Here is a 57,671-nt window from a genome sequence, read left to right as displayed (position 1 = left end):
CGACTGCATCTCCGATTACAAGACCCCCAACGATCCCGATAGTCTGTCCGATCGGATTTGGAAGTCTTATCCCTGCTTCCCGGATTAATTCAATTGTTAATTCCAGCAAAAGTGCTTCAAATAATGGAGGGTAAGGTATATCTTCTATCGCTCTTTTAGTTGGAAGAGTAATATCCTGCGGAATAATTTCAAAATGAAAGCTGATAATCGCAATATAAATAGCAGGCAGCAAAAGTGCGATTAAGAAACTCGCTATCCTCAATAGTCTGTAAAATGTTCCAACCATAAACCGTCCATTATAATCATCCGGCGACTGATAAAAAGCAAAGAAATTTACAGGTGCGATCAATGAAGTAGGTGAACCATCAAGCAGCAGGGCAAATCTGCCTTCTGCCAGATTTCCTACAACCCGATCCGGTCTTTCAGTATTTAAAAATTGAGGAAAAGGAGAAAAGTTATCATCCTCAATATATTCTTCCATTGTTCCAATACTAAAAGAAACGTCAGTATTTATTGCCTGAAGTCTCATTGTAATTTCTTCGATGACCATCGGATTGGCCACATGATCAAGATATAATAATGCGCATTTAGTTTGTGATAATTCACCGATTGTAAAGTATCGTATGACGAGATGTGGACTTTTTAGTCTGGAGCGGACTTGATAAAGATTAGAGATGATATTTTCATTAAATCCCGCATGCGCACCTCTTACTACCTGCTCGTTTTTAGGCTCCTGAATGGCTCTTTGCAGCACAAGCGGACTGCCGATTTTGTAAGTAATCCAGGAACCTTGATCCATAGAAAAAAGGTAAGTATCCCCGAGAAGTATTTTTTTTGCTGTATCATGGAGTGTTTGACCTGTTTCAACCTTAGCTATTTTTAACGTTTCTGTTGGTTCATCTGAAGCCCAATACACATTCGTAAGCCATTCAAATGTCTTCTCAAGCTGGTTTGTGTCTGTTGTAGATTCCAGATAAATAATAACGGATTCTTTATCTGCAAACTGCACCTTTACTGTGACGAGATCCTGTGTATTTCCCATATGAAAGGACAGTTGTTCAATCAGCTCGTCCAGCGACTGACATTCACGAATGTACTGCATTTTTCTAAACGATTTACCGGATTTTTCGTTCATATGACCACTTCCTTACCTTCAGTATGGGAAAAGATACCGTGGTTTATTCATTTCCGGATATAACAGAAAAAGCCCCCATAAGGAGGCTTTTTGCATATTATTTTCCAATAAACATTTGTGTCCAGTAGTTGCCGTTCTCAGCGTGCCCTACACCAATATGCGTATAAGAAGAACTAAGAATGTTCTGTCTGTGGCCAGGACTGTTCATCCATGCCTTCACGACTTCTTCAGGTGTTCTTTGACCCATGGCAATGTTTTCACCCGCACTGCGATACTCAACCCCGAATTGCTTCATCATATCAAATGGGGAACCATAAGTCGGGCTTGTGTGGGAAAAGTAATTATTTCTTTGCATATCCAAAGACTTTTCTTTTGCTGTTTTTGCCAGTGTTGCATCGATTGATAATGGCGCAAGACCTGCTTTTTCGCGCTCCTGGTTTGTCAGATTAACAACCTGCTGCTCAAAGGATGAGATGGCAGGCTCTGACTGTTGCGTTTTCTGCTCTTCTACTTCTCGCTGTTCAGGCTGCTGAACTGCTGGTGCTTCATTTTGAGCCGGAACCGGTTCAGGCTGCTGAACTTCCGGTGCTTCATTTTGAGCTGGAGACTGTTCAGTTTCCGCTACAGCTGGCTCTTGAGCAGGCTGCTCAACTACTGGAGCCGGAGCTGCTACAGGTTCTTCAACAGGAGCCTCTGTTTTCTCAGCAGGTACAGGCTTTTCGTGGAAAGCTTTTTTATTTTGGAGATACATAGATTTATGATTTTGCAAAAGAAGATTAATTTTCTCCTGTAATTCATTAATATTTAATGAGTTAACCTCCATGTAATAAATATAAGGCTTCTGCTGGTCTTTGCTGTGGGCATCTGCTGACTGTCCGGTAAAAGATAACATAAGCGCTGAGACGGTAGTGGCAACAATTAAATTCTTTAACATTGTATTTCCTCCCTTAACATTGTGTCTGTTGACACTCTTATCCTACCATCGGATTTTCTGTCATATTTAAGGAAGGATTATACAAACAAAAAAGGTGCTAAAAATAGGAACATCATTTCCTGATTTTAGCACCTGAATAGTCCGAAATGCTTTAAAATCATGGATCAGGATCGTTATGGATGGAGTGACAATTTTTCCTCATTAACCGAACATCTGATCAACATGGTATCAATTACCGTAATTTAAGGATTGACAAAGTTTCAGATTTTAATAATTTTTACAATTATGACTGCTGTATTTCAATTATTAAAGAAAGTTTGACGATATAAAGCTGATAAAAAGAGTACGAGCTTTCGCTGATCGTCTTTTGGTAGTGTAGAACCTGTAACTCTTTCAATACTGATGATGAATTTTTCGTCAGGAGTTTTTCTTAATCTTGGATGTGTATTCTGATCGAGCCATTCCTGTTGAATCGAATCAATCATTTCCTCTAAAGAACGCCATTCTCTGTTTTGCCAAAGGCTGCCGTATAAAGTCAGCATTTCATCCTGATTCATGTTTCTGCTCCAATTCCAACAGCGAATCAGCCACGAGCTTCTTATCCAGACCGCTCCCGATAACCACGAGATTCGTCGGCATGTTCATATCCTGTAAGAAATAAAGTGGCATGCCGTATGAGTACTGAAATAAGACAGGGTACTTTTCATCCTCAAATGGCACAAAACCTTTTATACGGTAAATATGATCGGGCTGGGCCTTCAGCCATTCTTCAAAGGCATGTCTATTAATTCGGTGGTTAAACGTATAAACTACTGTATTTAAATTCAGATCCTTATCAGCACGAACGGATACTGACTCCTTTCTGTTATAGCCGAGTGAGTGAAGCACTGATGGATTCACGCTTGAATAGGTGGTCATGATGATTTGTGCATCAGGATTAATTTCCTGAAGCTCCCCGACAATTGAAGCAGCCTGCATGTCATTAATAAGATCTGTTTTATTTAACAGGATCACACCTGCATGGCGAACCTGTTCCCGCATCAGCTGCAGAACCTGAACAGGAAATGCGCTTCTGTTGCTCCACTGATGTACATCGACGATTGTCACGATCCCTTTAAAATCAAAATGGTGGGCGAATAATGGAGACATTACTGAATCAACGACCTCTACAGGATGAGCAGCACCGGTTGTTTCAATAATCAGGCTGTCAAATTCTTCTTTTATCAATAGTGACTGAAGCTGACTCTCAAGCTTCTCCTGAATCGTACAGCAAATGCAGCCATCAAGCAGTTCAGCAAGTGGAATGCCCTCATCAACTTCGGAAGAATCAATCGATACACTCCCCGCTTCGTTCATTAGGACGGCCGGTTTTCGGGATTGATCTTTTTCGAATTTGATCAGCTGTTTAAGTAGTGTCGTTTTACCGCTTCCGAGAAATCCGGACAATATGTAGACAGGTTTTTTTGTTGTCATTGCTTTCACCTCTGTTTTTAAATCTTTTTCATTAAAAAAGAAAGGTCTGGCAGCCGCTTATTCAGCTTCAACCAGACCTTTTCTCAGCAAATCAAGCTGCTGAATCCTCTTCTGAATTCTCTTCTTCCGCTGGAGCATTACCAGCTTCCTGAATTAAATACTCAACAGCTGCATTTTGCTGTGGATCATCATTTTGCAATTGTTCTCTCAGGCTCAGCATAATAGCTGATGCCGTTTCAGGTGTCACAGTGCCTGTTGCTTCGAGCTCATTTTCAGACTGAAAAGATTCAACTGCAGAGACAGTGTTTTCATCAAATAAACCATCTGCTTCCCCTGTCTCATAGCCAAGGGCTGCAAGCATCTGTTCAAGTGTCTGGATTTCGTCTGAAACCATCGACTCTTTCAGCTCAACATCAATATTTAGGAATGGCAATGTCGCATACGCTGGAAGATCCACCTCAGTCGTTGGACTGATTCCTTCTTCGTGTACCCAATTATCTTCAGGTGTCAGCCAGCGCGCTGTTGTAATCTTAATATTTGAGGAATCACTGAAATCTTCAGCAGTCTGAACCGTTCCTTTACCGAAAGTCGTTTTACCGAACAACGGAATATCTGCCGTTTCATTTACTGCTGCAGCTACGATTTCCGAAGCACTGGCGCTTCCTTCATCGATCAGAACGGCCGTTGGGACATTGACCTTGTCACCTTCCTGAGCTGAAATAACCTGTTTCTCACCATTTTTCTCTTCAATCTGAACGATGGTTTCACCTTCAGGAACAAAGAGATTGGCAATTGAGATCGCCTGTGGAAGCAGCCCACCCGGATTTTGACGCAAATCCAGTACAAGACCTTCCATACCCTGTGATTCCAGGTCAGCAAGCGCTTCTGTCAGCTCATCAAAAGTAGTCTCGGAAAAGCTCGTTAATTGTACCGTGGCTATCTTATTATCATCCATCTCATAATAAACTGTATCAAGTGGAATATCATCACGGGTAATCGTCACTTCGATTGGTTCATCAGATCCCTGACGCTGAATGGTAAGCGTGACCTCTGTACCTTTTTCACCACGGATAAGCATGACAGCATCTGTTGCGCTCATTCCCCTGATACTTTCACCATCTACACTCAGAATCTGATCATTAGGCAATATGCCGGCTTTTTCTGCAGGGGATCCTTTTATAGGTGATACAACGGTAATCAAACCATTAATCGATTGTATTTCTGCCCCGATTCCCTGAAAACTTGAGGTAATATTCTCATTAAATTGAGCAGCCTCTTCCTCATTCATGTAATCAGAATATGGATCGCCAAGCGCATCAATCATGCCATTAACGGCTCCATTGATTAATTCTTCATTATCGATTTCAAGAATATAATCTTCCTGAATTTTGTCATAAACACTATACAGCTTGTTGAATTCTGTTCTTTCAGGAACCCCAACCGTAACCGCTTTTTCCTCACCAAATGAAAGAGCGAAAATGGAAACGCCGGCGGTTAAGATGACGGTAAAAAACAGAATCATCACCAAATGAAATTTCTTAATCGTAACAAACCTGGAGACCGTTTCTTTTGTCTCCTCGACTTCCTGCTCAGGTCCATTGTTGTCCTGAACATTTGGATCCTTATCCATCTTTTCACCACTTTCCTTTTCGGGCACTATCCTGTCTCCTAAATGAAGATAATCTATTACATCTTAACAGCTTTAACCTCAGGATGAAAGACAAAACAGAGAGATCGTATGACTCTTTTAGCACACTTTAATCTTTGTCACTTTCATGACTCCATTATAAAAGGACTGACTTTAAAGTAAGCCAGTCCTTCCAGTTAATTACTCTGCAATTGCTGCATCAAGCGCAACAACGATCATGTCATTGAATGTAACCTGACGTTCTTCTGATGAAGTAGCTTCCCCAGTAAGAATGTGATCACTTACAGTAAGAACAGAAAGGGCGTTTCGGCCGTACTTAGCTGCCAGTGTATAAAGTGCTGACGTTTCCATTTCAACAGCTAAAATTCCGTGTTGAGCCCATAGCTCATGCTCTGCATTATCATCATAAAAAATGTCGGCAGTAAACACGTTACCAACCTGAAGCTTCAAGCCTTTTTCAACACCAGCCTCATAGGCATTCTTAAGGAGGTTAAAGTTTGCTGTTGGAGCAAAATCCACCCCTTTGAATGTACGCTGATTCATGTTGTTATCTGTGGAAGCCGTCATGGCAAGAATAACGTCACGTACTTTTACGTCCTTCTGGATTGCTCCGCATGTTCCTACACGAATAAGGTTTTTAACTCCATATTCCTGCATAAGCTCAGTCGCATAAATAGAAATAGATGGTACACCCATTCCTGTTCCCTGAACGGAAATTTTCTTTCCTTTATATGTTCCAGTGTATCCAAACATGTTACGAACTTCATTGTAGCATGTTACATCCTCTAGAAAAGTTTCAGCAATATACTTTGCACGCAACGGATCTCCTGGAAGCAGAACCGTTTCAGCGATATCTCCTTTTTTAGCACCAATATGTATACTCAAAGTAATTCCTCCTTTATCGTTTAAGCCTTATTATTGTAGCTTTTTTTATTTCATATTTCAACTTTAATTATAAACTCATTCGGAGTTGCTACTAAGTTTAATACTACTAATTCTTATTGTTGGTTGTATACTCTTCCCAAACTTCATCAAAGGTGGATGCAAGTGATGAATAAAGGTCCGTCGTTTCTATATATTGACTCACATCGTTATAGCTTTTAAGATTTTTCGGAAAATCCAGATCATCGTATATTCTGTTTGCCAGCAGCTCTTTATTGTTCCTTGGCTTTGGTTCCCTGTATTTCATGACAAAGTGGTAAAAGGACTTACTCATTAATGATCTCCCCCTTTTTCGGATGGTAAAAAAAGCTGTTTCAGGAAAAATCTCTCCTGAAACAGCTCTGTGATCTGATTATTTTGCTGTGATTTCCATCACTGCATCTGTACCTGCTGTTACCTGATCAGCCGCTTTTTTCTCAATGCTTTCCAAATCGTCACCGTTCGTTACGATTACCGGTGTAATAATGCTTTTCGCTTTTTCTTTTACCAGCGCGAGATCGAATGTTACAAGAGGATCTCCCACACTGACTTTTGATCCTTCTGATACGTGAGCTTCAAAACCTTCACCATTCATCGATACCGTTTCCAGACCGATGTGAACAAGTATTTCAGCCCCATTTTTTGCTTTTAATCCGATCGCGTGTTTTGTTGGGAAAACCTGAACGACTTCACCATCAATCGGAGATACAACTTTTCCATCAGAAGGTTCAACTGCGATTCCGTCTCCCATCATCTTTTGGGAGAACACAGGATCCGGTACTTCGTCAAGTGTCAAAAGCTTCCCTGTAAGTGGTGAATGTACTGTAATATTCTTTGGTGCTTCTTCTTTTTTTCCAAATAATTTTTTCAACATGATATCACGCTCCTGATTACTGTATAGACTAATCTTATCCTGAATAAACATCAGCAAATCGAAGTTTATCAAATTGTTCATTCATTCACAAGGATTATCTATCAAATAATACTTTATATCTCGCGTATCCCTCTTCATCAAGTTTCTCATATGGAATGAATCTCATTGCTGCCGAATTAATACAGTATCTTAATCCGGTCGGTCCAGGGCCATCATTGAAAACGTGGCCGAGGTGTGAATCTGCCTCCTGTGACCTGACTTCTGTACGGACCATAAAATGACTGCGGTCCGTCTTTTCAATGATTTCTTCTTCATCAATCGGCTTTGTAAAGCTTGGCCAACCGCATCCTGCATCATACTTATCAGTGGAACTGAATAGCGGTTTCCCTGAAACGATATCAACGTATATTCCGTCCGAGAATTCATCCCAGTATTCATTTCGAAATGGTGGTTCAGTTCCATTATTCTGCGTCACTTCACGCTGCATTGGTGTCAGCTTCGTTTTATCAAAACGTTCCATATCATTCACTCCTTGTTGGAATACTGCTCAATCCATCTTTTTCTTCCAGACCCTCTGAAGTAAGCATTGTAACGGACCGGATGTTTCTTATAATAATCCTGATGTTCCTGTTCAGCAGGATAAAATGTCGATGCCTGAAAAATATCCGTTACAATCGGCGCTCTAAACTTATTGCTCTCCTCAAGCTTTTTCCTTGATTCCAGTGCCGTTTTTTTCTGTTCTTCATTGTGATAATAAATGGCTGTTTTATACGATTCTCCACGGTCAAAAAACTGTCCGCCCGCGTCTGTTGGATCAATTTGAGTCCAAAACAGCTCAACAAGTTTTTCATAGGGATAAATATCTGGATCAAATTCAATTTGCACCGCTTCCCTGTGACCGGTAGTCTCACTGCATACTTCCTTGTAGGTCGGGTTTTCTGTATGTCCGCCTGTATAACCTGAGACGATACTCAGAATACCGGGCTGCTCATCAAAAGGCTTTACCATACACCAGAAGCATCCTCCTGCAAATGTTGCTTTTTCAACTCGTGACATTGTTCATCACTCCTTCATTATCTGGGTACATAAATGGAGAAAGAAATATCGTTCTCTTCAAGGTCAAAACGGTTTGTTTTAACATTCAGCCCCTGCGCTACATCGATTTCTGTCACCTGCACGATGATCTGTTGTTCATTCGGCTGCATCACGACCCACTCAGGAAACTCATAGGAATCCTGAATGAATTTCAGCACATTCGCTACCGGCAGATCAATTGCACCTAATGACAGGCTTTCCTGCGTTAAAAGAAGATTTCCATTTTCCAGTGCATTTGCTTCAAAGGTCATACGGAAATCAATATTCGTATTAAAGATGGGTATGGCCCCATTTAACGTAACGTTATCTTCAAAAACGACTGAATAATCAATCGCGCCGCCAAGTTCTTCTTCAATAAACCGGTTTGCAACAATCGTCAGGTCCTCCTTGGTGGTTGTCACCTGAAATTCAGCCTGTGATTCCGGAGGTACCGTTTCATTTGCCAGCACAGGTTCGTCGGCTACCGGTCTGTACAGGAGAAACAAAATGGAGCCCACTGTCAGGATACAAAGCATCAGCAACCCGATAAATAACCATTTCCATTTATTCTTCACTCGTCTCAACTCCTTCGTCCGCGCCGTTCTCATACACATTCAGTACTCCTGCTTCTATTCGCTCAGCGATCAGTGAATATCCCTGATCGTTCGGATGGAAATAATCTGAATGTAAAAGATTATTATCATTCTGCCTGAATAAATCAGCGACCTCGACATAGGATGTGTTTTCCCAGTCAGACGCAATCGTTTCAGCTGACTGATTCCACGCTTCCACAATCAGCCTCATTTCTTCAATATCGGCAGAAAAAATATAAAAAGGATTATAAATGCCCATTAAAACGATTGAGATATCCGGATTCAGTTCCCTTATTTCACTGAACAGCTGTGTTAAATTTTCTTCATATATTAATCTTGCTCCTTCAAAATCCTCATACGTCATGGAAGGAAAGGTCGAGCGGATCACTTTCATTACATCGTTTCCGCCAATTGTAATTACCGCGATATCTGATTCAGAAATCGATGAGCGTATCTCCTGTTCCCCCTTTACCCTCTTTAAGAGCTGATCAGAGCGGTTACCTCTTTTTCCGAAATTGTCTATTGATACCTCGCCTATTTCACTTCGCTCCTGAAGTTTTTGTTCCAATAATGGAACATATCCTCCTGCACCTGAACTGTCTCCGACTCCCTGAGTGAGGGAATCACCCAATGATACGAGCGATAACGGATCCGGGTAAAAATTTTCGTCCGGGAACTGCTTTTCAAAAACAACGGTTTCCCGGTCTGTCTGAATACTTTCCGGGTGGGAACATGCAGCTAAAAGCATCACAACACATATTCCTGAAACGGCTGATAAACGCTTCATATTTCCACCTTCTTTCAACTGCTATTGTTAGTATATCACCGCAATTACATAATAAAACATTATCAGGCTCAGCGAATATTTCAACTCATATCAAAAAACACCGGCTGACCGTTCTCAAAATGAGAATAACGGGCCGGTGCTTTATCATTATTCAGCGTAGTACATAAAACCGATTGCACCCGCACCTGTGTGAGTGGAGATAACAGGAGTGGTTTCGTCGATCCGCACGGTTGCCGGAAGCTTCTCATCAAGCATTTTGGCAAGCTTCAGTCCATCTGCGTGAACGATGTCTACTGCTTTGATTGATTTATCCGTTGTATCATTTTCAAATTGACCCGATAAATACTTCACAACCTGATTATGGCTTCTTGCTTTAGATACAGGTGTATATTCTCCTCCTGCTAAAGAAGCAATCGGTTTAATATTTAGCAGGGAACCAATCATGGCACGGCCCTTACCGATTCTCCCGCCCTTTACGAGATTTTCAAGTGTATCCACTACGACAAACAGGTGAGAATGATCCTTTACATGCTGGACACGTTTCAGGATTTCATCTTTTCCAACCCCATTTTGAGCCATTTTAGCTGCTTCAATAACCTGATAAGCAAGTGCTCTTGAAATAAAACCTGAATCAATTACGGTTACATCAGCATCAGTCAGCTCGGATGCACTTTCAGCTGACCGGACAGTCCCACTCATTTTCCCTGTCATATGAATGGAAATAATGTCGGAACCATCTGCGCTCAATTCATCATATACTTCCTTAAAGGCTCCTGCAGAAGGTTGAGAACTTTTTGGAAGATCTTTTGCTGCTGCCATCTTCTTCATAAATTCCGAAGGAGAAAGGTCAATACGGTCAAGGTATGATTCGCCGTCAATTGTCAGCGTTAATGGTACAACCGTGATTCCATACTGCTCAATTTCCTGTACAGATAAATCTGCCGTTGAATCAGTTACGATCTTAATCATTTAGAAAACCCCTTATCATCCTTATTTATCTTGCTCTCATTATACTAATGATAGTAGGCGATGCCCATTGAAAACCCGGGGAAATTAAAATTAATGACAAGTGTCATATAAAGGCTTGATACCTTGGTATGAAAGCGATATCAGTTATTGAATCTGACTTTTCTTAAAATTAATGTTTGCTCAATATAATATTTACCAGTAAAATGTACATTAAATGAAGGATTTTGAGGTGAATGAATGGATACATTTGATTATAAAGATACCCGCGAGGAATTTTGGAATGCACTTACGCACGGCATTGGTTTTTTACTGAGTATTCCCGCACTCGTCATGCTGATCCTGGCTGCAGTTGAACGCGGAACAGCCTGGCATGTTGTCAGTTTTACTATTTTCGGTACAACAATGATGATTCTCTACCTATGTTCAACCCTGCTTCACAGTGTAAGAAAGATGCAATTAAAAAAGCTTTTTGCGATTATGGACCACTCAGCGATTTACCTTTTGATCGCCGGAACTTATACGCCATTCGTTCTCGTCACGATCCGCGACCCGCTAGGCTGGACCATTTTCGGTCTTGTCTGGGGACTTGCTGTTGCAGGCATCGTGTTTAAATGTTTTTTTGTTGACCGTTATCAAATTATAGCAACATTGTTTTATGTTCTAATGGGCTGGCTGATCATTATTGCGGTTGTACCTTTATATAAGGAATTAACAGCCTCAGGTTTTGCTCTGCTACTTACCGGGGGAATTTTTTATTCAGTAGGTGCTATCTTTTATGTCTGGAGAAAGCTTCCTTATAACCACGCGATCTGGCATTTATTTGTAATCGCAGGCAGTGCGTTTATGTACTTTTGCGTTTACTTTTATGCTTAATAATTATGAAGCGGTCACTCATTTAGGCCGCAAAAGAGAATAACTTTATGAGATATTTCATTTGAAATCCAAAGCCGTTTATTCACCTTAGTGAGTACACGGTTTTTTTATTTTGCACACTTCACATTCGCTTTACGTTCTGTCATTCCATTATGATAGTGACAAGTAAAGATTCCTGGAATGAAAGGTGGAATGGTATGATATTTTTTATCATCTGGCTTGTATTGCTCGCTTACTCAATCTTTTTAGCACCTGGTTCAAGTAACCCGGATCCCGTTTTGGAGCTTGTTTTTGAAGGTGAATGGGCAATGATCGATCCTCTGGTGCTGGCTGTATTTAACTCACTCGGTATTTTCCCAATGGTTTTCTTCACCATCCTTTTGAGAAATGACCGGCAGAAGTGGCCTGCGTGGCCTTTCTCACTGGCTTCTTTTGCCGGTGGAGCATTTGCACTGTTACCCTATTTTGCTTTTGGAGATAAGCCTGCAGTACGTTCCTTAAGAACACCAGGATGGCTTGTATCCTTCCTTCAATCAAAAATCTGGCTTTTGATCCTGATCATTATTTTTACAGGAAACATTTTGACGCTATTTCAAGGTTTTTCAATCGCTGCTTACGCTGAGGCTTTCCGGCAATCACAGCTTGTCTCCGTCATGACAGTAGACTGGTTTGTGTTATGGTGGTTATCTGTTTTTGCAGTGAACAGATATTATCCTGATGCAAAGTCAAAACGACTTTCATGGATTCCTATAGTAGGACCGGTACTGGTTCTTTGGAAAAATGTATAATTTAAGTGCCAGGTCATTCTGCAGACTCCTACGACAGTGAAGCGACAGGTGAGCCAGCTGTGCTCCTTACAGCTGGCTCACCGCACGGCCGTGGAAAGCGACAGAATGACCTGACACGGGTTAGACATTCAACAACCTGATAAAAAGTGTATCCAAAACAAATTTTTAATCACTTATTTTCGGTCGTAAATAATGAATTCATAATCATAAGGGTTTTTTTCATTTTTCAACCCTTTTTCTCTTGAAACTTCTTTCCATTTTTTTAGGTCATACTCAGGAAAATGGGCATCGCCTTCAAATGTTTCATGGATCAGCGTGATGTATAAACGGTCAGCATATTCGAGTGCAGCTTTATAAATCTCCCCGCCTCCGATCACAAAACCTTCATCCTCTTCACTCAGCTTTGCAAGACCGTCTTCAAGGCTGTACACGACCTCTGCACCTTCATGCGACCATTTCTTATTAGAAGTTAAAACAACATTCCTGCGGTTTTTTAATGGACCATTCATAGCTTCAAACGTCTTCCGACCCATTAATAGTGTTTTGCCTGTTGTCGTATTTTTAAAATACTTCAGGTCCTCCGGAAGATGCCATGGCATTTCTCCATCTTTTCCAATCACTCTATTTAACCCGTGTGCAGCAATCATAGAAATCATACTTTTCCTCCTAAACGGCTACCGGTGCTTTAATAGCAGGGTGCGGATCATAATTTTCAAGAACAATATCCTGAACATCAAGTTCAAATAATGACTTGTCAGATTGAATGCTGATGGACGGAAGCTCCCTGAAATCTCTGGACAGCTGCAGCTTCACCTGATCAATATGGTTGGAATAAATATGTGCATCTCCGATCGTATGAACAAATTCGCCCGGTTCAAGACCACATTCTCTTGCAATCAGGTGAGTCAGGAGTGCATAGCTGGCAATATTAAATGGAATGCCGAGGAACAAATCACCACTGCGCTGATACAATTGACAGGAAAGTTTACCGTCAGCAACATAAAACTGAAAAAGCGTATGACACGGCGGCAGCGCCATAACGGGTATGTCCTCAGGATTCCAGGCACTGACGATGTGTCTTCTTGAGTCGGGATTATGCCTGATCGAATGAATAACATCCTTCAGCTGATCAATCGTTTCCCCTCTTGTTGTTTTCCAATTCCGCCACTGCTCACCATAAACAGAACCGAGGGAGCCATACTTTCCGGCGAATTCATCATCAGTTAAAATGCGCTCCCTGAAATCGTTCATTTCCTTTTCATAAAGCAGGTTAAATTCCTGATCCTGCTGACTTCTAAGTCCGAAATCCGTCATATCCGGACCCTTATAATCAGCAGATTCTACCCATTTCTTAAATGCCCATTCATCCCAGATGTGATTATTATGCTCAAGCAGATAGCGGATGTTTGTGTCTCCCCTGATAAACCAGATCAGCTCACTGACGATCAATTTAAACGGCACACGTTTTGTCGTCATTAAAGGAAAACCTTCATGAAGATTGAATCTCATCTGGTGTCCAAAGGAACTGATTGTACCGGTGCCCGTCCGGTCTTCTTTCGTGACACCGTTATTCAGAACATGTGATAATAAATCGTGATAAACCTTCATGAACCTACTTCCTTTCGTTTCGAATAATATGTACGAGTTTATCTTAACAGAATCATCTAACCGACTCCAAACTACATCTCACAATGCAGGATGATTAATTTTCAAAACACAAACTTGCTTAGATCTGTAATCATTTTTTTTGCTTCAGGATACAGATTTTTCTGATTCAATTACCATTAGTGCCAGGGACATCCGTAGACTCCTGCGGCAGAGAAGCGACAGGTGAGACAGATGTGCGTAGCACAGCTGGCTCACCGCGCGGCCGCGGAAAGCGAAGGATGTCCCTGGCACGGTTTACTATAAGCATACAATGAAAAAACCACTGAAAATTCAGTGGTTTAATGTAAATTCGAACTTGTGGAACCGAATTTTGCAGGGGTGTCTTTACCCCAGTATACGTCAGCAATTTCATGATGCGTTTCAAAGCCGTCTTCTGCTGTATGGTAATGGAAGTTAAATGTGTAACCTTCAAGCGGCGGGCGGTCTTTTCTTACGTGAAAACATAGTACATCATCATTTGTTTTCGCATCAATAATATGAAAAATCCGTTCCCCCTCACCTTTACCAATTGCCGGTGAAATCATCAGTTCGGAGTATTCATCATCCGAATATGTATAAATTAATTCTGTAATCATTTCTTCCATTTTCGGCAATACTTCAGACTGGATATCAGATTCGATTCTCGGCATGATCCGTTCGCCAAGCTTAGCCGTTGTGATTTCTCTTGCCTGGGAGATCAAAAGTTCTGCAGATGTCTCCTTGTCGAGGAGAGGAAGGTCACTGCCTGTCTGTTTATTGTTCTCAGCAATAGATGGGTCCTGATGATGAGTATCGCCTGTTTCATTAGCAAATAGATCCTGTGGTGAAACCATTCCGAATGTGATGATCGAGATAAATACGACAAATGATTTTTTTAACCAGTTTGGCATAAACCGCAAATCCCTTCTTGTATGATTAAGGTATGTTCTATTATACTAGAATACGAACAGATTTGCTTTTGGTTTCATAAAATTGCAACTATTTATCTAATGTCTGTTTATCGGGAGGGATTCAAATGGAAGATACGTTAATCAGCATTGGGTTTTTGATGCTACTTGGTTATATGGTATACCTTCAGTTTGCAGAGTAAGAAAAAAACCGGGCGAACCGGTTTTTTTGTTTTTATTATTAAGAACCGTGACGGGGACATCCTGCGCTTTCCGTGGCCGGGCGGTGAACCTACCTGCGCTTCGCCCAGCTGGTTTCACCTGACCCTTTCCCCCACAGGAGTCTCCGGATGTCCCCGTCACTTAAAAAGAATCACCTTCAAGAAAATCATTACATTTAAGTATAGATAGAATTCTTAAAGCTTAAGAACAAAACCACTCAATTTATTGAGTTACCCTTCATTTGATCATACAAATGACATGATAACCTTATGTCATATTACGATCGACCCTGATCACTCCATAATGCTGTTTGGTGGAGGGTCTTTTTAGTTGAGTGAATCCATAGAGATGGAATCTCTCAGACCTGAAATGATCTTTCAGCACAATGCATTTTCTTGCGACTCTTTGCGCCTCTCTGACAGCCTCCCCAAGTCGTTCATCATGCTCATCAGCAAGGTGCCTTAATCCTGAAATTCCTTCTGATTGCACCTCCTCTGTAAACATCGGATCAAAATAAATGATATCAAATTCGTTGTCCATGCAGCTTTTTAAATAGTCAGCATAATGAGTGTTAATGATTTCTACATTGCTCATTGCTTTTTTCAAATCCGTATCTTCTGTTTCCCACTGCTTCAGTCCTTCAGAGATGATAAATGCTGTAATCGGATTAATTTCCAATGCTGTTACTTTGTTCTGCGTCAAACAGGCTGCTGTGATCGCATCTGAACAAAGCCCTGCTGTACAATCCAAAAATGTATCACCATTTTTTAACCCGGATGCTTCTATTAACGGGTCGGGCATTCCTTTTCGCATCCGTTTGATTCTGAAAGCACTTGAATTGGGGTGGAAAAAGAATGGAGTGGTAGAGTCTGATGAATAATATTCAAATCTGTCCGTTCCGGAGACAAGTACGGGTTCATTGTAAATGTCGATCAGCTGCTTAACAGAGCGTTTCTTCCGCAGAATAATGGATCCTCCTAAAACTGATTGCGCTCTCTCGGCATTTTCAAAGCATATTTTGTCTGGACGTCCTGACGTTGTAATAATCAACTTTTTGCACCTTCTCTCATATAAAAAAGCGCCATATCGGCGCTTTTAGCAATGCAGATCCATTGCACCTTTAATATTTTCAACAATATCTTCCACGCTGTGATCCTCAATCTCTTCGCGCGGAATAAAATGAGCGACTCTGCCTTCTTTTAATAACACAATAGATGGCGATGACGGCTCATAATCGGGGAAATGGTTACGCATTTTTGCAGTCGCTTCTCTGTCCTGACCGGCAAAAACCGTCACCAGATGATCCGGCTCTTTATCATGTGTGATCAGTGCCTGAGTAACAGCCGGTCTTGCCAGTCCAGCTGCACATCCGCAGACAGAATTGATCACAACAAGTGTCGTGCCTTCTGCTTCTTCTAAAAATGATTCAACTTCTTCTTCCGTTCTAAGCTCCTGAAACCCTGCCTGCGTCAGTTCTTCTCTCATCGGTTTTACTAGCTGCTTCATGTATTCTTCGTATGCCATTGACATTAGGATTCCTCCATTCCTGCTTTTCTTGCTTCCGTCATTTGTTTCCAAACTGATCCTTTTGCTTCTTCTCCGCCTTCGATCCGTTCAATTGCCATCAATACCTGAAGCTTCACTTCAAATTCCGGGTCTTCCTGTACAGCTTTTAAAGCGTCAAGTGCTTTTTCAGTTCCTGCTTCATACAAAAACATAGCGGCTCTCCATCTGACCAGCTTATTTTTATCCGTAAGAGCTTTGGCCATTTCATCCTCTGCTTCAGGAAAACCGAGATCTGATAAGCAGTCTCCCGCCGTTCTTCTGACTGAGGCATTTTTATCATTCAGCCCTTTATATAAATATGGAAGGACAGATGGATCCTCAATCATACCAAGATAAACGACAGCCAGTCTTCGAACTGACACTTTTTCATCTTCCAGCGCAACATTCAGCATGTCGAGGTCACTTGTATCCGGCTCAGGAATCTGCTCTAGCAGCTGGTAACGTTCCTGCCAGCTGTCTGCATTCTTAAGCTCTTCGGCACTGACTTTTCTGAGTTCTCTTTTAGGCGATTCAGTACCAGCTTCTCTGGATGCTTCCACGATTGCCTGAACCCTGCTTGCCGGGTAGGATGCAAGTATTTCTTCAGTTACTTCTGCTGCAATTTTATCCAGATCTCCGTATCTGACACCAAAATCTTTCCATTTTCTCTGGAGAACGACATTGTCGCCTGCTAATTGTGCTTCACCCATGGCCTGGGCGAAATAATCCGGAAGTCCGTAACGTTTTTCAGTTTCACCATTCAGCAGTTTCACCTGTAAAGGAATCCCTTTGAATTGCAAAACCTGAACATTCACTTCACCGTAATGTTCATCCGGCTTATGTTCTGATTTTTCTGCTTCCGTTTCCTCTCCAAATACTTCACGGACAGCTGGAAGGATCTGTTGCCAGTCTGCTTTTGGATGACGTTCAACAGCAAGGAAATCAGCAACATGATAGATTCCTTTTACTCCGTCAATTTCAAGGAGAGACTTAATTTTCAATGGCGCATCTGCTGCGTCCTCTTTTTTGTAATTGTTACTTTTCCCGCCCTGCAGCGCTTCATCGACGATGACCTTCATCGTATTCGGGCTTGGTGTTGGTTCGATAGATAATATTTTCAAGTGTTCACCCTCCGATCAAACATTGTATCTGCATTGTAACATAGTCCTTTAAAGGCATGAATTAATCGGCCTGTTCAGCAATTTCAGATAAATAACTCCAGCGCTCGATTAAGTGTTCAAGCTCATCATTCGTTTTTTCAAGTTCTGACATGATTTCATCCGCTCTTGTAAAGTCGCTGCCTGTTTGATTCAGCTCCTGTTCAAGCGATTCTATTTTCAACTCTGCAGCTGCGATTTTATCATCAATTTCTTCCCATTCTTTTTTTTCATGGAAAGACAGCCGTTTTTTTTCTCTCTGCTTAGGTTTTTCTTTTTTTGTTTCCTTTACCGCTTGCTCCGGTTTTTCGTCCGTCTTAGCAGCTAAATAATCACTGTATCGGTCAAAAACAATCTCAGGTTCCTGATCGTGACCCAGTATGATCAGCTTTTCTGCTGATTTATCGAGGAAATAACGATCGTGGGAAACCGTAATGACGACTCCTTCAAAAGATTCTATAAAGTTTTCGAGCACCGTCAATGTCTGGGTATCCAGGTCATTGGTCGGTTCATCCAACAGAAGAACATTCGGCTGCTGCATGAGCAGGCGCAATAAATAGAGGCGTTTCTTCTCTCCACCTGACAATTTATAAATCGGTGTACCATGAACAGAAGGCGGAAACAGGAACTGTTCAAGCATTTGTGAGACAGACACTTTCCCTTCCTTTGTCACTGCCTCTTCTGCTTCTTCTCGCAAATACTCAATCATGCGGAGCTGTTCATTCATCCCTTTGATTTCCTGAGAAAAATAGGCGAATTTTACAGTCTGCCCTATGATGACCGATCCGGAATCAGGCTCAATCCTTCCGCTGATCAGATCCATAAGGGTTGATTTCCCGCTGCCGTTTGGACCGGCAATACCAATCCGGTCACCTGGAAGAAGCATAAAATCAAAATCTGTAAGAATACTTTTTCCATTAAAAGCTTTAGCGACATTTTTTAATTCTACCACCTGTTTACCTAATCGGCTTCCGACTGCACTGATGGTCAGATCCTCCTGATTGACAGGACCTGTTTTTTTGTCGAGCTCTTCAAACCGTTTAATCCGGGCTTTTTGTTTAGTCGTTCTCGCTTTTGCCCCTTTTCTCATCCAGGCAAGCTCAGAACGGTATAAATTATTGTGTTTTTGCTGTTCAGCCTGTTCCTGCTCTTCTCTTAATGCTTTCGCTTCAATAAATGATTCATAATTACCTTTATATTGATAAGCCTTTCCATTTTCGAGTTCAACCATGACAGTTGATACTTCATCAAGGAAGTAACGGTCATGGGAGACAACCATTAACGCGCCTTTATATTTTTTCAAATAACCGGCCAGCCAGTCGATGGCTTGATAGTCGAGATGGTTGGTTGGCTCATCCAGCAATAGCAGATCAGGTGTTTCAAGCATTACCTGAGCGAGCGCAACTCTTTTTTTCTGGCCACCTGATAATTCGTTGATTTGGCGATTGGTATCATGGATCCCAAGCTTTGAAAGGATGGTCTTGGCCTGTGAGGTTGCGTCCCAGGCCTCTTCCTCCTCCATCTTCTGCTGAATGGCCATAAACTTCTCCTGTATTTCTGCAGATTCGGGATTTTTTTCATAAGCCGCCAAGGCCGTTTCAAACCGATTCATCAATTGAACAACTTTTGCATCCGTTTTAAAAACGGTTTCCAAAATGGACAATCCGTCATCGAGCTCCGGTTCCTGATCCAATAATCTCACTGTAAAATCCTTTGGCTGATCAATGGTGCCTGAATCAGGCAGCTCAATTCCGGAAATCAGGGACAGAAGGGTCGACTTCCCTGTACCATTAACCCCGATCAGACCAATCTTTTCACCCTCAGTGATGGTTAAATTAAGGTCATGAAAGAGGGCTTTATCTCCGTATGTTTTAGTTAAGTCGATTAATCTGCACTGCTTCATTTCCTACCATTCCATTCTTTGATAAATTGCCCGATAAACTGCTCCATAAAACGGTGACGTTCATGGGCAATTTTAATCGCTGTTTTTGTATTCATTCGATCTCTCAGAGTTAAAAGTTTATCATAAAAATGCTGAATCACCGTATCTTCAGGTAAGTGTTCTGAATAAAACGCATTTCTTTTGACAGCTCCATATGTAAAGGCGCGCGCAATCCCTACCGCTCCGATTGCATCAAGCCGGTCAGCGTCCTGAACAATTCTTCCTTCAACGGTTTCAGGTATCTTCCCCTTGGAGAATCCGATTGCTCCGCACTCACTTATGAGTAATTGCGTTTCGGATTCATTAAACCCTGCCTGGCTGATGGTATTCATCAGAAATTCATCAGCCGCCCGCTGGTCATTATGTAGTTTGGCATCTCCTGCATCATGAAGATACACGAGTAACCTGATTAAAGATTCATTTCCTTCATTTTCAATTCCGGCAATTTTTAATGCGAGTCTCTGAACCCTCTCTATATGGTCCCAGCCATGCCCGGTATAATCATCATCATATAAGGTTTTGACAGATTGATAAACAGAGGACAAGCGGTCGTCATTCACCATTATCATCTTCCGTTTCATCCAGTAAATCGATGGTTTTAATCACAAAATAAACCATGTCTTCAATGTCTCTGAGCATATCTTCAGTAATCGTACGGTCAAATTTCACTACAGCTTCACAGTAAGGACTGTTTTTAGTGGATGTGACCGTTCTTAGCTCATAACATCTTTCCCTTCCCCACTGGGTAGACAATATTTCTTTTTCAGCTTCTGTCCAGTACTCTCCATCTTTTCTGAAAATAATGGATACAAGAGCGCCTGCTTTCTGATCCACCAACTGGTCAGGAAGCAGTTCTGCTGCCAGCTTTTTCAGATCTGCATACAATTTCATATCCGCTTCATACGTATGTGGGACACTTGAAAAAGTGATTGTAAACTCACGGCATAATGTAGCGATATCAATTGTGTCACTGCGGTGACTGATTTTTACCGTTTCATCAAGGTCACGGTCATATACCGTTCCTTCCAGAACCGTTTTCAGATTATCAAATGCTGTAGGATCAAACACCTTCATCGCCCCTATCTTTTTTGTTATCATATCATACCGGAAGAAGTTGAATCGAACCTCTCTATGTTTATCACACATAAAAAAGGCTGGATCAAAACCCTCATTCGGATTTATCCAGCCTGACATCATCTAAAGCTGCATAGATTTCTTATAAAGAAATCAGAATAAACCAAGTGCTTTCCCATCATTCGTGACGTCCATATTTTGAGCAGCCGGTTTTTTCGGAAGTCCCGGCATGGTCATCACGTCACCGGTTAACGCTACGATAAAACCTGCTCCAAGCTTAGGAATTAACTCACGGATCGTGATCGTAAATTGTTCAGGCCGTCCAAGAAGCTTCGGATCGTCTGATAATGAATATTGTGTCTTTGCCATACAAACAGGTAATTTGCCCCAACCGTACTTCTCAAATTCAGCCATCTGTTTTTCAGCTTTTTTTGAAAATACAACGGCATCCGCTCCATAAACATTCCCCGCGATGGCATTAATTTTTTCACGAATGGATTGATCAAGGTCGTAAAGATAAGAAAAATCCGCCTGCCCTTCAAGCAGGTCCAGAACCTGACGGGCAAGGTCGATGCCGCCATCTCCGCCTTTTTCCCACACCTCTGTCAGTGCATAATGTACGCCGTTGCTTTGACAGAACTTCTCAAGCACTGCAAGCTCCGATGAATGGTCCGAATGGAAACGGTTAATGGCAACAACAGCTGGAAGGCCGAACGATCGGATTGTTTCAAGATGTTTTTCCAGATTGGCCAACCCTTTTTGCAACGCCTGAATATTTTCTTCTTTCAGCTCATTTTTATCCTGTCCGCCGTGCATTTTCAGTGCCCTTACTGTTGCAACAATTACAACAGCATCCGGGTGTTTTCCTGTTGCTCTCGTCTTAATGTTCAGGAACTTTTCCGCTCCAAGGTCAGCACCAAATCCTGACTCCGTCACAACGTAATCAGCAAGTTTTAACGCTGTTTTTGTGGCTAATACAGAATTACATCCATGCGCAATATTCGCAAATGGACCGCCGTGGATCAAGGCAGGGGTGTGTTCAAGTGTCTGGACCAGATTCGGCTTTAAGGCATCCTTCAGCAGCAGTGCCAGCGCACCTTCCGCCTGAAGGTCACCAACAGTAACCGGTTCTTTTTGATACGTGTAAGCCACAACCATATTGGCTAACCTCCGTTTAAGATCCTCAATGCTTACTGATAAACAGAGAACAGCCATAATTTCAGATGCAACCGTAATATCAAATCCTTCTTCTCTCGGAACTCCTTTAGCCGGTCCTCCAAGCCCCACAATTACCTGACGCAGTGCGCGATCATTCATATCCAGAACTCGTTTCCAGATAATCCGTCTCGGATCAATCTGTTTTTCATTTCCCTGGTGAATATGATTATCGATAAAAGCAGACAGAGCATTATTCGCCGTCGTGATTGCATGAATATCCCCAGTAAAATGAAGGTTAATATCCTCCATCGGCAATACCTGCGCATAACCACCCCCGGTCGCGCCGCCCTTAACCCCCATAACAGGTCCAAGTGAAGGCTCTCTTAAAGCAACCATTGAGTTTTTCCCTGTTTTTCTTAATGCATCCGCAAGTCCTACCGTTACCGTTGACTTACCTTCTCCGGCAGGAGTCGGATTAATCGAGGTCACGAGGATCAGCTTTCCATTCCTCGCAGTCTGAAGGCGGTTTATCGCTTCAAAACTGATTTTTGCTTTATATTTTCCATACAGTTCAAGGTCTTCTTCTGATAACCCTGCTCCTGCAGCAATTTCTGTGATCGGTGACATTTCAGCAGACTGGGCAATTTCAATATCAGTCGGAACGGTTTTTTCAGTAGTCATGACAGTCCTCCAGCGTATGTATTTTCCTCTATCATATCATAATTTTTTCAGCTGCAAACCAGTGCTGTGTTTTACTCTCCAACCGATTTACCGCATAAAAAAACCGCTTACAGCGGATTTTTAATTTCATTTTAAAAACCGTACCGGGGGGATTCCCCGGTACTTTTATATGTTTGATATCGCAACAAAGGTATTAAAGCTTATAAATAAATGAAGACAAACTGCTTTTCATAACATTGATCACTTTTTACTTGTAGCCTTTAATCCTCCTGCTCTTCTTTTTCCTGCAGCTGTCTTAGTTCATTGACAAGCTCCGGGTTGTTTTCAAAGAGCTGGACAAGATCACCGATCCGGTCTATGGAATTCCAGCTTAAGTGATGCTCAATTCCTTCAACATCATTGTAAATGTTTTCTTCTTTCACACCGATGATTGCCAGGAATTGTTCAAGAAGCTCGTGACGGAACACGAGTCTTTTTCCAATTTTATTGCCTTTTTTCGTTAACACCAGTCCCCGGTATTTTTCATAAATTAAGTATTCATCTTTATCAAGCTTCTGAACCATCTTGGTAACGGAAGACGGATGGACAGAAAGTGCTTCTGCTATATCTGATACCCTTGCATATCCTTTGTTATCAATCAGGATATAGATTTGTTCTATATAATCCTCCATGCTGGGTGTTGGCATGTGGGGACCCCTCCTCGTAAAAAACCATTATTTCGTTTCCTGTAAAGTTTACTATAACGGTGCCTTTGAAACAACAAGTTATCCACTGTCCATTAGTCAGGTAGATGGTCTGAGGAATATTTTTCGTTATAAGATACCTGTTTAATTATTTTTTGAAAATTCCCTCATATCATTGACGGACTTTTTGTTCATGTGTATAGTTAATTTATCATCTTGACCGATCCAGATGAAAATCCATGTTTAAGCACAATGGTGCTTGTCATAACGGGAGGCTGTCAACATGCATAATGGTAAGGTAAAATGGTTTAACAATGAAAAAGGCTATGGGTTTTTGGAGGTAGAAGGTGGCGATGATGTTTTTGTACACTTTACCGCCGTGCAGGGTGATGGTTATAAGTCGCTTGAGGAAGGCCAGGAAGTGACCTTTGATATTGTTGAAGGAAACCGTGGACCTCAGGCAGCCAATGTCATTAAAAAATAAGCTGAAGACCGCTCACTTTGTGAACGGTCTTTTTTCAGCTCAATTGTCTGCCGCATTCCTGCAGTCTTTTCCCCACTGAGCATTCCGATATACAGAATTTATGTGCTTTTGATTTTCCACGCTCGTACCTCAGCTGTTTTTTTACAGGGCAATCCTGACAATAGGTCTGAAGCAGTTCGTCCACTTCATTGATTATCAGCTGTTTTTCCACATTATTCAACTCCTGATTAATCGTTACGCTGTTTTTTGCTTTTAATTTTCTCATCCTGCAGAGCCTGATTTGACAGCTTATCCGCTTTTTTATTTCCTTTTCTGGTAATGTGCCGGTAAGCTGCTTTATACCCCCGATCACTCAGTAACGATTCGACTTTTTCTATCCAGTATACCAGATTCTGATCGTAACATGGCCATTCTCCGCTCATTTGATTGATCACAACGAGTGAGTCACCTGATACTTCAAGAAGCTGTTGATTTCCTTCACTAAGCTCAATCGCGTGTTTCAGCGCATAATAAAGTGAAGCGTATTCTGCCTCATTATTGGATGCTAAACCGCTGATCACTCTATTTTCTCTTTCAGTATATGTTTCCTGGCCCTTATCATATTCAATGATCCAGCCAAGTCCTGATTCCCTGGAATGCTTGTTATAACTGGCATCGAATAACACACTGATATTTTTCACCTGACCTTCTGTTTTATGCAGAAGCTTTTTAAATTCTTTCACGTTCCATTGCTGACCAAGATCATCTTCAATGATAATACTGTTAAATCGTCCGGTTTTTTCAAAATCCTGAATATAGTCCAGTGCCAGTGATTCATCAAGAAATGATGTGATGATCTCAATTTTTTGATGCTTTGGGTGTTTATAACTCGCCATAAATCTAACGTTCAAACGATTCACTCCATTCTTAGCTATCATCATTATTATTCTCCATTGTATAACAGATCGACTGTTGGTACACTCAGGATTAAGGGGGGATTACATGATTGAACTATATATAGATGGAGCGAGTGCCGGAAATCCGGGCCTAAGCGGTGCAGGTGTTTTTATTAAAAATGGAAAAGACTCCAGACAGCTGTCAGTGCCACTCCCGATCATGGAGAACCATGAAGCGGAATTTAATGCACTTGTTATCGGACTAGAAAAATGTCTTCCCTATAAAGATCATATCATTTCCTGCAGGACTGATTCTCAAATCGTATTTCATGCGGTTGAAAACCGGAGAGTGAAAAACAGCACTTACGCCGCGTATTTAACGAATGCACTTGAAATGATTGATCAGTTTCCGTTATTTTTTATCAAATGGATTCCAAGTAAAGAAAATTCGGTTGCTGACCGTCTGGCCAGGCAGGCGATCAGATCACAGCAGGCTTAATGTAAGCCTAACCTTGGATGGTTATATACAAATACGATTTGCCGGTTAAATGTAAGGGACCCCATCTCAAATAAATGGAGTCCCTTTTTTCAGGCTTATTGCACCTGAACTTATAAGATCATACCCTTCGCTTTAAGATGGTTGATCATGTCTTTTCTTGAAGACTGTTTTAATTTGACCAGTTCCTCCAGAACAGACATATAAAAGCTGGAATCGAACCGTTTCTGAATTTTCAACGTTGCTTCAATGGCTGTTTTGACGATTTGATCGCTGGCGCCTGTATATTTCCTGCCAAAATAAATAAATCCGATCGCTTCGTCATCAAGCTTAAATCCTCTTGAATCCAGATCTGCCATAAAATCATCCAGCGTTTTCATCATAAACCGGCATTCTCCAAAAATCTCTTAACCGTTTTTAATCCGTATTCGTCTGAAACCTGGATTGCCTTTTCTGATACACCATTCCAGTCTTTTGCAAAAGGCTGTTCAAGTGGTACCTCACAATGAATTTCTGCGAGCTGTCTGGATAAATGAAGCATTTTTTCATCTTCACTTATTTTCTTTTTCTGGCCAGGAGTCAGCCTTTCTTTATTTTGCAAAAGGTTATCGATGGATCCAAACTCTTTGATGAGCTTATAAGCCGTTTTTTCTCCAATGCCCTTGACGCCGGGATAACCGTCGCTTGGATCTCCCATCAAACCTTTTACGTCAATAAACTGCTCCGGCGTAATTTCGTATTCCTCAATAAAACGGTCCAGCGTATAACGGTTATAATTCCCATAACCTTTTTGAACAAGCCAGATTTCAATGTTTGGCTCTAGAAGCTGCAACAGATCCTTATCACCGCTTACTACACTGATGCGTGCATGCTCCGCTTCTTTTTTTGCGATGGTCCCGATACAATCGTCTGCTTCGTAGCCATGAACACCTATATTATGAAATGAAAATTTCTCTGCAACTTCCTTTACAAGATCAAACTGAGGAATCAGTTCTTCCGGTGGAGCGTTGCGGTTTGCCTTGTAATCCGCAAAAGTTTCATTTCGGAAGGTTTCTTTGCCCATGTCCCAGCATACAGCCACGTGTGTTGGCTTAATTAGGTCAATGGCAGTCAGCGAGTGTCTAAGAAACCCCTGAACACCATTGGTCGGGGTTCCATTTTCGTTGCGCATGAACTGGTTCGTAATGGCTGTCGCAAAAAAAGACCGGAACAATAAAGCCATACCGTCAATTAATAAAATGTGTTTCATACAGTAATACTCCTTTACGAATTCGAGAGATGAGTGGAATCTCCAATTTCAATTTCATTTTCATCATACGATACCCAGTCACTGTAGCTTCCTGGGTATAGCCTTACGTTCGTAAAGCCTGCCTGTTTCAGCGCGATGATATTCGGACATGCTGTCACACCGCTGCCGCAGTACACAACGATCGGCTGGTCCTTCTCCCATTCAGAAAATCGTTTAGCCTGCTCTTCATCTGTTAAAAAAGAACCGTTATTTAAACTGTCCGTCCATTCTCTGTTGACAGCCCCCGGAATGTGACCAGGCACACGGTCAATCGGTTCTTGATCACCGATATAGCGGTCATACGATCTTGAATCTACTAAAAGTCCGGTACGTTTCCCGCGGATGATCTCCCTGACTTCCTCCATATGCGCGACTGAATCCTTCTTCTCATCCAGTTCGAAGGATCCTTTAATGCGCTCTGATAATTCTGAAGTAACCGGAAAACCACGGCTTATCCAGCCTTCATACCCTTCATTCAAAATATACATTTTTTCATGTCCAAAATAGTGTAGCAGCCACCAGCAGCGGGAAGCAAATGCGCCATCACCTCCGTCATAAATAATGACAGTGGAATCATTGGAGATGCCTGCAGCTTCAACTTTTGATTTGAATGCCTCCGGCTGCGGCAGCGGGTGCCGCCCTCCATGCGCCTGTACCTGATCTGATAGATCCTCGTTCAGGTGAAAGTAAGTGGCTCCAGGTATGTGGGAATCTGTATATTGCTCATATCCGGCATCTGGATTCTGAAGAGAAAAACGGCAGTCGATGATTCTTATATCTGATTGGTCCAAGTGATCAATTAACCATTGGGAAGATACAGTCATTTTCATATTAAATCCCTTCTTCCATACGTTTTTTTATATCCGGTCTGGGCTGCCAGCAGTTGAATTTATAGTGGGGTTTTGTCTCAAACCCAAGCCTTTTGCAGCGGTAAAGCATCTGTCTTTTTTTTATTCTTACAGCCTGAAAATGTTGGCACGTTGCACAGGCATGGTAATTCTTATTCACGCTCATCACCTGCAGTGGTTAGTAATCGATAAACTCTTTTCAGCTCTGCAGTCATCTCAGTTGAATCCAGCGTGGATATTTCAGCTGTAATCTGTTCAGTCATCTCTTCTTTCCACTGTGTAAAATAAGCTTTTCCTTTCAACTGGATCTCTGTCTGTACCCATTCATGAATTCTTACCTGCTCATCGGCTATTTCCTGATCGGCCATCTGTTTCAGCCTTTCTCCAAGTGCATCTTTCATAAACTTCTTTTCATTTTTTTCGAAAAAGGATCGATTGTTTTTATAATACGACTTTTCTTTGGCAAATTCAGTATGATCATATCCTGAAAGCAGCTGTGGAAACGTCAGCATATCAGAGGTCGATGAGCGGATCACCGGCTTCATCCCATTTAAGAAATCTTCTCTTATCATATCCCACAGTATTTCAAGATCACGCATGAGTGATTTCTCTATAAATAAGTCCATGCGGTGATTCACTACCTTTAATTCCTGCATAAAATCAAACCCAAGAACGCTAATCAGCTCATTGATGGATTTTTCAAGTGCAGGTTTCGGCTGCATCTGACTGAATCTTGACGGATTAAATGATTCTTTAAAAAAGTCAGGATACCGGTAAAACACACGCTGCTTCACATAATAAATCAGTTCACTCAGTTCCTGTTCAGCCTGATTCCTTAGTGCCGTAAAGGATAAATCAGACAATGCTTTCTCAATCTTTTGGCGGTGTTCCATTAATTGATTCCTGTATTGCTCTTTTTCTTCGGCACTGTTTTCCGAACGGTCAATCAGCACCTTCATCCTGTGTATCGTCTGGTCAAGATAGTCATGTGCGTTTTGAAGGGCTATGGCATGAAGATCCCCTTCAATAAACGAATGAAACTGCCCGTTAAATTCGTCAATTCCAGATTGCTGTCTGGTCTCTTCATTTAACGCCTGAAGGCTCGATACACCAAAGATTTTGGGCTGTCTGATACCGAATTTCATCAGCTGAGCCTGCACATATTGAATCACATCATCTTTCTCCTGATCATTTGAGGCAAGATCAACAGCATTCACAAGGAAAAACATTTTATCTAACTCAAAGCTTTCTTTCAATCGACCCATCTGTATTAAAAACTCCCGGTCGGCTCTTGCGAAAGCATGATTGTAGTAGGTCACGAATAAAACCGCATCAGAATTTCTAATATAATCAAAGGAAACATCTGTATGTCTGGCATTAACTGAATCAGCCCCAGGTGTATCTACAAGCGTAATCCCGGACTCAGCGAGCGGTGAATCAATATAAAGATCAATGGATTCAACAAAACAGGACTGATGTTCATTGGATACATATCCTGCAAATGCTTCAAATGATACTTTCACTGATTTTCCAAGCTCTGATCCATATGATGAATACCCTTTGAGAAAAGCGCGGATAAAGCTTTTTTTCGACTCAGGAAGATCTTTGCGATCTCGTACAACAGCCGGCAATACTTCACCTGCTGATTCAATGGATTCAATTGGACTTTCACTGACTGATCGCAGATCTTCAAGCAGCTCCCGTTCTTTTTTGAAATGAATGACCGCTGTTTTATCAGGAAATTCCTCATTTGGCGGATTGATTCTGTTAATGGATGCAGTCGTCGGATTTGGTGAAACAGGCAGTACTTTCCTGCCGATAATCGCGTTGGCAAAAGAAGATTTCCCTGCGCTGAATGCACCGAAAAGCGAAACAGTAAATCGTTTATTTGAAAGACGTTCCGCCTGTCCTTTTAATGTTTTCGACTGATGGGTAAATCCGGATATTTTCTTTAGCAGGTCAGCTGCAGCATAGCTCTTTTTAATGATATATTCCTCATCAAGAGATTCAGAAGATTTTTGTGATTGTTCAGCTGGATGCTGATCATGATCCGTCTGCTCTTCACTATCAGACAATAATTCCTGGATCGATGATACGGCGTAAATGTCACGGTTTTCTTCCGACCAACCCTGAATAAAAACAGCCTGGAGGTCATCACCGATTGATTCTGATTGTTCTGCTCTGGTGAGCGCAGCTTCAATTTTTTCGATCTGCCTGATGATATTGGCCTTCTGACGGATTCTGTTATTGCCAGCTTCCTTCTTCACGGATGATTCTTCTATATGGTCTTCAAGTTCTGTCACAATCTCTGATTTCAGTTGCTCTAACTGAATCTTGACTGTTCTCCGTACAGCTGCCGCAAGGTCATCACAGTAATGCAGGAGTGCATTCCCGTTGAACCCTGCCCCAGGCTTCACACTGGAATGGATCAGGCCCTCAAGTTCAGATACCTCTATTCCTTCTACCTTGTGAGCCCATTCAGTTCTAGAAGCACCACCTTTTTCAATAAAGCGGTAGACAAATGATTTTGCGTGCCAGATCAGCTGGTTTTCAACCGTCTCATGTAAAGCCTGAACAAAAGCCTCTTTACGTCTGATTCGTTCTGTTTCAGTCTTTTTAGCAGCAAAAAAGACGCCTGTTTTAAAAGAATTCTGGGTGGATTCAAGAAATTGCTCTGCTTTTAACCTTACATCCGCCGGCATTAAGTAAGCATCTTTTAAAAGTTTTTCCTTTTCAATATCATAGCTTTCAGACCAGCTTTTAAATGAAGAGATGGATGTTTCCTGTTCAAGCTGCTCCTCCTCTTCAAAGATGGCTGCCCGATTTTCAAGATCCTGATCCGTCACGATTTCTTCGTATGCCAATCTGATTTCTTCCATTTCATCTTCAAGATATTCTTTGTGTTCTGCCTGAATAAGGGACAATCCACTTTCCACTGCCGAGAGCATCAGTTCATACTTCCGGCTGACGATCTGATGGAGCATCTCTTTCAATTGGTAAAGCTGATTGTGAGGATGAACGCTGTCTTTAAGCGACGTATAATAAAAGGCTTCAGGTACAGCCCCCCATTGAGTGAAGGCGTCCTGAACGGATTGCCTGTAAACATCAAATGGAATTTCTTCTTCTCTGTGCTTATCGATCTGATTAATGACTGCAGAAATTTTTCTGTTATGCTGGACCATCTTTTTTATGTATTCAAAATTCATTTCTGATTGTACATGGTTATAATCCATCACGTAAAACAGTTGATCCGCGAGATGAATAGCAGACTCAGTTGACCGTTTATGGGCATCATCAACTGAATCAATCCCTGGTGTATCAAGTACTGTAATGCCTTCCGGAAGCTCCGAGGATGATCGCCATACATCGATTTTTTTGATTTTGAGCCCTTCCTTGCCGAGCGCACTGATGGATGTTTCCCCAAGAGGAGGAAGAAGATCATATTGTGTATCATCAGAAAGCGTAACTCTGATCTGTTTTTTATCACCGGTATGCAGAGCGATTAAATTGGCACTGGTTGGAATCGGACTCGAAGGCAGGATACTTTCACCTGTCAGTTCATTAATCATGGCAGATTTTCCTGCAGAAAAATGACCGCAAAAGCCGATCACAAATTCTTCATTTAAAAGCTTTTTAGCAAGCAGTGTTACCTTTGTTTCTCTTTCATGATCTCCGCTGTTTTTAATGATTGACTGAAAATCAGCCAGCTTCTTCAACAGCTTCTCTTTTTCTATTTTAAACTGAGTTTTATCCATGTCCCCATACAGCCCCTTATCTATTCCTTTCTCTATTGTAACGGATTCAATCATGCCGTTACACAGGATATATAAAAAAGAAACATATAAAACTTTCTTATAAGCCTTAAGTAATGGTATAATAGTTTCATTAAAGAACGCGGGAGGCTCCTATGACTATTACTAAAGTAATGAACGAGATGTTAGAGGGCATGGTCCATTCGATAAAAAGTGTGATTCCGGCAGAAATCAGCTGTTCAACACCCGAAATGGTCGATCAGCCATACAAGCAGGAAACCATTGGGGTTTTAATCGGAATTACCGGAGATATTAGAGGGAATATCCTGCTTGATGCTAAGGAATCCCACTTCAGCAGTCTTGGAAATACGATGTTTGGTATGCACCTTGAAGATGAAATGCTGATCTCCTTTATTGGGGAAGTTGGAAATATGATTGCAGGGGCATTTTCAACATTTGTATCCGGAACCGGCGTTGAGATGGACATCACTCCTCCATCTGTCATGTCCGGGACAACAAAGCTTTACGGTTTTAATGATGCCATCCACCTTCCTTTTTCAGCAGCAGGGATTGGAGACTTTTCCATTCTCGTTTCTGTTACACAAAGCTGAAATCATAAAAACTGCCCGGCCACCTACTTCTCTTTTTCTGGCAGCTCGGAGAAACGACCCTTATCATTTTGAACATCGTAAAAAGACCGGAACAGAAATTTGTCCCAGTCTTTTTTATTTGTGAAGAAGTCATTACCGTAGTTTTAAAATCCGTTGATGGTCATCCCGCCGTCTACAAAAAGTGTCTGGCCGGTTATATAGCTCCCGGCATCTGATAACAGTAATAGTGCGGGACCAATCAGTTCTTCCACCTTGCCGACTCTCTTTAACGGGGTTACAGAAAGGATATCATTTAAATAATCTTCATTCGCCAGTAATTCTTTGGTTAATGGTGTTTCAAAATACCAGGGACCAATCGCGTTGACACGAATATCATGACTGCCCCATTCAAATGCCAACACCTTCGTCATCTGAATAAGCGCAGCTTTTGACGCAGCATACACGACCCCCGTTCGGAGTGCAGTCTGTCCGGCTACAGAAGACACGGACAGAATACTTCCACCGGATTCCTGTGTTTTCATGATTTCACCAACAGCCTGTGACATCATAAATGCCGATTTCAGGTTGGTATCCATAATTTTAGACCACTCTTCTTCTGTCACATCCGAGGCTTTAGAACGGATATTCATACCGGCATTGTTGATTAATAAATCAATACGTCCGAATTCTTCAGCTGTTCGTCTGATCGCATCTTTAATCAGTCTGCTTTCTGTCAGATCCAGCTGAAGAATACTTGCGCTGCTTCCCCGTTCTTCGATTTCATGCTTCACGTATTGGAGGTCTTCCAATGTACGTGCACAAAGGATTACGTGTGCACCTGCCTCGGCGATTCCAAGGGATAACGCTCTGCCGATCCCTCTACCGGCACCAGTGACAATTGCCACTTTTCCATCCAGTCTGAATGAAGGAAGATTCAATGACTTCACACCCTTATTAGTTCGTTAACTCATATAGTGAGCGATACTTTTGCTGTAAATAATCAACCAGGTACTCGGAATTCAGGCCTTCACCCGTTGAATCATGCAGGATTTCAAGCGGTTTTTTTGTTTTGCCGAAACGGTGAACGTTTGCTGTCATCCAGTTTTTAACAGGCGTAATGTCGCCTTTCGCGATTAACTGGTCATAATCAGGAAGGTCTTTCAACATAGCCTGTTTAAACTGGGCAGCATACATATAACCCAGCGCATAAGATGGGAAGTATCCGAATGCCCCGCCTGACCAGTGAACGTCCTGAAGAAGTCCCTCTGCATCAGTCGATGGTGTAACACCAAGATATTCCTCGTACTTCTCATTCCAGATCCGTGGCAGGTCACTTACGTTAAATTCGTTGTTGAACAGTCCTTTTTCGATTTCATAGCGAACGATAATATGAAGGACATAAGTCAGTTCATCTGCTTCAACACGGATTAACGAAGGCTTTGATTCGTTGACAGCAGAAATAAAACCATCTACAGAAACCTGGTCGAACTGGCCAGGACTGAATTTCTTAAGCTCAGGCAGATGTCTCTTCCAGAATTCAGGATGTCTACCTACAAAATTCTCAAAAAACAGCGACTGTGACTCATGGATCCCCATCGATGTTCCACCACTTAAAGGAGTACCGTTCAATTCAGGATCAATATTCTGCTCATAAAGCGCATGACCACATTCGTGAATCGTCCCAAAAATCGCACCCCGAAAATCTTTTTCATCATATCTAGTTGTGATCCTTACATCCCCAGTGTTTAATCCGGTTGCAAATGGATGAACCGTCTCATCCAGTCTGCCGGCTTCAAAGTCATAACCAAGCTCATTCAGGACATAAAGACTGAATTCTTTTTGGGCTTCTTTTGGAAAATGAGAGTAAATAAATGCAGTTTCCGGCTTTACATCGGATTCCTGAATTCCTTTAACAAGCGGAACAATGGCGTCTCTTACCTCAGTGAAAACCCGGTCAAGAATTTCAACGGTAATGCCCGGCTCGTACATATCAAGTAATGTATTATACGGGTTACCTTCAAAACCCCAATAATTGATGAATTTTTTGTTCATTTCAACGATTTCTTCAAGGTATGGCTGAAACATGGAGAAGTCTGATTTAGCTCTCGCTTCTTCCCAAACATTTTCAGATTTTGATTTTAAAATGACGTATTTTCGATATTCTTCTTCAGGAATTTTATTATTGCGGTCATAATTCTTTTTACATTCCTCGAGAATTTTAAGCGTCAGGTCGTCCAGCTCATCTTTTTGATCTGATAATTTTTCTATGTATCCTGCCATTTCGCTTGATGTAGACATATTGAAAATGTCACCTGACAGAGCACCAATGACTTCAGAGCGCTGATCTATTGCCTTTTTCGGCGCGCCTGTTCTGAGGTCCCAATAAATTAAGCCCAGTGCTTCTTCATATGCTGACATTTTCTTAACATGATTAAGAAAATCGTGTTTAACGGTTTCTAGTGACATCCTTTTTCCCCCTTTTATCTAATCTGTAATATCTTATCATACTTTTCTGAAAATGTCCGTCAGGTATTTCGGTTATAAAAATAAAACGGATTCAGCCATAAAGGCCAAACCCGTTTAGAAGGTATATTTTTTAAAGCCGGGCATGAAGGCAGCCTGCGCTTTCCGTGGCCGGGCGGTGAACCCGCCTGAGCTGCGCACAGTCGGTTTCACCTGACCCTTTCCGCCACAGGAGTCTTCGGCTGCCTTCATGCCCTGAGAATCACAGTATAAAATGATTCTTGTATACTAGAAAGCTGAAAAACATATGCACTTCACAAATTTTGCGTACATGCAGGTCACTTTTTAAAGAGCACCTATGTGAATATGTTGTTTTAAACCCATTATATAAAATTAGAGAATACAACTCGTATTATTTTTTAATTTCAGGTTTTACCGGGAGGACTTTGATCATCTGGTCGAGCCATTTTTCTTCTTCTGGCTTCATAAAGATCGAAATGTGTCCGTGGTCGGTTGAGGAGCGGATTAAACGGCCGACTCCCTGTTGTAATCTTAATAGCATGTACGGTAAGTCCACTTCCATTTCCGGATCTTTGGCGTGCTTTCTTTTCGCTTCGAATACAGGATCATTCGGAGGGAATGGAAGTGCATCGATCATGACTTCGCCGAGACTTCCTCCCGGAACGTCGAGTCCCTCCCATAAATTAATGGAAGCGAGAACGGATGAGGTTTCTTTTTGGAATTTCTCAACGAGCGTACTGATTTCTTCGTCGCCTTCATAAAAAACAGGTCTGCTTGCTGATACAGCTTCGCCTGTTGTGAATCTGAAAAACTCCTTACTATCCTGAGAATTGAATAATGCGAGAACGCCATGATCGGTGTCATTGATGATCTCTTCCTGCAGTTGCATGCGTTCCATTTCATCAGTGATATGAATCGAAATCTTCATCACTTCATCGTAATCATATGGTGACGCGACGGTAAATGAATCGTACTCATCAATACCGAGACTTGTGGCAAGATAATTAAAGTTCTCATCAACTGATAAAGTGGCAGAAGAGAAGATGAAAGGAACTTCTTTTGAGAAGACTTCCTCACGTAATATTTCTTCAACCATTCTCGGCATAATAACAAGCCGTTCATCATCGAAATTCTCTTCAAGCCAGATGATCGCATTATCATCTTCAGTGAGCAGTTTGAGTGAAAACAATACCTGTTCCAGATATTCTTCAGCGATTTTGAGATCATACTCATCTATTACGTACATCTCAGATTCAAAAACGAGCTCTTCAAGCAGCCTGTCAATAGTGCTTTTGAGTTTTTTCGTCTGGGCAATCAGTTCTTCTGAGCGTGTAATTCTCATTCTTTCTGAAGAGTGATCAGCATTTCGGCTGATCATGGCAAACCAGTCATCATGTATTTCTACAATGTCATCGATCAGCAGCAGTGTTTTTTCTCTAATATCGTTTCCTGACAGTTTTTCAAGAACCTTTTCCATTGACTGGAGAGAAGTCTTGTACGTGAGAGCTTTCTGGGCAGCATATTCGAGTAAGTGTCCTTCATCAAATACAACGGAGCTCGCCTCAGGTAAAAGCGGAAGCTGTCCCTCTCTTTTTCTGGCATCCTTCGTCCAGATATGCTCCATGTAAAAGTCATGGGAACAGATGATCAGATCTCTCGCTTTACGGTAATGCTCTCTGTTAAGCGTCTGACCGCAGCGGTGTCTCAGATCACACGACAAACAATCCTGGAGCGAGTCGTAGTTCACCTGCTGCCACTGCTCATCATCAAGATACGGATATTCTTTCCGGTCACCATAAGGATAGAAAGAAGACATGGAGCCTGCACCATACACGAACTCAGGCAACTGCTGATATACCTGCTCAAGCTCTTCATCTTCAGACCGGTTATCTGCATCATCCAGCTTCTTCAGGCATAAATACTGTTCTCTTGACTTCGCCAGGCGGACATCAATATCCAGATCCAGCATTTCCTCAAGCTTTTTTATATCTCCGGTTGGTTTTACAAGCTGTTCAATCAACGTTTCATCGGCACAGGCAATAATGGCCGGTTTACCCGTATACCTTGCATAGCAGATTGCATACAGCAGGTAAGCAAGTGTTTTTCCGGTACCCACTCCTGCCTCGGCAAACATGACAGATTTCTTTTTATACGCCTGCTCGAGCTGAAAAGCCATAAAAATCTGTTCGTCTCTCAGTTCAAGTCCTTTTTCCGGTAAAATATCGTAAAATACATCCCCGATCCAGTCTCCAAGCGCCTCATAAAAAGATTGATCACCTGTCAATGGAAATGGCAGTGAATTTGATTGCATCTAATCAGTCCTTTTTTTCATTTTCTGTACGTTTAGGACGTGTGCCAAAATACTGATAGTAATCTGTCCGGATAAATCCGTTAAACAGTTTACGTTTTTTGGTTGCTTTTTTCCCGTAAAGATCTTCAAATTCAGGGTGGGAAGTAATGATATATTTTGACCAGGTCGGGTATTGTTCGAATACTTTCCCCATATCCATATACATCCGCTCTACTTCTTCCTCTTCCCCGATTCTTTCACCATACGGAGGATTTCCAACAATGACACCGTAGTCAGCAGAGGCTGTAAAATCTTTAACCTGCATCTGCTTAAACTGAATTAAATCACCAAGTCCCGCTTCAATCGCATTTTCCTTTGCGATTTCGATCATTTTATGATCAACGTCAGTCCCTGTGATATCGAGGGGCTGATCATAATTAGCCGCTTTTTCAGCGTCTTCCCTGACTTTATCCCAGATCTTTTGAGGAATGGCTGGCCACTCTTCAGAAATGAATTCCCGGTTAAAACCTGGCGCGATATTCTGCCCAATTAATGCTGCTTCAATCGCAATGGTTCCTGAACCGCAAAATGGATCATGAAATGGCCGGTCCGGTCTCCAGTTTGTCAGTTTAATCAGCGCAGCTGCCATTGTTTCTTTCATCGGCGCCTCTCCCTGGCCGGTTCTGTATCCTCTTTTGTGTAATCCGGCTCCGCTTGTGTCTACAGTCAGCGTAACCTTGTCATTGCGGATGGCCACCTCAATTTTATAGGTAGGACCACTCTCATCAAGAAAGCTCATTCTTTTATAGGCAGACTTCAGCCGCTCAACAATCGCTTTCTTAACGATTGACTGACAATCCGGTACACTGTAAAGCTTGGACTTAACAGATTTACCTGAAACCGGGAAGGCAGCGTCTACCGGAAGAAGCTTCTCCCATGCGATTGCTTTAGTCGATTCAAACAGCTGGTCGAAAGAATAAGCATTAAATTCTCCCATTACAATTTTTACACGGTCAGCAGTTCTGAGCCACATGTTGGCTTTTACTATCGCCCACTCGTCACCTTCAAAAAAGACCTTTCCGTTCTCCACCTGCGTTTCGTATCCGAGATCCTTCACTTCTCTGGCGACCAGTGATTCAATCCCCATCGCAGCAGTCGCGATCAGTTTATAATTAGCCATATTTTCACCCTTCTCTTTACAGAATTTTATTAAGCATTTTTAACATTAATTTAACAAGAAAAAAAGGCTGACCTGTTGCATTCGGTCATGCCTTAGAAGTATTACACATAATCAATTTGGACAACCGGCTGTGTTGGCCTGTAAGCCATGTTTTGTTCCTGCGTACTGCAAGCGCTTATAAGCTCGTACCTCAGGCGGCAATCATCTATCTACCGGATAACCGGTCCCTTCCTTTGTTCATTTCCTCGGGAAGAGTGCCTCTACCATTGTTTGAGTTGCTCACTCGCGGGGTTTACCTCGTTCCACTTCCGACATTTCTGTCAGAACTACGTCACTGTGGCACTTTCAAGAGATTCATACCATATCACATATGACTTAGGTATCCTCTCTGCCGTCAGCCTACATTTGTAAGCTGCCACCGCTTATTTTTTCGCGGAGCACGAACACTACGAGCATCTCAGCATCGTGTGAGCATGGACTTTCCTCTGCATGATGCAGCAATTGCCCGGCCTTCACAACCAGTATAGCCAAAAATAAATTATACAGCCGTACAGATACTTAAGCAAGCACTATTTTAACGGTCTTCGTATAACTTTCTTCCAAATACCTCTTTTTCAAGGTTGGACAGACGTTTTAAAATATCAAAATTGGTTGTACCACTGGCAGTCGTTTGGGGCTGCGTGTGTTGAGCAGATCGTCTCGGAGTATCAGCGGCCGTCTGTTGAAGGCGTTTCACTTCCTGTTCCAGTGTCTGAATCCGGTCATTAAAAGCTTCATAATCTTTAATAATCTGATCTAAAAAGGCGTCAACCTCTTCAGGTTTATACCCACGCATTGCTGTTTTGAATTCACGTTCCAATATTTCTTTAGCCGTTAATTGTGCCACGTCATTGTTCATTCTCTTCACCTCGGTATATGTAGTCCGGTTAGTTTATTTTTTCAAAAAGCCGTCACATTGTCAATCTGCATCGTGAAACTCCTGATCAAGCGCTGTTTCCTCTGCAATCCACTGCAAATCCTGAAACGTAATGTGAGTCAGCTCCAGCTGTCCGTTCGCAGCAGCTGATTCTGCCATTTCTTTTATATATTTTGGTGATCCTTCATTTTCAGGATCATAAACAAGTAGAAGCCCGTCTGATTTTTGCAGTAAAAATAAATCCCTGTTGCGAAATTGGGATGGGTTTTCATATGGCTTCCTTGATACTGAATCATAAAAATCAGCCTGACTGATTATCATATGGAACAGCTGCTGGTTTGCTTCATTCCACTTACTCTCCATATCCTGAAAAGCAGTAATGACACCAAGTTTTAATTCAGGGTAGTCATGCTTAAGTTCAATGACGACTTCACCAGCCCATAATTCTACACCGAGCTGTCCTGAAATCAGTACCCATTCCAAGCCTTCATCCAGTTTTTGAAGGATGGCTTGTCTGATGGCCTTTTTAATAATTTGAACGGCAGGATCTTTTTGATTAAAAATACCAAGTTCCTGCGCCCTGTAGCCGGTAACCGTCAGTATCTTCATAATCATTCTCCTTTCACAGGCATCACACTTCTGATTGGAGACATTTCCTTGTTTTCTTTATTTTATACCATTGCAGATGTTATTTCCCGTCTGTTAGTAAAATAGAAAACGGCTGGATATCCAGCCGTTTTGTCATTATGGTCTTCTGCACATATAATGCTGATGAAAATCGTGACAGCTGTTTTGTTGCATCATTTCAACCTGGTGATAATGATGGAACATCCGATTTGTCACATTCGAAACTTCAACAGGATGAATATGAGGCACCTGATAATGCTCAGTATGACAATGCCTTTTGCAAATCGTTGGATGAATGATAGGAGCAAGTACTCGCCGCATTCCATTTATCTCCTTTCTGTATGGCATATGTCATTATATGCTTCACAGAATAAATAAAATTGTGCGGATCATTCATTTGTTAAAGTGATGACAGCTGATCACCTAGTGCTGAGAACACATATGCTGTTGCTCCGATGACAAAAAAGAACAAAAAAAGAATGAATCTTCTCATACTTTCAACCCCATATTTCAATCGTTACTTTAATAGTACAATTGTTTTCGGGTCTTCTCAATATCCATGAGTCTGTGTATTTTCGAACAATTTGTGACATTTTCCAAGTTCATTCGTCACCGGTCGACTTACTGTGAAAAATATCGCTGTTTTTGCGCTTGCCCGGGAAATATTTTTGTGGGAAATGATGCAGCTATCCATTTCCCTGCTTCTTTTCAAGACGCTTGATCCGATGTTTCAGATCTGATGCTTTTTTGATTTCAAGCTCTGTATTAGTCAGGTGAAGTGCTTTTTTTGCCATTGTTAATGCGTAAGCATGATTTTTGAATTGATGCTCATAAATTTTTGCAAGTTCAACGGCTGCTTCCACCATTTCTTTTTTTGAGCCATTGGAACTGACCTTTAACCAGAGTTTTTCTGCCTGATCATATTGTTTATTTTTTTTATGAAGGTAAGCAAGGTTGTGTGCAGCTGATATATGTCCGTCCATTTTATAGGCATCTTCAAGAAGCCCCGAGCCTATTTCACGCTCCCCTTCAAGGCTGTACCATTTCCCCAGTTCGAATTTTTCAGCACTGGTCTGATCGATTTCCTGATCCAACAAAAGTTCGCTCAGGTGGATGTACAGCGTAATGAGAGACAAAATATCTTTTTCATTATGGTCAAGCACCTTAAGCATACCTTCCGGATGTTTTCTTTCAATAAAATCAAAATAAATCGCAGGTGCAAGATATCCGGGCAGATCATCCTCCCTTTCAAATCCGAGCTTCTGTTCCTCTACATGCTTAAGCTTCACAGAGGCCATCGACCCTTTCCATAAGCGCCGCGATGCATGATAAAGATCAAAATGTCCGGTCTGGGGAAGCTTCGGGACATGCTCCCTGATAAGTGTGTGACGCGATTTCACCTGGGGCCAGTCAAATGATTTACCGTTGTAAGTTACCAGCGTTTTATAATTCACCTGCTTTAAAAAGCTGATATACAAAGGAATTTCCTGTCCAGGGCCAGGCAGGATATGCTGCTTCAATACTACCTTATCCCCGGCAAATCTGGCATGTCCAAGAACGAAAATCGTACTGCCTGCCCCTCTGAGTCCAGTCGTTTCTGTATCGAAAAAGAATAAGTCTTCAGGATGATAGCCTGCTGAAGAAAGGGAATGGGAGGCATTCGCCTTTTGCCACCCCTCCATAATTTTATGGTAATCTGACAGCCTATAGCGCCCGTGCTGGTAATTAAGCGGAAAATGAACTTCCCTGATCAGGCAAAAGTCATCCTCATGCCAAAATAAATCGGTGTGATGTTGTCTCCAAAGGTCAAGATGCGGAATCTCAGTCACTGACTCAGGCCTCGCTGCACCTGGAGAATTTGACTTTAGATGAGGTTTCATCCGGTCTAATTTCTTTTTAAGACTCAATTGACTTCACTTCCCAAAGCATAATAAAACATCTCAAGTATTTTTTCAGTATCCTTTTTGGCATCTCCTGCAGGTAATCCACTGCCGATACAGGACGGACAACCATTCGTACATACGCAGCTTTGGATCAGCTCGAGCGCATCCCGGATCACAGTTTGTCCATTCTCGTGAACCTTTTCACTTAATCCGATTCCTCCGGGATAGCGGTCATATATAAACAAGGTAGGCAGCTGGTTGTGAACAGCTTTTACCTGAGGTGTAACCTGAATATCCTGCGGATCACACATGACATGAACTGGAATAATCGCTTTCAGTGCATGAGAAGCACCAATCAGCCCCTGTTCGACGTGCTCGTCCGTCATGTGTCCGATTCCTTCTTTTAACGAAAACCAGGCTGCACTTGTGTGAAGCTCTTCTTCAGGCAGGCTGATCGGACCGGATCCGATATTTTCATGTGTATCAAACTTAATTTTCTTGAATAAAGTAGCCATTGCGCGGACTGAGACATCACCGTAACATGCCGCTGCTTCCTCCGTCTCTTTGCGCTTGTCCTCCTCAAGTACACTCAATTGTACTGCCAGGTTAGCGTCAGTAAAGTAATCAACTTCCACTTCCCTGACGTATGCCTTCTTTTCGTCCCAATCAAGATACTCAACCTGATACTGTGCTCCCTGATGAAGATAGATGGCTTCATCGTGCAGCAGTGTCATAGCGCTGAAACGGTCCATCTCACCGATGACCCTGTGGTTTGCACGTTCGGATTGGTCAATAATCACCACATTCTCCTGCGAAGCTGACCGGAGACTGATATCGTGAGCGGGAAAAGCATCGTTCATCCAGTACCACTTATCTTTTGTGAAATGAAGAACCCTTTCTTCTGCAAGGTACTCCAGCAGATCTTCAATTTCCGTTTCACCAAACAATTCTCCCTTTTCAAATGGCAGTTCAAACGCTGCACATTTTAAGTGATCAAGGAGAATAACAATATTCTCTGCATTAATGCGTGCAGTCTCAGGACTTGATTTCAGAAAGTACTCAGGGTGTAAAACAACGTACTGATCTAGCGGACTCGAACTCGCCACCATCAGAATCAGTGCCTCCCCCTGCCTTCTTCCTGCACGGCCGGCCTGCTGCCAGGCACTGGCGATTGTTCCTGGATAACCGGTCATAATGCAGGCCTGCAGCTGTCCGATATCCACGCCGAGTTCCAATGCGTTTGTACTGACCACACCATAAACATCCCCATCACGAAGTCCCTGTTCTATTTCCCTTCTCTGCGTTGGCAGGTAGCCACCACGGTAACCGCGGATCGATTTAGGACCGAGTTCGTTTTTGACGAGTTCCTGAAGATAAGACAGAATAATCTCCACTCTCACTCTGCTTTTAGCAAATACAATGGTCTGTATTTTTTCCTTCAAAAGCAGTGAGGCGAGCCTTCGAACTTCAAGCGTGGCACTGCGCCTGATATTAAGCTGCTGATTGACGACAGGAGGATTATAAAAAACGAAATGTTTTCTTGCTGAAGGTGCGCCATTACGGTCAATCAGATGCATGCTCTTACCCGTCAGCAACTCGGCAAGCTCTTTTGGGTTTGCAATGGTAGCAGACGTACAGATAAAAATCGGGTCACTTCCATAAAACTTGCAAATTCTCTTCAGTCTTTTAATGACGTTTGCAACGTGGCTTCCAAACACACCTCTATATATATGAAGCTCATCTATCACGATATATTTCAGATTCTCAAAAAGTGACACCCATTTCGTATGATGCGGAAGAATCGCAGAATGAAGCATATCAGGGTTCGTAATCACAATCTGACCTGCCTTTCTGACCTTCTGCCTGATAGAAGCAGGCGTGTCCCCATCATACGTATAAGAAGTAATGCTCGAATCTGCCAGATCCAGCAGCTCATTCAATTCTGTTTTCTGATCCTGGGATAGCGCTTTTGTCGGGAACAAATAAAGAGCCCGATTAGATGGATTTTCAATAATGGATTGAACGACCGGAAGATTGTAGCAGAGCGTTTTTCCTGAAGCAGTTGGCGTAACAGCTGTGATAGATTTTCCGCTCATTACTGAGTTAAATGCTTCCGCCTGATGGGAATAAAGATTTCCGATCCCTCTTCGTTCCAGTGCTTTTCTCAAAGATGGAGCCAATACCTCAGGAAGCGGTTCATAAACCGCCTCCATAGGTTCGATCGTATGCCATTTTACGACCTGGCTTTTGAATTGATCATCTTCCCTGAAATGACTGATAAATTCCTTCAGCGTCTTCTTTCTCATTCGATCACCTCATTCCATACCATTATACCGAACATATATTCTTGTAATCAATTCCCGCTATTTAAATGATCCCGTAAAGGCGCGGATGAATTGGTTCATCTGACTGACCGTGCTCATGACCTGACTGCAGGTTGACATAATATTATTAAAGTCTACTTTTTTTACCGGGCTTTCTCCTGCCTGCTGCTGAGCCGGATCTAATCCAATGGTTTGTTGGACTGTGTAATCAGCATAATAAGTCATGATCGGCTTCTGACAATATGGACAAATGGGTAAAGTACGTGCCTGGCGCTTACGGAACATATCATTCTCCCCTTTTTCCTTACAATATTCATTCACCACTGCCGGTGTGTCGGGATAAAGCCATTTCAACCTGACCAAGTACGTACCTGCTGGACTGTACATAGCTTTTGAATCTTTTATAGCTCGTTTCAGGAAAAAAACATTGCACCGTTACGAGCTCAAGATTATCGGCTGTGGCAAAAATCTGATTATGATGGATGTTTTTTTGCGGGTTTTTGATCAGCTGGTTGGACGTCTTTTCTTTCCACTCTGAAATTAATGCATGTGCCCGGTCTGCAAAAGGCTTTACCTCCTCATGAAAGTCACCTTTTTCATTTGTTTCTCTTCTTTTATTGTATTCTTCATCGGCCTGTTCAAGGATTGCGGCCAGTTGATTTGTTAAATCGAGAATTTCATTCATTTTCATCACTTTCACCTCTTTTTACGGCTTACGTTATTTTAACAGAAGCCATAAAAGTTGTAACTATTTCACTTTTTTAACGTCGGATTCTATAAGGGGTTTATGTAACATGGTTTGTACCTTACGTGCATGTGGTATGATGTTCAGGTGAGGTGTATGTATGGAATTTCATTATCCGAACGGAAAACCGTTTAGAAAACCAGCCGAAAAGAAACTATCAGGCAAGGAAAAATCTTATTCGCACGGCAAGCGCGGGATGACACTTGAAGAGGATTTAAATGAAACAAACGATTACTATGTAGCGAGTGGACAGGCTGTCATTCATAAAAAGCCTGTACCTGTACAGATCGTAACAGTCGATTATCCTAAACGAAGTGCCGCCGTTATTAAAGAAGCGTATTTTAAACAGGCTTCCACTACCGACTATAACGGTGTTTATAACGGATACTATATCGATTTTGAAGCGAAGGAAACGAGAAACAAAACCTCCTTCCCTCTTCAGAATTTTCACCAGCATCAGCTGGATCATATGGAGCAGGTAACAAAACAAAAAGGGATCGCCTTTGTCATTATCAGGTTTTCTTCCACCGAGGATATTTATTTAATGCCGTATAAACAGTTGAGAATTTTTTGGAATCGCATGCAAAAAGGCGGCAGGAAATCCATGACAAAGGAAGAAGTGGAGGAAAATTCCTATGCAATACCACTCGGCTTGCATCCGCGAATTGATTATCTTAAAATTATAGATCATTTGATTAAATCAAATGATGAGCAGGATTGAAAGTGAGGAAAAGAGATGGCTGACTATAAATCAAGGGAAGAAAAGAGAAATGCTCAAAAGTCTTCCAGTAAGAAAAAAGTGAAGAAAAAGAAATCAAAAGGCTCGATCTTTAAACGGATTATCATTTCCGTTTTTGTATTGGGTCTTGCAGGGCTTTTATTCGGAGGGGGTTTATTCGCTTATTATGCTTCACAGGCCCCTGAACTGAATGAAGAGGATTTTATAGATCCAATTACAACTGAGATTGCCGATGTCAATGGTGATGTATTCGCCCGCATTGGCGCTGAAAACCGTGATATGGTTACTTATGATGAGATTCCGGCAACTGTCGAAAATGCCGTTTTGGCAATCGAGGATAACCGCTTTTATGAGCACCAGGGTGTCGACTTCTTTCGTCTGATGGGTGCTGTACTTGCAAATCTTCGAGAAGGATTCGGTGCAGAAGGTGCCAGTACACTCACACAGCAGGTGATCAAACAATCTGTCCTGACTCCAGAAAAATCATTGGAGCGTAAAGCACAGGAAGCTTGGCTTGCCTACCAGCTGGAACAGGAATATGATAAAGAACAAATTTTCGAGATGTATGTGAATAAAATCTATTACTCTGATGGCATTTATGGCATTAGAACGGCTTCACAGTATTATTACGGGGTGGATCTGAATGAACTTGAAGTTCATCAGGCAGCTCTTCTTGCCGGGCTTCCACAGCGTCCTAACGCTTACAATCCTTATGAAAATCCCGATCTTGCTAAGGAACGTCGGGATATTGTGTTAAGACAAATGAACAACCATGGAAAAATTGATGAAGAAACCATGAACCAGGCAATTGAAACAGATATCATGGACGGCATCGTAGAACGTGGTGAAGGACTGGAAAATGCAAGAGGCCAGCTTTCAGCCGAGGAATCTAAATATGATGCGTTCGTAGATGTCGTACTTGATGAAGTTGAAAAGCTTGAAGATGTCAATCCATATGAAGATGGACTGAAAATTTATACAACACTTGATCCGAAAGCCCAGGAATCAGTAGAAAGTGCATTAAATGATGGAAGTATTCAATTTCCGGCTGATATGAATGGATCAAGAGCACAGGCTGGTGTTACATTATTAGATACACAAAGCGGTGCCATTCGTGCAATTGGTGGCGGTCGCGGATATGGTGAAGAGGTCGCCCGTGGTTACAATTTCGCAAAAGATCAGACTTCTCAGCCTGGTTCAGCGATTAAACCACTTTTAGACTATGCACCTGCCATTGAATTTCTTGACTGGTCTACAGCGCAAACAATTGTAGATGAACCTTATACTTTTTCAGATGGTTTTGAACCTGGAAACTATGATGGTCAGTTTAAAGGACCTATGACGATGCGAGATGCTTTAGCAGACTCAAGAAATATTACTGCGATTAAAGCTTATTTAGAAGTTGGACAGGAGCAGGGCACTGAGTTCCTACAGCAGATGTGGGATTTTGACCCTAATAATTATGGTTGTGGCGACGTATTATGTGAAAGTGCCGCAATTGGAGGCTCTCCGGAAGTTAATACGATTGATATGGCTGCTGCCTATGCATCCTTTGGTAATAAAGGGGTTTACAATGAACCATACGCGATCACGTCTATTGAATTCAGAGATGGCTCTTCAATTGACACTGAACCTGAAAATGAAGTAGTGATGAAGGATTCAACTGCTTATATGATGACAGATATGTTGAAGGATGTTTTGGAGCCAGGTTCAACTGGTGAACTCGCACAGGTAAATGGTTTGCCACTTGCCGGTAAATCAGGAACGACTAACTACCCTGCCGATATCAGGGCGGCAAATGGTATTCCTAATAACGGTGCACCGGATTCATGGTTTGCCGGTTATTCAACACAATACACAGCTGCAGTATGGCTTGGGTATGATCAGAACAAAAACACAGAAAACTATCTGACGCCTCAGGACAGATACGTCTCTCAATATTTATTCAGAGACATTATGGCTGCCGTCCATGAGGGCGTTGAAACACCGGATTTCGAACGACCTGAAAGTGTTGTGGAGGTTGAAATTGAAAAAGGCACCTCCCCTGTTCAGCTGGCAAGTGAATTCACACCGGATGATCAGAAATCAACTGAACTGTTTGTAAGAGGAACAGAACCAACCACTGTATCTGAAGAATTCGTTATTGATGATTTAGCTGTTCCTTCAAATCTGCAGGCTGAATACAACGAGGAAAATGGAAATATTCAGCTGACGTGGGACCATCAGCAGGAAGAGAATGATGACCGTAATGTAGAATTCGAAGTGACAGTAAGTGTTGATGGTGGTGAACCTCAGGAGCTTGCCGTAACAGAGCAGAATGGCTTAAACGTTGAACAGGCTCAGCCTGGATCAGCCTACACCTTTACTGTTACTGCTATCGCTGGTGACGAACGAAGCGAATCCGCAGGCGTCAACATTGAAATCACCGACTCTCAAAATGAAGAAGACGAACAGAATAATGAAGAGAATAACGGTGAAAATGGCGAAGGCGAAGGACAAGGTGAAGGTAACGGCGAAGGAAATGGCAATGATGGAAACAACGGCAACGGAAATGATAATGGTGAAACCGGTGATGGCGGCACAGAAGACGGAGCGCCTACAGATGGCTCAACCGATGAAAATACTGATACCCCAACTGAAGAAGAACCGGAAAACCCTGAAGGAGACGGCACTGCCGACAGTACTTCAGAAGAAGAAAGCGGACAATAAAACCTACAAAAAAAGAGCCCTAGCGGCTCTTTTTTTTCATGGCAACTTTTTTAGCAGCCATCTTATGCATCTCAGTCATCATCTCATCCAGCTGAATGAAAGAAAAATAAACGGCAGGTCTTTTTAAAACAAACTGAATTCTTTCTTTCGGGTTTACAATTTTAACTTCAAGATGATCCAGCTCAGATTCCCAGTCATACACATTCACATATTTTTCATTTGTCCAGAAAAGAAGTGTTAAAAACAGGGATAACCCTTTTACCATTAGATCATGCGTCTCCTTTGGACGATCTTCAAAAAGTGGTCTCATCACATCTGCAAGACGCTTCCATTCCCCGATGATAACCGGAATCAACTTTTCAATATCATCCCACGGTGTCTCTTCTTCAGCCCGGGCAATCATATCCTCTATAAAACTCGGTTCAAAGGCAGATTGTCTGACGACTGTTTGATCCTTTTCATCATAGAACAGAGGATGTCTGTATGCTTGATGCAATTCGTACTCCGTCATGATCCGCTCACCTTCTTTAAACGTTTTTTACCTTCCCGGCATAAATGAGCGAGCGGACACTGACTGCAATTTGGATTTTGTGCTTTGCAGTGATAGCGGCCAAAAAAAATCATTCTATGGTGCGTAACAGACCATTCATCCTTTGGCACTTTTCTCATCAATGTTTTTTCAACTTCGAGTACGGAATCCTTCCACCTGCACATACCAAGCCTTTTTGAAATTCTCTCAACATGGGTATCAACCGCAATGGCAGGCCAGTCAAACGCAACTGACATCACTACATTAGCCGTTTTCCTTCCAACTCCAGGCAGTGTCTGCAGTTCAGCATGGTCCTCAGGAATTTCACCGTTATAATGTTCGATCAGTCTCTCACATAAATTGCGGATGTGTTTTGCTTTGTTACGATAAAGACCGATAGAGCGGATATCCTGCTGCAGCTCCTCAAGAGACACATTCAGATAATCCTCCGGTGTTTTATATTTTTTAAATAAATCTGCCGTCACTTTGTTAACGAGGGCATCTGTACATTGTGCAGAAAGAAGTACCGCGATCGTTAACTCAAATGCATTTTCATGGTTCAGTTCACAGTGTGCATCAGGAAACATCTCAGCCATTTCGTCAAGGCATTCCCTGATTTGAACTTTGGTCAGCATCTGATTCCCCCCTTGTTGTATTTAATTTTCAAGCCAATTGTAAAACGGGGCAGGTCCCTCAGATGATTCTTCGGGTTTTTTTGCAGGCTTTCTGAAGTTTTCGCTGTGTTTTCTTATTTCCTCAACTGATTTAATACCTTTTTTCTTCCATTCAAACAATATGCGGTCTATATAGCGGAAGTTCAGTTTATTAGAAATAACAGCTTCTCTTAACGCTGCCTTTATGACAAGGGTGGAGTGCTCATCCTGATCGATCCACATCGCCAGTGTCTCACATTCAAGCGGCGACAATGGTCTGCCGAATTCCTGTTCAAATAAGGAGTACAAGTCCGTCTGATTCTCCATGGTTTCTGCTACTTTTATTCTGTAGTTATCTTCAGCCAGCTTGAGCATTATACATTCCCATAACGGTTCAAGGGAATAGGACTCCGTCTGAATCCCGTCGATATCCTGTTTCTCAATCTTCAGATGATTTTTTTTGATTAATTTTTGAATGATTTTCAAACACTCAGATTCGGTAAGAGCCATCCGTTCCGAAAGTTGATCCGGAGTTGGAAACGACTCACCCCTTTCGACAAATGAATGGATCTGGATTATGAGCATACATTCCGTTTCCGACAGGTGTAATTTCCTGTAGTGTTCAAGCAGCATAACCGGAATGGAAGTATACCCTGCCTTAATCCATTCCTGCCAGGGTATTTGATGTGACAATGTGTAACCTCCTCATATAGAAAAAACTGCGATCCGTGGTTTGAAAAAGACCGAATTGCATTTAAGCATATCCGGTCTTTTACACTGATTCTAATTATGGATACAGTCTGTTAAGCAGTCGTGGGAATGGAATGGATTCTCTGACGTGTTCAACGCCACTGATCCATGCAACCGTCCGCTCAAGTCCCAGACCGAACCCTGAATGTGGTACGGAACCGTATTTACGTAATTCGGTATACCATTTGTAAGCCTCAGGCTCGAGCTTATGTTCTTCAATTCTCTTCTCGAGTAGTTCAAGATCATGAATACGCTCTGAACCACCAATGATTTCTCCATAACCTTCAGGAGCAATCAGATCGGCACATAACACTACATCCTCCCGCTCAGCGTCAGGCTGCATGTAAAATGGCTTCAGGCTTGTAGGATAATGTGTGATAAATACCGGCTTGTCAAATGCTTCTGCAATGGCAGTCTCATGCGGCGCACCGAAATCATCGCCCCATTTAATATCATCAAAGCCCTTTTCATGAAGGAATTCAAGCGCTGCATCGTACGTAATACGAGGGAATGGCGCCTTGATTTTTTCAAGGACGGAAGTATCTCTTCCGAGTCTTGTCAATTCAAGCTGACAGTTTTTCAATACAGACTGAACGATAAAAGATACATACTCTTCCTGAACCTTCAGGTTATCCTCGAATTCATAAAAAGCCATCTCAGGTTCAATCATCCAGAATTCAATCAGGTGACGGCGTGTTTTTGACTTTTCTGCCCGGAATGTAGGTCCGAACGAGAAAACTTTACCAAGCGCCATAGCAGCAGCTTCCATATACAGCTGTCCGCTTTGAGAAAGATAGGCATCCTCATCAAAATATTTCGTATGGAAAAGCTCAGATGTTCCTTCCGGCGCACTGCCTGTCAGGATTGGCGGATCCACTTTTACAAAGCCTTCCTGGTTGAAAAACTCATAAGTAGCGCGGATAATTTCATTTCTGATTTTCATCACGGCATGCTGTCGGTTTGAACGCAGCCACAGGTGGCGATGGTCCATCAGAAACTCAGTTCCGTGCTCCTTCGGTGTAATCGGGTAGTCAACAGCCTGATGAATCACTTCAACATCCTTGACTTCAAGCTCATATCCGAAAGGAGATCTTGTGTCCTCTTTCACTACACCTGTCACATAAAGTGAAGATTCCTGAGTCAGCCCTTTTGCTTTTTGAAAAATATCTTCTCCAACATCACTTTTTACAACCACACCCTGGATAAATCCGGAGCCATCACGCAGCTGTAAGAATGCGATTTTACCGCTTGAACGTTTATTTCCAAGCCATGCGCCAATTTTCACTTCCTGGCCGACATAGCTTCCTGCCTGAGCAATTGATATCTTCACAGTGTTTCCCTCCAACGACTTATGACGGTTAAAACCGCCTGTTATTTTCCTTTACGTATTATACAGTTGTTCAACGTGTGATTCAATGCGCTGTCACGTTAATTCTTTTGATTCGTCTCTACGTATTGTCTGATGCGTTTTAACGCTTCCTCAAATGAGTTCAGGTCAGTCGCATAGGAAAGGCGGATGTTTTCCGGTGCACCAAATCCTGAACCGGGAATCACAGCTACATTTGCTTTTTCAAGCAGGCCTTTAGCAAAATCATCCACTGATTCAAACCCGCAGGCTTTTGCTGCGTCCATGACATTCGGGAATAAATAAAAAGCTCCCTGAGGTCGCTTACATCTGAAGCCCGGTATTGCCGTTACCTGATCAAACACTTTTTCAAGCCTCTTTTCAAACGACTGACGCATGACTTCAACGGGCTCCTGTGTGCCTGTATAAGCAGCAAGCGCACCGAACTGCGCCGTTGTCGTAGGATTTGAAGTTGAATGGCTAGCAAGGTTGGTCATCGCTTTAATAATGGCTTTGTCTCCTGCTGCATAACCAATTCTCCACCCTGTCATTGAATGGGATTTTGATACCCCGTTTACAAGGATTGTTTGATTTTTAAGTTCAGGCAGCAGTTCAGCAATAGAAAAATGCTTCGTCCCGCCATATAAAAGCTTTTCATAAATCTCATCAGACACGATCAAGAGGTTAAGCTCGAGACAGGCTTTGCCAATCTCCTCAAGCTCCTGTTTTGTGTAAACCATACCGGTTGGATTGCTCGGGGAATTAATGATGACAGCTTTTGTTCTGTCAGTAGCAGCAGCTTTAATCTGTTCTGCCGTTACTTTATAATCATTCTCTTCCAATCCTTCCACAAAAACAGGGTTGCCTCCTGCAAGCTTTACCTGTTCTGGATAGCTGACCCAGTAAGGCGTAGGGATCAGCACTTCATCTCCTTCGTTCAGCACAGCTTGAAACAGGTTATACAGTACATGCTTTGCACCGCTGCCTACAAAGATTTCAGCAGGCTCATAGCTTAAGTGCTGATCTTTTTGGAACTTATCCATAATCGCTTTTTTCAATTCAGCAGTACCTGCAGCAGGTGTATATTTTGTCTGCCCTGCTTTCATTGATTCGTAAGCCGCTTCAATGATGTGATCAGGGGTATTGAAGTCCGGTTCCCCGGCACCAAGTCCGATGACGTCTTTTCCTTCAGCACGCAGTTCTTTTGCTTTTGCTGTTATGGCAAGGGTCGTCGAAGGTGTTAATACTTTTACTCTGTCAGCTAAAAACTCATTCATCAAAGCGGTTCATCTCCTTATAAATTACGAATGGTTCTCCACCATTCTCCATCATCAAATTTAACGTAATAATAGTTCAACGTATCTTCCTGATCTTTATAAACAATTTCCCAGACAGGCCCAACGGATTCAAATCCGATTTTTGAAGATAAGATCTTTGCGGGTTCATCTTCAGCGTTAAGCATTGAAAGAACCTCCTCCTCTTCAATTCCCTCATCCAGCTGTCTCATTTCGATCTCAAGCTCATCGTTTTCCGGAATAAAAACAAGCAGCTGTTCCCCTTCCGGATCCGTTCCTTTCACAATAGAGTATACTTCACTGCCGTTAAAATGATAGCTATCTTCAACAGTGATATTAAACTCGGAACGGGCAATCTCTTCCGCCTGATTAAGCTGGTCTGAAAGCGGATGTCTGGCAATGAAAAACAGGATAATTAAGGTAGTGAGAAATACAGCGAAACATGAACTCAAAATGAGGATCCATTTTTTCATCTGTTATTCACCTACGTCCTGTAAATCGTAAACACAGCTTTTTTATCGTCATTTTTATCCAGTGCAAGTCCGAACATTAAATCCTGATGCTTCAATGTCCTGTTCAGCGCATCCACAATTTTATAAAGATCGGGCGTGTGCTGGACCGTGACTGTCGACATTATTTCAATTTTCTCACCCATATTTTCACTACTTTCCACTTTCATATTCACTCATACAGTATAACAGGTTTCAACCGTGTATTTACAGCCAATGTTCAATTTCCTCAATGATAGAATCAAGATTCCTTTCTTCGACATCAATGGAGGGAATGGAGTCTGTAAATGCACGCCCATAGGAAGCAGTGATGATCCTTCTGTCAAAAACGATAAAAACACCGCGGTCCTGTTCGTGCCTGATTAACCGTCCAAACCCCTGACGGAATCGCAATACAGCTTTCGGAAGGGATATTTCACTGAATGGATTTCTGTTATTTGCTTTTGCTATTTCCCATTGCGTACGTAGTAACGGCTCATCAGGTGGAGAAAACGGCAGTCTGACCATAATCAGACATGACAGGTTTTCCCCCGGAATATCGAGCCCTTCCCAGAAGCTCGAAGTCCCGAAGAGGATCGCCTTATCAAATTTCTGAAAGTTTTTTGAGAGCTTTGCCCTGCTGCCTGCTGTTATCCCCTGTGCGATCAGAACAAAGTCCTCCATCAAATTACTTTCTTTTATGAGTTCATAAGTGTTTCTCAGCATTTCATGAGATGTGAATAATATGAGCATTCTGCCGGCTGTTGCTTCCGCAATAACAGAAAGATGACTCGTAATCCATTCAACATATTCCTCAGGGGAAACAGCCTTGATATCAGGCAAATCCCCCGGTACCATCAGTCTGACCTGTTTCTGATAATCAAAAGGTGAAGAAAGCGCTAAACAGTCAGCAGAGGAATGCGTCAGACCGGTTGCATTCATAAAATACTGAAAGCTATTATTGACTGTTATCGTCGCACTGACTGCTGCAGCAGGCATTTCGTCTTTGAAAAATGCTGATTTTATTTTCCTGCTGATGTCAATTTCCCTCGCTGACATGGTCAGGCTGCCTGGAATAGATCGCATATCGCCTTCTGCCCAAATCACAAGATGATCTGACGAGCGTATAAACAAATTGCGGATCATCTCAATCATCTCATGCCATTCCTGCAAAAACGCATAGGCTTCTTCAACATCCGCCTTATGTTTATCCGTTAATTTCGAACGGTTTTTACGCAACTGATCAAGCATCGTCTCAAGCATGTTTCGCCAATTCTTCATTTCAGCGAGAAAACGTTCAAAGGCATATGATATCTTCAACCAGTCCCTGGATTCTTTTACATCCGGATCAAGCGCAAGCATATGCTTCTGGACGCCCGGCTTCCGCTTAACGTTTGTCTTAAACCAGGTTCCAAGCTGATGAAAGGAAGCATCCGCCTCGTCATTCAGCCTGTCAAATTCCACTTCGCCTTCTGCAGTGGACACGCCTGCCTTCTTTGCCGCTGCCTGCAGTCTCGTGTAAATGCTGTCTCCAGATGATGGTGACAGCTGACCGATGGCAAATTTAATTTTCATAAAGTCCAGCTGAACACCCCACTGCTTTCTGCTGACATCCTCGAGATGATGAGCTTCATCAATCATCAGATATTGATAGTCAGGCAGGAGCTTCTGATCCTTCAGCTGGTCAGACGCAAGCAGGGAATGATTCGTAATGATTACATCAGCCTCTTTTGCAAGAGATACAGACCAGGCGAAATAATCATGTTTCTCCCACGGGTCTTCCTCCCGGTTCAGAAACCAGCCATTATGGGAAATACGGTTCCAAAACAGTAAACCTCCCCCGGTCAGGTTTAATTCATCCCCGTCTCCGGTTTCGGTCTCAGTGAGCCAGGTCAGAATCTGCATCTTGGTCAGGACGATGTCATATTGAGGATCTTCCTCCTGCAAGGACTGATCATATTTCATCATATGTATATAATTGCTCTTGCCTTTTAACACAGCAAATTGAACAGATCCGTTCAGTAAACGCTGAATGTCTCTGATTGCATTGTCCTGCATCTGTGCCTGTTGATGAAGCGTATGGGTCGTGATCACTGTTCGGTGACCCTCTCTGGCTTTTATCACCGCAGGAATCAACAGACCATGCGTCTTACCGATTCCTGTTCCTGCCTCAATGACAGCATGCTTTTTTTGCTCAAATGAATGCAGAATATGATGAATCATCTTTAATTGGGCATCGCGTTTTACATAGCCGGGAAGCAGCTGTTTCAGGAAGGGCTCCGCATCAAGTGGACCGTATTGATCCGTTTTACGATCAGGTCTGACTTTTTTCCGGATCGCAATCCCTCTGAACACTTCCAAATGCGCGGGCAGATCCTCAAGTTTTTGTTTTTTCACAGCAATCAGGTGATTAAACAACACATGGATATCACTTTTTAAGTAAACGGACTCCCTTGCCAGCCGCTCGAGTGTGACTAACGGCATTGTAAGAGCTTTTGATACGAGAGATAAAAACAGCTGTGCGGTAGCAAGAGCGTCGCTGTCAGCCTGATGGGGCCGGTCATGATCCAGCTCGAAATCAGCTGTCAGGTCCGTCAGCTTAAAACTCCCGACGGTAGGCAACAGCACTCTTGAGAGCTCAACAGTATCCAGTACGAGACCGGACCAGCTGTTAAACCCTGCAAGATTCAGTTCCCCATTTAAAAACGGGAGATCGAAATGAATATTATGGGCAACAAAAACAGCTCCCTCCAGTTTTGATAAAACCTCGGGAGCGATTTGTTCAAATGAAGGAGCTGCTGTAACATCCTGATTTTTAATCCCCGTCAGCTCCGTGATGAAAACCGGAACAGGCTGCATCGGATTGACGAAGGATGACCAGGTTTCCACTACCTGATTATTTTCAATCAGGACGATCGCAATCTGGATCATACGGTCTCCTTTTTTAACCGAATTGCCGGTCGTTTCGATATCAACCACCGCTAATTTTTTTGATTCCATCACCTTCACAGCCTTTTTCTTAACGTCAACTTAATTCATTACGGTTGCCTGAGGCTCGTAATCGATCATTTCAGTAATTTCGTTTTTCTCATTCATAATGGCCACTTTCGGCTTATGAAGCTTTGCCGCCTCGTCCTGGATCATCATATAAGAGATGACGATAATGACGTCTCCCTCCTGAACAAGTCTTGCTGCAGCACCATTTACACACATGACACCGCTGCCTCTTTCACCTTTAATAATATACGTTTCAAATCTTGCACCATTATTATTATTGACGATTTGAACTTTTTCATTAGGATACATACCAACTGCATCCAGAATATCCTCATCAATTGTAATGCTGCCAACATAATTTAGATTCGCTTCTGTAACACGCGCTCTGTGGATTTTACCGCTCATCATTGTCCGAAACATGATGACTCCTCCTCTACTGTAAATATGATGTTATCAATCAAACGTGCTTTCTCAAACTTTACAGCCGCTGCAATGATGATCTGACCGGTCTTTTCCACCGGCTTGTGCAGATCCGGATAAGACCAGATTTCCGCATAATCAATCACACCTGATGTTTTGCTGATTTCATTTTTGATTGTTTGTAACGCTTCATCTATGCCATGCTCGAGATACGCTGCTTTCGCCTCGGTGAGCGCTTTATAAATCATCGGCGCTTCTTTTCTTTCTTGTGGAGATAAATAAACGTTACGTGAGCTTTTTGCCAGTCCGTCTGCTTCTCTAACCGTTTCAACCGGTACAATGTCCACAGGGATCCGGAAGCTTGATACAAGTCCCTGAACGACGGCTACCTGCTGGGCATCCTTTTGCCCGAAAAAGCTTTTATCCGGCATCACAAGGTTAAAGAGAATCGTAAGAACCGTCACCACCCCGTCAAAGTGACCCGGCCGGGATGCACCGCACAGGACATCAACGCGGCTTGCTGCTTTTAGCTGCACTGATAATTCCCCGGGGTAAAGTTCTTTTACGTCCGGGTAAAACAAGTAATCAACGCCATGCTTCTCTGCGAGTTCTGAGTCCCGCTTAAAATCCCGCGGATATCGCTCAAAGTCTTCACCCGGTCCGAACTGAAGAGGATTCACGAAAATACTCATCACTGTCACGTCACATGACGAAACGGACTTTTGCACTAATTGCAAGTGACCTTCATGAAGAAAACCCATTGTCGGAACGAAGCCGATTGTTTTCCCTTCGCGCTTTAATGAACGCGAGAGCTGTTGCATGTCGTCTGCTGATTGAATAATTTTCACTTTCCATTTCCTCCATACAAGGCGATCCGCTGTTCTTCGTTCAGGTTAAAGGAATGCTCGGCTGAAGGAAATACCTCCTGTTTTACATCCTCATGATAGTGTCGTAACGCATCTACAATCTGAGGATACACATCTCCGTATTTTTTAACGAATTTAGGGAGCCTGTGATCTCCGTAACCGATAAGGTCATGGAAAACAAGTACCTGGCCATCTGACTGAACACCTGCACCGATGCCGATTGTCGGCACCTGTAGTTCTTTTGAAACCTGCTCTGTAATCTGCTGTGGGATACACTCCAGGACAACTGAAAAAGCACCGGCATTTTGACAGTCAACAGCATCTTTTATCAGCTGTTTTCCCTGTTCGGCTGTTTTTGCCTGTACCTTAAAGCCACCAAGTACGCCTGCACTCTGAGGGGTTAATCCAAGATGTGCCATCACAGGGATGCCTGCATCAGTCAACGCTTCAATCATCGGTACAACATCTTTAGCACCTTCAACTTTTACAGCATGGGCCCCTGTTTCCTGAAGAAGCCTTGCTCCCGCTTTGAGCGTCTCTTCTCTTGAAAGGTGATAAGTCATAAACGGCATGTCTACCACAATAAATGAATCCGGTGCGCCGCGTTTCACCGCTTTTGTATGATGAATCATATCTTCTATCGTAACGGGAACGGTTGAATCATAACCGAGAACAACCATTCCTAATGAGTCCCCGACCAGAATCATGTCGATTCCGGCAGCTTCAGCCGCTTTTGCCGCGGGGAAATCATAGGCTGTCACCATTGAGATCTTTTCGTTATTCTGTTTCATTTTTAAAAAATCAGTCGTACTTTTCACCATTTCTCCTCCTTAACATTCAGAGGGGTGCAAAATGAACACATAAATAAATCCTTCCGTTGTAGACAGAAGGATACCGTGTTTTCATTTCGATCCTCTGTCCCTGTCACAATGGATCAAGGCAGAATTTTTTTGTTTTCAGCTATTGGCAAAGGTGCAGTTCACAATGATACTGCCCACCGTTAGTATAACAGATCATGCGCAATTCCTGCCAA

At 42.4% G+C, this 57,671-nt stretch carries 59 protein-coding genes and 1 other RNA gene (1 of these 60 cut by a window edge); 7 read left to right on the top strand and 53 right to left on the bottom strand.

Features of this window, described 5'->3' with window-relative positions; genetic code table 11:
* From H7968_RS06240 to H7968_RS06180, 13 genes are all read right to left on the bottom strand, one after another.
* Nucleotides 1-1,135, bottom strand: the 5' portion of a protein-coding gene (locus H7968_RS06240; protein WP_227395348.1) for a spore germination protein. The gene continues 374 nt to the left of window position 1, outside the view; only the first 1,135 of its 1,509 coding nucleotides appear in the window; its start codon is at nucleotides 1,133-1,135; its stop codon lies beyond the left edge, outside the window.
* Nucleotides 1,136-1,232: 97 nt separating this feature from the next.
* Nucleotides 1,233-2,069, bottom strand: coding sequence for a CAP domain-containing protein (locus H7968_RS06235; protein WP_227395347.1), 837 nt, complete (start codon nucleotides 2,067-2,069; stop codon nucleotides 1,233-1,235).
* Between the two features lie 299 nt (nucleotides 2,070-2,368).
* The gene (locus H7968_RS06230) at nucleotides 2,369-2,626 is read right to left on the bottom strand and encodes a hypothetical protein (RefSeq protein ID WP_227395346.1); all 258 of its coding nucleotides are present in this window, start codon (nucleotides 2,624-2,626) and stop codon (nucleotides 2,369-2,371) included.
* Complete coding sequence (locus H7968_RS06225) at nucleotides 2,613-3,542, bottom strand: CobW family GTP-binding protein (RefSeq protein WP_227395345.1); 930 nt, start codon at nucleotides 3,540-3,542, stop codon at nucleotides 2,613-2,615. The genes H7968_RS06230 and H7968_RS06225 overlap by 14 nt, the downstream gene beginning before the upstream one ends.
* A 91-nt stretch (nucleotides 3,543-3,633) precedes the next feature.
* Nucleotides 3,634-5,199 (bottom strand): lmo1851 family serine protease, encoded by a 1,566-nt coding sequence (locus tag H7968_RS06220; RefSeq protein WP_319799478.1) that lies wholly within the window; start codon nucleotides 5,197-5,199, stop codon nucleotides 3,634-3,636.
* A gap of 171 nt (nucleotides 5,200-5,370) precedes the next feature.
* Nucleotides 5,371-6,075 (bottom strand): purine-nucleoside phosphorylase, encoded by a 705-nt coding sequence (gene deoD, locus H7968_RS06215; protein ID WP_134371414.1) that lies wholly within the window; start codon nucleotides 6,073-6,075, stop codon nucleotides 5,371-5,373.
* 106 nt (nucleotides 6,076-6,181) lie between these two features.
* The gene (locus H7968_RS06210; RefSeq protein ID WP_227395344.1) at nucleotides 6,182-6,406 is read right to left on the bottom strand and encodes a YozE family protein; all 225 of its coding nucleotides are present in this window, start codon (nucleotides 6,404-6,406) and stop codon (nucleotides 6,182-6,184) included.
* 78 nt (nucleotides 6,407-6,484) lie between these two features.
* Nucleotides 6,485-6,985, bottom strand: a complete 501-nt coding sequence (locus tag H7968_RS06205; RefSeq protein WP_227395343.1) for a PTS sugar transporter subunit IIA — start codon at nucleotides 6,983-6,985, stop codon at nucleotides 6,485-6,487.
* A 94-nt stretch (nucleotides 6,986-7,079) separates the two neighbouring features.
* Complete coding sequence (gene msrB, locus H7968_RS06200) at nucleotides 7,080-7,505, bottom strand: peptide-methionine (R)-S-oxide reductase MsrB (RefSeq protein ID WP_227395342.1); 426 nt, start codon at nucleotides 7,503-7,505, stop codon at nucleotides 7,080-7,082.
* 5 nt (nucleotides 7,506-7,510) lie between these two features.
* Complete coding sequence (msrA, locus tag H7968_RS06195; RefSeq protein ID WP_227395341.1) at nucleotides 7,511-8,041, bottom strand: peptide-methionine (S)-S-oxide reductase MsrA; 531 nt, start codon at nucleotides 8,039-8,041, stop codon at nucleotides 7,511-7,513.
* Between the two features lie 17 nt (nucleotides 8,042-8,058).
* Nucleotides 8,059-8,634 carry a YpmS family protein gene (locus H7968_RS06190; protein ID WP_227395340.1) on the bottom strand — a complete coding sequence of 192 codons (576 nt, stop codon included), beginning with the start codon at nucleotides 8,632-8,634 and terminating at the stop codon, nucleotides 8,059-8,061.
* Entirely contained in the window at nucleotides 8,624-9,439 is an 816-nt protein-coding gene (locus tag H7968_RS06185) for an SGNH/GDSL hydrolase family protein (protein WP_227395339.1), read from the bottom strand. The genes H7968_RS06190 and H7968_RS06185 overlap by 11 nt, the downstream gene beginning before the upstream one ends.
* 147 nt (nucleotides 9,440-9,586) lie before the next feature.
* Nucleotides 9,587-10,408, bottom strand: a complete 822-nt coding sequence (locus H7968_RS06180; protein WP_227395338.1) for a DegV family protein — start codon at nucleotides 10,406-10,408, stop codon at nucleotides 9,587-9,589.
* 237 nt (nucleotides 10,409-10,645) lie between these two features.
* Between H7968_RS06180 and trhA the strand changes: the two genes are divergently transcribed.
* Nucleotides 10,646-11,281 (top strand): PAQR family membrane homeostasis protein TrhA, encoded by a 636-nt coding sequence (trhA, locus tag H7968_RS06175; RefSeq protein ID WP_227395337.1) that lies wholly within the window; start codon nucleotides 10,646-10,648, stop codon nucleotides 11,279-11,281.
* Nucleotides 11,282-11,478: 197 nt separating this feature from the next.
* Nucleotides 11,479-12,069, top strand: coding sequence for a hypothetical protein (locus H7968_RS06170; RefSeq protein ID WP_227395336.1), 591 nt, complete (start codon nucleotides 11,479-11,481; stop codon nucleotides 12,067-12,069).
* Nucleotides 12,070-12,242: 173 nt separating this feature from the next.
* On the opposite strand, the gene H7968_RS06165 is transcribed toward H7968_RS06170, so the two are convergent.
* The 11 genes from H7968_RS06165 to mntR all read right to left on the bottom strand — a co-directional run bounded on the left by H7968_RS06165 (nucleotide 12,243) and on the right by mntR (nucleotide 23,068).
* On the bottom strand, nucleotides 12,243-12,725 hold the full coding sequence (locus H7968_RS06165) for a dihydrofolate reductase (RefSeq protein ID WP_227395335.1): 483 nt from the start codon (nucleotides 12,723-12,725) through the stop codon (nucleotides 12,243-12,245).
* A gap of 10 nt (nucleotides 12,726-12,735) precedes the next feature.
* Entirely contained in the window at nucleotides 12,736-13,677 is a 942-nt protein-coding gene (locus H7968_RS06160) for a thymidylate synthase (RefSeq protein ID WP_227395334.1), read from the bottom strand.
* A 338-nt stretch (nucleotides 13,678-14,015) separates the two neighbouring features.
* A complete protein-coding gene (locus H7968_RS06155; protein WP_227395333.1) occupies nucleotides 14,016-14,606 on the bottom strand; it encodes a YpjP family protein in 591 nt (196 codons plus the stop codon).
* Nucleotides 14,607-15,092: 486 nt separating this feature from the next.
* Complete coding sequence (locus tag H7968_RS06150) at nucleotides 15,093-15,875, bottom strand: class I SAM-dependent methyltransferase (RefSeq protein WP_227395332.1); 783 nt, start codon at nucleotides 15,873-15,875, stop codon at nucleotides 15,093-15,095.
* Between the two features lie 45 nt (nucleotides 15,876-15,920).
* Nucleotides 15,921-16,355 carry a BrxA/BrxB family bacilliredoxin gene (locus tag H7968_RS06145; protein WP_227395331.1) on the bottom strand — a complete coding sequence of 145 codons (435 nt, stop codon included), beginning with the start codon at nucleotides 16,353-16,355 and terminating at the stop codon, nucleotides 15,921-15,923.
* Nucleotides 16,355-17,491, bottom strand: a complete 1,137-nt coding sequence (locus tag H7968_RS06140) for a conserved virulence factor C family protein (RefSeq protein WP_227395330.1) — start codon at nucleotides 17,489-17,491, stop codon at nucleotides 16,355-16,357. Before H7968_RS06140 ends, H7968_RS06145 begins: the two co-directional genes overlap by 1 nt.
* Before the next feature lie 61 nt (nucleotides 17,492-17,552).
* Complete coding sequence (locus tag H7968_RS06135) at nucleotides 17,553-19,430, bottom strand: ABC-F family ATP-binding cassette domain-containing protein (protein WP_227395329.1); 1,878 nt, start codon at nucleotides 19,428-19,430, stop codon at nucleotides 17,553-17,555.
* Nucleotides 19,427-20,038, bottom strand: coding sequence for an HD domain-containing protein (locus tag H7968_RS06130; protein WP_227395328.1), 612 nt, complete (start codon nucleotides 20,036-20,038; stop codon nucleotides 19,427-19,429). Before H7968_RS06130 ends, H7968_RS06135 begins: the two co-directional genes overlap by 4 nt.
* A complete protein-coding gene (locus H7968_RS06125) occupies nucleotides 20,022-20,537 on the bottom strand; it encodes a hypothetical protein (RefSeq protein ID WP_227395327.1) in 516 nt (171 codons plus the stop codon). The genes H7968_RS06130 and H7968_RS06125 overlap by 17 nt, the downstream gene beginning before the upstream one ends.
* A gap of 159 nt (nucleotides 20,538-20,696) precedes the next feature.
* A complete protein-coding gene (locus H7968_RS06120) occupies nucleotides 20,697-22,382 on the bottom strand; it encodes a formate--tetrahydrofolate ligase (protein ID WP_227395326.1) in 1,686 nt (561 codons plus the stop codon).
* A gap of 260 nt (nucleotides 22,383-22,642) precedes the next feature.
* Nucleotides 22,643-23,068 carry a transcriptional regulator MntR gene (mntR, locus tag H7968_RS06115; RefSeq protein WP_227395325.1) on the bottom strand — a complete coding sequence of 142 codons (426 nt, stop codon included), beginning with the start codon at nucleotides 23,066-23,068 and terminating at the stop codon, nucleotides 22,643-22,645.
* 280 nt (nucleotides 23,069-23,348) lie between these two features.
* On the opposite strand from mntR, the gene cspD reads away from it, so the two are divergent.
* Entirely contained in the window at nucleotides 23,349-23,549 is a 201-nt protein-coding gene (cspD, locus tag H7968_RS06110) for a cold-shock protein CspD (protein WP_134371393.1), read from the top strand.
* A gap of 34 nt (nucleotides 23,550-23,583) precedes the next feature.
* On the opposite strand, the gene H7968_RS06105 is transcribed toward cspD, so the two are convergent.
* Complete coding sequence (locus H7968_RS06105) at nucleotides 23,584-23,814, bottom strand: zinc-finger domain-containing protein (protein WP_227395324.1); 231 nt, start codon at nucleotides 23,812-23,814, stop codon at nucleotides 23,584-23,586.
* Nucleotides 23,777-24,439 carry a reverse transcriptase-like protein gene (locus H7968_RS06100; protein ID WP_227395323.1) on the bottom strand — a complete coding sequence of 221 codons (663 nt, stop codon included), beginning with the start codon at nucleotides 24,437-24,439 and terminating at the stop codon, nucleotides 23,777-23,779. Before H7968_RS06100 ends, H7968_RS06105 begins: the two co-directional genes overlap by 38 nt.
* 91 nt (nucleotides 24,440-24,530) lie before the next feature.
* Here H7968_RS06100 and H7968_RS06095 point away from each other — a divergent pair, with 91 nt between their 5' ends.
* Nucleotides 24,531-24,923 carry a reverse transcriptase-like protein gene (locus tag H7968_RS06095; protein WP_227395322.1) on the top strand — a complete coding sequence of 131 codons (393 nt, stop codon included), beginning with the start codon at nucleotides 24,531-24,533 and terminating at the stop codon, nucleotides 24,921-24,923.
* Between the two features lie 110 nt (nucleotides 24,924-25,033).
* Here the strand turns inward: H7968_RS06095 and H7968_RS06090 are convergent, their stop codons facing one another.
* From H7968_RS06090 to H7968_RS06070, 4 genes are all read right to left on the bottom strand, one after another.
* Entirely contained in the window at nucleotides 25,034-25,303 is a 270-nt protein-coding gene (locus H7968_RS06090; RefSeq protein ID WP_227395321.1) for a DUF6123 family protein, read from the bottom strand.
* Complete coding sequence (locus H7968_RS06085; protein ID WP_227395320.1) at nucleotides 25,300-26,169, bottom strand: 5'-3' exonuclease; 870 nt, start codon at nucleotides 26,167-26,169, stop codon at nucleotides 25,300-25,302. The genes H7968_RS06090 and H7968_RS06085 overlap by 4 nt, the downstream gene beginning before the upstream one ends.
* A 14-nt stretch (nucleotides 26,170-26,183) precedes the next feature.
* Entirely contained in the window at nucleotides 26,184-27,038 is an 855-nt protein-coding gene (locus H7968_RS06080) for a sulfurtransferase (RefSeq protein WP_227395319.1), read from the bottom strand.
* A 170-nt stretch (nucleotides 27,039-27,208) separates the two neighbouring features.
* Nucleotides 27,209-30,811 carry a dynamin family protein gene (locus tag H7968_RS06070; RefSeq protein ID WP_227395317.1) on the bottom strand — a complete coding sequence of 1,201 codons (3,603 nt, stop codon included), beginning with the start codon at nucleotides 30,809-30,811 and terminating at the stop codon, nucleotides 27,209-27,211.
* A gap of 152 nt (nucleotides 30,812-30,963) precedes the next feature.
* Between H7968_RS06070 and H7968_RS06065 the strand changes: the two genes are divergently transcribed.
* Nucleotides 30,964-31,419 (top strand): chemotaxis protein CheX, encoded by a 456-nt coding sequence (locus H7968_RS06065; protein WP_227395316.1) that lies wholly within the window; start codon nucleotides 30,964-30,966, stop codon nucleotides 31,417-31,419.
* A 143-nt stretch (nucleotides 31,420-31,562) separates the two neighbouring features.
* Here H7968_RS06065 and H7968_RS06060 read toward each other — a convergent pair whose 3' ends face one another.
* The 12 genes from H7968_RS06060 to H7968_RS06005 form a co-directional block, all read right to left on the bottom strand.
* Complete coding sequence (locus tag H7968_RS06060; protein WP_227395315.1) at nucleotides 31,563-32,336, bottom strand: SDR family NAD(P)-dependent oxidoreductase; 774 nt, start codon at nucleotides 32,334-32,336, stop codon at nucleotides 31,563-31,565.
* A 16-nt stretch (nucleotides 32,337-32,352) separates the two neighbouring features.
* On the bottom strand, nucleotides 32,353-33,864 hold the full coding sequence (locus tag H7968_RS06055; protein ID WP_227395314.1) for a carboxypeptidase M32: 1,512 nt from the start codon (nucleotides 33,862-33,864) through the stop codon (nucleotides 32,353-32,355).
* Between the two features lie 409 nt (nucleotides 33,865-34,273).
* Complete coding sequence (locus tag H7968_RS06050) at nucleotides 34,274-36,193, bottom strand: ATP-dependent DNA helicase (RefSeq protein ID WP_227395313.1); 1,920 nt, start codon at nucleotides 36,191-36,193, stop codon at nucleotides 34,274-34,276.
* Nucleotides 36,194-36,197: 4 nt separating this feature from the next.
* The gene (locus H7968_RS06045; RefSeq protein ID WP_227395312.1) at nucleotides 36,198-37,352 is read right to left on the bottom strand and encodes a THUMP domain-containing class I SAM-dependent RNA methyltransferase; all 1,155 of its coding nucleotides are present in this window, start codon (nucleotides 37,350-37,352) and stop codon (nucleotides 36,198-36,200) included.
* A 136-nt stretch (nucleotides 37,353-37,488) separates the two neighbouring features.
* Nucleotides 37,489-37,865, bottom strand: an RNA gene (gene rnpB, locus H7968_RS06040) — RNase P RNA component class B.
* Nucleotides 37,866-37,926: 61 nt separating this feature from the next.
* The gene (gpsB, locus tag H7968_RS06035; protein ID WP_227395311.1) at nucleotides 37,927-38,250 is read right to left on the bottom strand and encodes a cell division regulator GpsB; all 324 of its coding nucleotides are present in this window, start codon (nucleotides 38,248-38,250) and stop codon (nucleotides 37,927-37,929) included.
* A gap of 60 nt (nucleotides 38,251-38,310) precedes the next feature.
* The gene (locus H7968_RS06030; protein WP_406566397.1) at nucleotides 38,311-38,880 is read right to left on the bottom strand and encodes a DUF1273 domain-containing protein; all 570 of its coding nucleotides are present in this window, start codon (nucleotides 38,878-38,880) and stop codon (nucleotides 38,311-38,313) included.
* Between the two features lie 132 nt (nucleotides 38,881-39,012).
* Nucleotides 39,013-39,216: a CotD family spore coat protein gene (locus tag H7968_RS06025; RefSeq protein WP_166805741.1), complete on the bottom strand. Its 204-nt coding sequence runs from the start codon at nucleotides 39,214-39,216 to the stop codon at nucleotides 39,013-39,015.
* Between the two features lie 365 nt (nucleotides 39,217-39,581).
* Complete coding sequence (locus H7968_RS06020; protein ID WP_227395309.1) at nucleotides 39,582-40,724, bottom strand: ribonuclease H-like domain-containing protein; 1,143 nt, start codon at nucleotides 40,722-40,724, stop codon at nucleotides 39,582-39,584.
* Nucleotides 40,725-40,798: 74 nt separating this feature from the next.
* Entirely contained in the window at nucleotides 40,799-43,084 is a 2,286-nt protein-coding gene (locus H7968_RS06015) for a DEAD/DEAH box helicase (RefSeq protein ID WP_227395308.1), read from the bottom strand.
* A 57-nt stretch (nucleotides 43,085-43,141) separates the two neighbouring features.
* Nucleotides 43,142-43,387, bottom strand: a complete 246-nt coding sequence (locus H7968_RS06010) for a YppG family protein (RefSeq protein WP_227395307.1) — start codon at nucleotides 43,385-43,387, stop codon at nucleotides 43,142-43,144.
* A 28-nt stretch (nucleotides 43,388-43,415) separates the two neighbouring features.
* The gene (locus tag H7968_RS06005; protein WP_227395306.1) at nucleotides 43,416-43,793 is read right to left on the bottom strand and encodes a DUF1798 family protein; all 378 of its coding nucleotides are present in this window, start codon (nucleotides 43,791-43,793) and stop codon (nucleotides 43,416-43,418) included.
* Nucleotides 43,794-43,947: 154 nt separating this feature from the next.
* Between H7968_RS06005 and recU the strand changes: the two genes are divergently transcribed.
* Nucleotides 43,948-44,568: a Holliday junction resolvase RecU gene (recU, locus tag H7968_RS06000; protein ID WP_227395305.1), complete on the top strand. Its 621-nt coding sequence runs from the start codon at nucleotides 43,948-43,950 to the stop codon at nucleotides 44,566-44,568.
* Between the two features lie 15 nt (nucleotides 44,569-44,583).
* Complete coding sequence (locus H7968_RS05995) at nucleotides 44,584-47,295, top strand: PBP1A family penicillin-binding protein (protein WP_227395304.1); 2,712 nt, start codon at nucleotides 44,584-44,586, stop codon at nucleotides 47,293-47,295.
* 19 nt (nucleotides 47,296-47,314) lie between these two features.
* Here the strand turns inward: H7968_RS05995 and H7968_RS05990 are convergent, their stop codons facing one another.
* The 11 genes from H7968_RS05990 to panB all read right to left on the bottom strand — a co-directional run bounded on the left by H7968_RS05990 (nucleotide 47,315) and on the right by panB (nucleotide 57,456).
* On the bottom strand, nucleotides 47,315-47,806 hold the full coding sequence (locus H7968_RS05990; RefSeq protein ID WP_227395303.1) for a YpoC family protein: 492 nt from the start codon (nucleotides 47,804-47,806) through the stop codon (nucleotides 47,315-47,317).
* Nucleotides 47,803-48,459 (bottom strand): endonuclease III, encoded by a 657-nt coding sequence (gene nth, locus H7968_RS05985; protein ID WP_227395302.1) that lies wholly within the window; start codon nucleotides 48,457-48,459, stop codon nucleotides 47,803-47,805. The genes H7968_RS05990 and nth overlap by 4 nt, the downstream gene beginning before the upstream one ends.
* Nucleotides 48,460-48,480: 21 nt before the next feature.
* Nucleotides 48,481-49,110: a DnaD domain protein gene (locus H7968_RS05980; protein ID WP_406566396.1), complete on the bottom strand. Its 630-nt coding sequence runs from the start codon at nucleotides 49,108-49,110 to the stop codon at nucleotides 48,481-48,483.
* Nucleotides 49,111-49,264: 154 nt separating this feature from the next.
* On the bottom strand, nucleotides 49,265-50,557 hold the full coding sequence (asnS, locus tag H7968_RS05975; protein ID WP_227395300.1) for an asparagine--tRNA ligase: 1,293 nt from the start codon (nucleotides 50,555-50,557) through the stop codon (nucleotides 49,265-49,267).
* A gap of 98 nt (nucleotides 50,558-50,655) precedes the next feature.
* Nucleotides 50,656-51,849, bottom strand: coding sequence for a pyridoxal phosphate-dependent aminotransferase (locus H7968_RS05970; RefSeq protein WP_227395299.1), 1,194 nt, complete (start codon nucleotides 51,847-51,849; stop codon nucleotides 50,656-50,658).
* Nucleotides 51,850-51,866: 17 nt separating this feature from the next.
* Nucleotides 51,867-52,340, bottom strand: coding sequence for a cell wall elongation regulator TseB-like domain-containing protein (locus H7968_RS05965; RefSeq protein WP_227395298.1), 474 nt, complete (start codon nucleotides 52,338-52,340; stop codon nucleotides 51,867-51,869).
* Between the two features lie 11 nt (nucleotides 52,341-52,351).
* Nucleotides 52,352-52,522 (bottom strand): YpmA family protein, encoded by a 171-nt coding sequence (locus H7968_RS05960; RefSeq protein WP_227395889.1) that lies wholly within the window; start codon nucleotides 52,520-52,522, stop codon nucleotides 52,352-52,354.
* Nucleotides 52,523-52,583: 61 nt separating this feature from the next.
* Entirely contained in the window at nucleotides 52,584-55,355 is a 2,772-nt protein-coding gene (gene dinG, locus H7968_RS05955; RefSeq protein WP_227395297.1) for an ATP-dependent DNA helicase DinG, read from the bottom strand.
* Between the two features lie 30 nt (nucleotides 55,356-55,385).
* Entirely contained in the window at nucleotides 55,386-55,772 is a 387-nt protein-coding gene (panD, locus tag H7968_RS05950; RefSeq protein WP_134371366.1) for an aspartate 1-decarboxylase, read from the bottom strand.
* Nucleotides 55,757-56,620 carry a pantoate--beta-alanine ligase gene (panC, locus tag H7968_RS05945; protein WP_227395296.1) on the bottom strand — a complete coding sequence of 288 codons (864 nt, stop codon included), beginning with the start codon at nucleotides 56,618-56,620 and terminating at the stop codon, nucleotides 55,757-55,759. Before panC ends, panD begins: the two co-directional genes overlap by 16 nt.
* Nucleotides 56,617-57,456, bottom strand: coding sequence for a 3-methyl-2-oxobutanoate hydroxymethyltransferase (gene panB / locus H7968_RS05940; protein ID WP_227395295.1), 840 nt, complete (start codon nucleotides 57,454-57,456; stop codon nucleotides 56,617-56,619). Before panB ends, panC begins: the two co-directional genes overlap by 4 nt.
* Between the last annotated feature and the right edge of the window lie 215 nt (nucleotides 57,457-57,671).

It is taken from the genome of Jeotgalibacillus aurantiacus, assembly GCF_020595125.1.
GTDB lineage: Bacteria > Bacillota > Bacilli > Bacillales > Jeotgalibacillaceae > Jeotgalibacillus > Jeotgalibacillus aurantiacus.
The sequence above is the reverse complement of the archived record's forward strand: the minus strand, read 5'-3'. Positions and strand labels throughout refer to the sequence as shown.

Excerpts from the sequence above, each read along its gene's own strand:
- H7968_RS06235 (WP_227395347.1), bottom strand. The coding sequence starts at position 2,069 with ATGTTAAAGAATTTAATTGTTGCCACTACCGTCTCAGCGCTTATGTTA.
- H7968_RS06230 (WP_227395346.1), bottom strand. The coding sequence starts at position 2,626 with ATGAATCAGGATGAAATGCTGACTTTATACGGCAGCCTTTGGCAAAAC.
- H7968_RS06225 (WP_227395345.1), bottom strand. The coding sequence starts at position 3,542 with ATGACAACAAAAAAACCTGTCTACATATTGTCCGGATTTCTCGGAAGC.
- H7968_RS06210 (WP_227395344.1), bottom strand. The coding sequence starts at position 6,406 with ATGAGTAAGTCCTTTTACCACTTTGTCATGAAATACAGGGAACCAAAG.
- H7968_RS06205 (WP_227395343.1), bottom strand. The coding sequence starts at position 6,985 with ATGTTGAAAAAATTATTTGGAAAAAAAGAAGAAGCACCAAAGAATATT.
- msrB (WP_227395342.1), bottom strand. The coding sequence starts at position 7,505 with ATGGAACGTTTTGATAAAACGAAGCTGACACCAATGCAGCGTGAAGTG.
- msrA (WP_227395341.1), bottom strand. The coding sequence starts at position 8,041 with ATGTCACGAGTTGAAAAAGCAACATTTGCAGGAGGATGCTTCTGGTGT.
- H7968_RS06185 (WP_227395339.1), bottom strand. The coding sequence starts at position 9,439 with ATGAAGCGTTTATCAGCCGTTTCAGGAATATGTGTTGTGATGCTTTTA.
- H7968_RS06180 (WP_227395338.1), bottom strand. The coding sequence starts at position 10,408 with ATGATTAAGATCGTAACTGATTCAACGGCAGATTTATCTGTACAGGAA.
- trhA (WP_227395337.1), top strand. The coding sequence starts at position 10,646 with ATGGATACATTTGATTATAAAGATACCCGCGAGGAATTTTGGAATGCA.
- H7968_RS06170 (WP_227395336.1), top strand. The coding sequence starts at position 11,479 with ATGATATTTTTTATCATCTGGCTTGTATTGCTCGCTTACTCAATCTTT.
- H7968_RS06165 (WP_227395335.1), bottom strand. The coding sequence starts at position 12,725 with ATGATTTCTATGATTGCTGCACACGGGTTAAATAGAGTGATTGGAAAA.
- H7968_RS06160 (WP_227395334.1), bottom strand. The coding sequence starts at position 13,677 with ATGAAGGTTTATCACGATTTATTATCACATGTTCTGAATAACGGTGTC.
- H7968_RS06155 (WP_227395333.1), bottom strand. The coding sequence starts at position 14,606 with ATGCCAAACTGGTTAAAAAAATCATTTGTCGTATTTATCTCGATCATC.
- H7968_RS06145 (WP_227395331.1), bottom strand. The coding sequence starts at position 16,355 with ATGTCAATGGCATACGAAGAATACATGAAGCAGCTAGTAAAACCGATG.
- H7968_RS06135 (WP_227395329.1), bottom strand. The coding sequence starts at position 19,430 with ATGAAGCAGTGCAGATTAATCGACTTAACTAAAACATACGGAGATAAA.
- H7968_RS06130 (WP_227395328.1), bottom strand. The coding sequence starts at position 20,038 with ATGATAATGGTGAATGACGACCGCTTGTCCTCTGTTTATCAATCTGTC.
- H7968_RS06120 (WP_227395326.1), bottom strand. The coding sequence starts at position 22,382 with ATGACTACTGAAAAAACCGTTCCGACTGATATTGAAATTGCCCAGTCT.
- mntR (WP_227395325.1), bottom strand. The coding sequence starts at position 23,068 with ATGCCAACACCCAGCATGGAGGATTATATAGAACAAATCTATATCCTG.
- cspD (WP_134371393.1), top strand. The coding sequence starts at position 23,349 with ATGCATAATGGTAAGGTAAAATGGTTTAACAATGAAAAAGGCTATGGG.
- H7968_RS06105 (WP_227395324.1), bottom strand. The coding sequence starts at position 23,814 with ATGAGAAAATTAAAAGCAAAAAACAGCGTAACGATTAATCAGGAGTTG.
- H7968_RS06095 (WP_227395322.1), top strand. The coding sequence starts at position 24,531 with ATGATTGAACTATATATAGATGGAGCGAGTGCCGGAAATCCGGGCCTA.
- H7968_RS06090 (WP_227395321.1), bottom strand. The coding sequence starts at position 25,303 with ATGATGAAAACGCTGGATGATTTTATGGCAGATCTGGATTCAAGAGGA.
- H7968_RS06085 (WP_227395320.1), bottom strand. The coding sequence starts at position 26,169 with ATGAAACACATTTTATTAATTGACGGTATGGCTTTATTGTTCCGGTCT.
- H7968_RS06080 (WP_227395319.1), bottom strand. The coding sequence starts at position 27,038 with ATGAAAATGACTGTATCTTCCCAATGGTTAATTGATCACTTGGACCAA.
- H7968_RS06070 (WP_227395317.1), bottom strand. The coding sequence starts at position 30,811 with ATGGATAAAACTCAGTTTAAAATAGAAAAAGAGAAGCTGTTGAAGAAG.
- H7968_RS06065 (WP_227395316.1), top strand. The coding sequence starts at position 30,964 with ATGACTATTACTAAAGTAATGAACGAGATGTTAGAGGGCATGGTCCAT.
- H7968_RS06055 (WP_227395314.1), bottom strand. The coding sequence starts at position 33,864 with ATGTCACTAGAAACCGTTAAACACGATTTTCTTAATCATGTTAAGAAA.
- H7968_RS06050 (WP_227395313.1), bottom strand. The coding sequence starts at position 36,193 with ATGCAATCAAATTCACTGCCATTTCCATTGACAGGTGATCAATCTTTT.
- H7968_RS06045 (WP_227395312.1), bottom strand. The coding sequence starts at position 37,352 with ATGGCTAATTATAAACTGATCGCGACTGCTGCGATGGGGATTGAATCA.
- gpsB (WP_227395311.1), bottom strand. The coding sequence starts at position 38,250 with ATGAACAATGACGTGGCACAATTAACGGCTAAAGAAATATTGGAACGT.
- H7968_RS06025 (WP_166805741.1), bottom strand. The coding sequence starts at position 39,216 with ATGCGGCGAGTACTTGCTCCTATCATTCATCCAACGATTTGCAAAAGG.
- H7968_RS06015 (WP_227395308.1), bottom strand. The coding sequence starts at position 43,084 with ATGAGAAAGAAGACGCTGAAGGAATTTATCAGTCATTTCAGGGAAGAT.
- H7968_RS06010 (WP_227395307.1), bottom strand. The coding sequence starts at position 43,387 with ATGTTCCGTAAGCGCCAGGCACGTACTTTACCCATTTGTCCATATTGT.
- H7968_RS06005 (WP_227395306.1), bottom strand. The coding sequence starts at position 43,793 with ATGAAAATGAATGAAATTCTCGATTTAACAAATCAACTGGCCGCAATC.
- recU (WP_227395305.1), top strand. The coding sequence starts at position 43,948 with ATGGAATTTCATTATCCGAACGGAAAACCGTTTAGAAAACCAGCCGAA.
- H7968_RS05995 (WP_227395304.1), top strand. The coding sequence starts at position 44,584 with ATGGCTGACTATAAATCAAGGGAAGAAAAGAGAAATGCTCAAAAGTCT.
- H7968_RS05990 (WP_227395303.1), bottom strand. The coding sequence starts at position 47,806 with ATGACGGAGTACGAATTGCATCAAGCATACAGACATCCTCTGTTCTAT.
- nth (WP_227395302.1), bottom strand. The coding sequence starts at position 48,459 with ATGCTGACCAAAGTTCAAATCAGGGAATGCCTTGACGAAATGGCTGAG.
- H7968_RS05980 (WP_406566396.1), bottom strand. The coding sequence starts at position 49,110 with ATGCTGCTTGAACACTACAGGAAATTACACCTGTCGGAAACGGAATGT.
- H7968_RS05970 (WP_227395299.1), bottom strand. The coding sequence starts at position 51,849 with ATGAATGAGTTTTTAGCTGACAGAGTAAAAGTATTAACACCTTCGACG.
- H7968_RS05965 (WP_227395298.1), bottom strand. The coding sequence starts at position 52,340 with ATGAAAAAATGGATCCTCATTTTGAGTTCATGTTTCGCTGTATTTCTC.
- H7968_RS05960 (WP_227395889.1), bottom strand. The coding sequence starts at position 52,522 with ATGGGTGAGAAAATTGAAATAATGTCGACAGTCACGGTCCAGCACACG.
- dinG (WP_227395297.1), bottom strand. The coding sequence starts at position 55,355 with ATGGAATCAAAAAAATTAGCGGTGGTTGATATCGAAACGACCGGCAAT.
- panD (WP_134371366.1), bottom strand. The coding sequence starts at position 55,772 with ATGTTTCGGACAATGATGAGCGGTAAAATCCACAGAGCGCGTGTTACA.